Raw genomic sequence first — 55,582 nt, 5'->3', positions numbered from 1 at the left:
CGGAAAAATTTTCAATTCCCCATCCCTTTTCGGAAAAATACTATTTTAAACTATTAAGGAATTTTTTAAATTCATCACTGTTGTAATCTGCCATTCCCTTATGTGTCAATGCCAGATTTCCATCGGCATCAATAACGTAGGTAGTAGGAATTGCTGAAGATTCATACATACTTGGCAAATTGCTCGCTGGAGCATAAATAGGTAGATTATAGCCCTTTCGTTTATCAAATGCTTTGGCCAATTCAAAATCTTGATCTAGCGATAACATTACAAAAGCCACTTCATCACCCATTTCATCATGTAATTTATCGATGCTGGGCATTTCCGCAATACAAGGAGGGCACCAGGTGGCCCAAAAATTCATAAATATCACTTTGCCTTTCAAACTTTCCAAAGAGGTAATATTACCATCGCTATCTATCAATTTCAAATTGAAGTCTGCTTTGGTAGGTTTTTGAATAGTTGCGGTTTCATTTTCATCTTTACGAACTTGTGCAATCTCTTCCACATCTGGATTCATTAATCCTGTGGCCAAAAGCCCACGTTGTGCAAAGCCAATAACTTCTGTGTGAAGTCCAGTTACGTAAAGTGTAATTGCGATTATGGCAAAAACACCGTATTGTATCCAAGTTTTCTTTTTCTTTTTGTCCATTTTATTTTTATTAAATATTATAAACTTAAACTTTTGTATCCCTTTTTCTGAAGTTGGAAATTGTATAAAATTCCATTATCCACAATTTTGATGTCCTTCGGAAGTTCACTATTAGCTACATTAAATTTCTTCAATGAGAAACCGCAGGCAACAATAGTTGCACCTATTTTTTTGGCTTCGGTGAGATGCGGTTGTAATTTTTCAATATCTGTTAAATCACCTATTTCTTTGCCACATACTATAATTTCAAAACTGCCAAAGTTTGCGCCATCTTCTTCTGCTAGTGTTTTTGCAGCAAGCAAAATGGGTTTTAATTGTGCTACTTTTTTTGTAAGCACCACATAGTTTTGTGTTTTACTTTCTTGTGAATAGGATTGTTGTGTGTTTCCTAAAATTAAAAAGATTGATAATATTATAGTTGAAATAATTGCTTTCATAATTTTTCGTTTTTAAAGGTTTTTATATCGTTTAGAATAAAAAATAATAGGCCGCCAGCGATGGCGATATTTTTAAATAGGGGGCCAAGACTGGTAATTTGCCCTATTTGAATTGTAATGGTTATGGGTATTAATACGAACAATAAAATAATAGCAGCCCAGCGGGTTTTAAAGCCTATTAAAAAGCTTATTCCTGCGATCAGCATGACAATTCCGGAAAGTATTACTAGCAGTTCTAGATTTCCGAAAAAATTTGCAAAACCCTTAAATTGAGCCATTTCAATACGCCGAACGGTTTTTTCGATATTTACTAAATGGCCGAAACCCGCCGATAAAAATATCCCGCTCACCATAATACGAAGCAGTTGTATAGAACGCCTGCTTACCGTTATAATTGGAGTCATAATTATAAAGTTAAATAAGTAATTTGTGATTTTATTGGTCGAGGAAATAGACTTCCTGATACGTGGAATCTATTGGTGTGACCAATGAGTAATTTTTAACTAAAGAAGAAGTTAAACTCGGGGAGGTATGTAAAATCGTTCTGCAAATAGATTTATGTGAAGGGCGTCTTCAAAGATGTATTCCTTAAAATTATCTTTAACAGTAAAGAACGTAAAAGAAGTAGTTTTAAAGTTGAAAACTGTAGTGCAAATTGCTGAAATCTCAAAGGAACTCGAAGCTGAATTATCTACTTTATAAGAATCTGTTTTATTTGAGCTGGTTTTCGCTTTTTTACAAAATGGATGAACGACAGTAACCTCTTTACCCGTTAAAACCTCCAGCAAGCTGGCAGATTGGGAAAGCATGAGGTTCATTAAAAAAAGACCTGCTAAAACAAAGGCTATAAGGTTCTTCGAATTCATTAAATGCAAATTTATGATTTTTGTTTTTTTTGAATGTAACAAAGGTTACAAAACCTCAGAATTAAAGAAAAAATTAACAGATAGGAGTTACTTTTAAAATTATATGATATTTGTCACATATTCTCCCATTTTTCAATCATACATTTGTTTATGAATGTTTAAGTAAATTAAATAAGCTAGAATCATGAGTTACTACATAAGCACAACATTAAAAAACACAACTTTTAAAGACGCTATTGAAAAGACAACGGCGGCTTTAAAAGAGGAAGGTTTCGGGGTATTGACCGAAATAGACCTAAAAGCTACCTTAAAAAAGAAGTTGGACGCAGACTTTTATAATTATACCATTCTCGGTGCTTGTAATCCACAAATGGCGTATCAAGCTCTGCAAGCAGAAAATAAAATTGGGACGATGCTTCCCTGTAACGTAATTGTTCAGGAGCGCGAACCCGGAATTATAGAAATTTCGGCAGTAGATCCTGCAGCTTCAATGATGGCTGTGGAAAATGATTCTTTGGGAGATATTGCCAAAGATGTTCAAAAGAGGTTAACCAAAGTTATTCAAAGTATCTAGAAATATTCATTAATTTAAAACGAGACTTATGGAAACTGTAAACTATTCTAAAACCTATAGAATAATCCATTGGGCTATCGCAATTACCTTTCTACTTCTATTATTAACAATTTTTCTGAGATTGACTTGGATGAATAAAAATAATATGGCAGATATTATACAGGCTTATCTCAGTGGTACCGATCAATCGCTATCTAGTGAGCAGCTCATCGATCTAGCAAAACAGATAAGAAAACCTATGTGGGACTGGCATATTTATTTAGGGTATGTTTTAACAGGATTGTTCAGTTTACGCTTCATTTTACCCTTTTTTGGAAGTATGAAATTTCAAAGTCCATTACTTAAAAACTTAACCACAAAGCAGAAATTTCAGAAGTGGTCTTATATCGTTTTTTATGTATGCGTAGTTGTTTCTTTGGTTACAGGACTTGTAATAGTATGGGGTCCAAAAAGTTTAAAAGGAGTAATGGAAGAAATTCATATACTGGGTATTTATTACCTAATCGCATTTATCGCTATCCATATTGGAGGAATATTAATAGCAGAATTTACAAATCAAAAAGGAATTATTTCAAGAATAGTGCGTGGCTCTGATGATTGATTCACAAAGTATTTAGGAGCGTTTCTTAGTTGGTTCGTTCCTTAAATGTGAAAATTTTTTAGTTATAGAAAGCACCTCCAACAGGTGCTTTTTTGTTTGGTAACATTAGTTACTGACCAAGCTTGTTTTCTGGCGTATGTTTGCATCAAATTTAATATAGCAATGAAGATTAAAAATATAATTACACTAATAGGTTTGTTGCCCGCGATATTCTTCGCACAGCAAACTGTTCCCATTTCCAAAGCAGAAGTGCTGGAAAAGGTGGTTCAACAAAACAATAAACTAAAAATCGGCGAGCAGCAAGTTCTTTCCGCAAAAGGCGATTATAACCAGACCAATGCTGTCTTTCTGCCCAATATTACTGCTTCTCATAGTGGAACTGCGACTACCAATCCGTTGATGGCTTTTGGTTTTAAACTGAATCAGGAAATAGTTACTCAATCAGATTTTGATCCGAATAAATTGAACAATCCTTCACAGATTAATCTGTTCGCTACAAAATTTGAGGTTCAGCAACCCATTATAAATGTTGATGGAATTTTTCAGCGAAAAGCTGCGAAAGCAAAATGGCAAGCAACCCAAATGCAGTTGGCTCGCACGGGAGATTACCTTTCCCTGGAAACTGAAAAGGCATATATGCAGTTGCAATTGGCTTATAAAAGTGTGGACGTTTTGGAAAACGCTTTAAAAGCTGCTAATGAAAATTTCCGTTTGGCTAATAATAGTTTCAAACAAGGTTACTTACAGCAAAGTGATGTTTTGGCGGTACAAGTGCGCGTTACCGAAGTGGAGAACCAACTACAATATGCAAAAAGCAATGTGATTAACGCTTCAGAATATCTGGCGGTTTTAATGAATGAGGAAGTATCTGGTGTTTTAAAACCCACGGATTCCCTTATGGTTTCTTCGGAATTAAACCCAGTTGAAAGCCTTTCCGATTCCAGAGCCGATATTCAAGCTATGGAATTTGTAGCAGATGCATACAAACAAAATTACAAAGCAGATAAAATGACTTTTCTGCCAAGGTTGAATGCTTACGGAAGCTATGAACTTTATGACGATCAGATTTTTCAAGCAGATGCCAGTGGATATTTATTCGGCGCGGCCTTAACGTGGAATCTTTTTGAAGGCTCCAAACGTTTCGGAAAAACCCAAAAAAGCAAAGCCGAATTCAACAAAGCAAACCTCGAATTAGAACAATATAAAGCCGATAGCCAATTGGAGCTTAACAAGGCGCGACGTATGTTTCAAGACGCTAAGAGCAATTTAAAATTAACTGAATTGGCGCTCGAACAATCAAAAGAAGCACTTCGAATTCGAACCAATAGATTTGGGGAAGGACTAGAAAGAACAACCGATTTATTGAGTGCTGAAACTCAGTTTTCACAGAAACAGTTGGAGTATTTCAACACCGTTTTTCAGCATAATTACGCCTTGGCATACCTTCAATTTTTAACAAAAAACTAATCAGTAATGAAAAAAATATATACCATACTTTTATTTTCGGCGGTTCTCAGTTTTACTGCCTGTAATAATTCTTCCGAAGAAAAGAAAATTGATAGTACTCCTGCTGTTCCCGTAACGGTGAGTTCTGTAGCTGCAGAAAACAACACGCCGTTTTTAACCGCCAGCGGAAAAATAGAAGCTGCGAATAGCGCAACTCTAAGCACCCGTATGATGGGGTTTGTGGATAAAGTTCTTGTAAACGTTGGTCAAAAAGTTACAAAGGGGCAATTGTTGGTGAGCATCAATAACTCAGATCTTTCAGCAAAACAAGCGCAGACAAGCGCAGGAATAACTGAAGCACAAGCTGCTTTCAATAATGCAGAAAAAGATTATCAACGGTTTCAAAACCTGTTTGCAGATAACAGTGCAAGTCAAAAGGAACTTGATGATCAACGCGCCCGGTACGAAATGGCAAAAGCCAGATTGGAAGGTGCAAAACAAATGAAAAATGAAGTGCAGTCGCAGTTTGCTTATGTAAATCTTCGCGCTCCTTTTAACGGGGTTGTTACAAGCAAATCCATTGAAGCTGGCGATATGGCTAATCCCGGCGCACCTTTAATTTCAATTGAAGGTCCAGGGAATTTTGAAGTTACTGCTTCAGTTCCTGAAAGTGAAATTTCAAAAATAAAATCTGGGACCGAAGTAAAAGTGATTGTAAAATCTTCAGATAAAATACTTCCGGGGACGGTCACCGAAGTGAGTACTTCCGCAAAAAACACAGGCGGGCAGTACTTGGTTAAAGTAGTTTTAAACAAAACCGACGAGAGTATTCTTTCGGGAATGTATGCTACGGTTCAATTTCCCATTGAAAAGAAAACCGATGTTACTACAGTATTAGTGCCAACGGAAGCATTAGTAAAACGCGGTCAATTAACTGGAATTTACACGGTGAGTCAAAATAATACCGCTCTCCTTCGCTGGTTGCGACTTGGGCGCACTTATGGCGATAATGTGGAAGTACTTTCTGGCTTAAATGCAGATGAAAATTATATTATTTCTGCCGATGGAAAACTTTTCAACGGTGCTAAAATAACCATTAAACAATAATCATGAAGGACGGATTTGCTGGCAAAATTGCCAAGTTATTTATAGGCTCGAAGCTTACAGTGCTTTTGATGATTGTGTTTATGGTCATCGGAGTTTACAGTTCGTTTTTGATACCGCGTGAAGAGGAACCGCAGATTGATGTGGCAATGGCCGACATTTTTGTGGGCTACCCCGGCGCATCTCCAACGGAGGTTGAATCTAGGGTTGTGAAACCTTTGGAAAAATTGGTTTCCAATATTCCTGGGGTGGAGTATGTATATTCCACTTCTTCCGAAGAAGGGGCAATGGTAATCGTACAGTTTTATGTGGGGGAAGATATTGAACGTTCCTTCGTAAAACTTTACAACGAAATGAACAAGCATATGGACCAAATGCCTCCGGGTGTAACTATGCCGCTTGTAAAACCGCGCGCCATTGACGATGTGCCAATGTTGGGAGTCACGCTTTGGAGTGAAAGTTATGACGATTTTCAGCTGAAACAAATTGCTGACGAACTTACACAGGAAATTGAAAAAGTGGATATGGTTTCCACAACCCACAAAATTGGGGGTCGTGATCGCCAATTGCGGGTTATATTGGACAAAGACAAATTGGCCGCTAGTGGTTTGGACTTTTTAACGGTTGCCGAAATGATAAAGGCAAATAACCAGCAAATGAGTTCGGGCAGTTTTGATAAAAACGATACTGAGTTTTTGGTTTCAACTGGCAGTTTCCTAAAATCTGCAGCCGATGTTGAAAACTTAGTTGTTGGCGTGCAGCAGAACCAGCCTATTTATTTGAAGCAGGTGGCCATTGTATTTGACGGCCCCGAAATTCCAAGTAAATATGTTTCCTTCGGATTTGGAGGAGCTAGTGAAAATCTATCGAAATACGCTTCGGAATATCCAGCTGTAACCATTTCGGTAGCGAAAAGAAAAGGAGCCGATGCAATGAAAATCGCAGACGTGATTATCGATAAGGTAGATCATTTGCGAAGCAACCTAATTCCAGATGATGTTCACGTAGAAATCACACGAAATTACGGCGAAACAGCGTCCAACAAAGTTTCGGAACTCCTAATGCACCTTATAGGCGCCATTATTGCTGTAACTTTAGTGGTAATGCTGGCCATGGGCTGGCGTGGTGGTTTGGTAGTTTTCCTTTCGGTGCCCATTACCTTTGCGCTAACGCTTTTGAGCTATTATTTACTCGACTATACACTAAACAGAATTACACTTTTCGCCTTGGTTTTCGTAACGGGAATTGTAGTGGATGACTCCATTATTATTGCGGAAAATATGCACCGGCATTTCAAGATGAAACGCTTGCCGTTTAAGCAAGCCGCTATTTACGCGATAAATGAAGTAGGAAACCCAACCATTTTGGCAACATTCACGGTTATAGCTTCTGTATTGCCAATGGCTTTTGTTTCCGGATTGATGGGCCCTTATATGTCGCCAATGCCTATTGGAGCTTCCATTGCAATGATACTTTCGCTATTTGTTGCTTTAACCATAACACCTTATTTGGGTTATATTTTCCTTCGCGAAAAAGAAAAAAAAGGAAAAGCACCCAAGCCAGAAAAACCATTAGAAAGCACCTTCATATATAGAATTTATTCAAAATTTGAAATGCCTCTAATCGAAAATAAAAAAACGCGTTGGCTGTTTCTGGGAACAACTATAGTACTTCTTTTGGGGTCCATGATGTTGTTTTTTACAAAATCGGTTGCAGTGAAAATGCTCCCTTTCGACAATAAAAACGAAATGCAAGTAGTGATCGATATGCCCGAGGGAACTACTTTGGAACGCACTGCAGTTGTTACTCGCGAGATTGGACAATACCTTTCAACACAGCCTCTCGTGGTTAATTATCAAAACTACATAGGTACCTCGGCGCCGATAACTTTCAACGGTTTGGTGCGTCATTACGACCTTCGTGGGGGTAGCAATAATGCGGATATACAAGTAAATTTGATCGATAAGGAAGAACGGGATGAACAAAGCCACGATATAGCAAAATTAGTTCGCCCGCATATTCAGGAAATCGGGAAGAAATACGGCGCCAACGTTAAAATAGTGGAAGTGCCACCAGGACCGCCTGTACTTTCAACCATTGTAGCTGAAGTTTACGGTCCTAATTATGACCAACAAATTGCAGTTGCAAAACAACTTGAGAATATATTAAACGAAACGCCAGATGTTGTAGATGTAGATTGGATGGTGGAGGCGGATCAAACGGAATACGAATTCATCATAGACAAAGAGAAAGCAATGCGCTATGGCGTTTCGCCCCAACAGATTGTTTACACAATGAATATGGCGCTTTCAGATAAGCCTGTAACCAATCTTTACGATGAAAATGTAACCGATCAAGTAGGAATATTATTGGCGTTGGACGAAAAGGAAAAATCAACTATCCAAGATATTTCGCAGTTGAAAATTACTTCCAAGCAAGGCAATATGGTTTCGGTGGGCGATTTGGTAAATATTGAGGAAACTACCCGAGCAAAAAGTATTTATAGGAAAAACCAAAAGCGAGTCGTTTATGTCTTGGCTGATATGGCTGGAGAACTTGAAAGCCCTGTGTACGCTATTCTGGGAATGACCGATAAACTGAATAAAATAAAATTGCCAGCGGGTTATAAAATGAATGAATTGTACTTGGAGCAACCTGAATTTGAAGACGATTTCACAGTGAAATGGGATGGTGAATGGCAGATAACCTTAGAAGTATTCCGAGATTTAGGAATTGCTTTTCTAGGTGTAATTATCATCATTTACATTTTGATTGTAGGTTGGTTTCAAAACTTTAAAGCACCAGTGGTTATGATGGTTGCTATTCCTTTGTCATTAATTGGAATTATTGTGGGCCATTGGGTTTTGGGTGCTTTTTTCACTGCTACCTCCTTTATTGGGATGATTGCTTTAGCAGGAATTATGGTACGGAATTCTGTGCTATTGATAGATTTTATAAATTTGAGAACTGCAGATGGAATCCCCCTTAAACAAGCCGTTATTGAAGCCGGAGCAGTAAGAACTACCCCAATTTTATTAACCGCTGGAACGGTTGTGATAGGTGCATTTGTAATACTTTTTGACCCCATTTTTCAAGGACTTGCCATTTCATTAATGGGTGGAACTATTGTTTCCACTGTGTTAACATTGCTTGTTGTGCCTTTAGTTTATTATATGATTGAACGTAAAAATTATAAAGAGTAAAGACAAAAGACCGCTACGCTATAATACGTACGACGAAATAATTAATGTGTTTGATTGTTCGCTACTTAATTTTGAATTCTTAGGAATAAATATTAGCAAAATAATAATAATAGACCATAAATAATAAACCTATGAAACTACTAATTGTAACCGTTGTAGACCAATTTCAGAAAGAGGTGCTACAACTTTTCAAGAAAGCAAATATTGAGAGCTATAGTGGCTCCGATATTGAGGGCTATAAAAACGCGTCCTCTTTTATGATGAATTCCAGTTGGTTTCCATCGGAAAAGGGTGGAGCACAGAGCAGTATGTTTTTCTCTTTCACTGAAGAAGAAAAGATTGATTCGTTTTTCAGCTTAGTAACTCAGTTCAATAAAACTTTGGAAACTAATAACCCTATTCATGCGGTTGTAGTGCCCATAGAAAGAAGTATATAAAACATCTTCCCGACTCCCCAAAGGTGCGTAATTACGTTCCTCCTCCTTTGGAGGGGTTCTGGGAGGAAGGCCTATAAATATTAAACTTTAAATTTTAATACTATGATTAACAGATATATTAGAGCAATTGCTGGAACTTTTATTTTGATCAGTCTTATTTTGGCTATTTACGTAAATGTAAACTGGTTGTGGTTCACCGCTTTTGTAGGTGTAAATTTGCTGCAATCATCATTTACAAAATGGTGTTTGATGGAAAAAATCCTTAAAAAGCTTGGCATAAAAGATGAAAAGGAGAATTGCTGTACCTAGTTTATTCTCTTAAATAACTTTATTATGAAAATCCTGTTGGCGCAAAAAATTGAGCAACAGGATTTTTTAGTTTATGGCAACAAACAAATCAAAATATGACTTTGGTCATTTTAAAAATGCCTAATAGGGAATATATTTGAAGAATATAAACCAATTAAGAGTATCATGACTATAAATATCCAATACGTGAAAATGCCTACCAGCGAGGCAATGAACGAATATGTAGTAAAGAAACTTCAAAAACTTGCCGAAAAATATGAATGGCTTATAAGAGCTGAAGTAAGTTTTAAACTAGAAAATAACGTTTATGGCAAAGGCAATATTTGTGAAATGGAACTGAGCCTTCCGGGACCCAAAATTTTTGCTACTTCCAAAGAAGCAACTTTTGAAGCGGCCGCAAAAGAAACAATTTCAGATCTCGAAAAGCAACTTAAGAAACGCAAAGCAAAATTCACAACACATTAAACCAATCAACATGAAAAAAATAATAGTACCGGTAGATTTTTCCCAACATTCCGAATATGCAATGGAAGTGGCAGCAAGCATTGCCAAAAAACAAAATGCCGAAATAGTTGCAGTACATATGATGGGTTTAAGCGAAGCAGTTGTAACGCGCGATGAAAGCAAAGAGGTTTTTGAGGCAATGTTTTATATGAAACTGGCCGAAAAGCGTTTTGCGGAATTTCTAGACAAAGATTATTTAGAAGGAATTAAAATTACTGAAGCCGTTCACAACTATAAAAATTTTAGCGAGTTGAATGACTTGGCAAGTGAATTTAAGGCAGATTTAATTGTAATGGGTTCTCATGGAAGCTCAGGTCTGAAAGAAGTTTTTGTAGGCAGCAATACCGAAAAAGTTGTTCGTACTTCTGAAATTCCAGTGCTTGTTATTAAACACCACTCAGATAATTTTAACCCCCAAACAGGACTTTTTGCGTGCGATTTCTTGGAAAAATCTATCGGTTCTTACAATCGAGCCAAGAAAATGTTCGAAGTCTTAGGAATAAAAATGGAGTTGCTATATGTGAATTTGCCCGGCGAATTCAGAAGCACCCGTGAAATTGAAAAACGAATTCTTAGCTTTTTGAAGCAGGTAGGAGAACCAAATTCATTAGAAATTTTAAACAAGGTGATTCAATATAATGAATATTCTGTTGAAGCAGGAATATTTGGTTATAGTCAAGTAAGCAATGCCGATATAATAGCCTTACCCACACAGGGACGACAAGGTTTAGCTCATTTTTTCTCCGGAAGTATTGGTGAAGATGTGGTAAACCATTCAGATTTACCGGTGATGACTTTCAAGATTTAGTTAATTGCTATCGACAACAATTAACAACAAAAGCAGGAGTTTCAATTTTGAACTCCTGCTTTTTTATTTTTTATATAAGTGTATTAAGAGCGATCTCGATCATTTTTGCAAAGCTACCTTCGCGCTCATCTGCGGAAATGCTTTCACCTGTTAGCAGAGAATCAGAAATGGTCAAAATGGCCAAGGCTTTCACATTAAATTTTGCCGCAATAGTGTAAAGCCCCGCGGCTTCCATTTCAACACAAAGCACGCCAAAATCTGCCCATTTTTTATAATTGTTGAAGTCATCCTCATAAAACTGATCGCTCGAGAGTACGTTACCTGCTTTTATAGAAATACTGTTTTTCTTTGCATAAAGAGCGGCTTTCATAAGCAAATCAAAATCTGCAGTAGGAGAGTAGTCGCAATTTATAAAGCGGGTATTATTAATTCCCGAGGTTGATGAAGCAGCCATTGCTATCACAATATCGCGAAGCTTGATGTCTTTTTGATAGCTTCCAGCTGAACCAACCCGAATTAGGTTTTTAACGCCGTAATCATTAATAAGTTCGTGACAATAAATTAAAGCTGAAGGGATGCCCATTCCAGTGCCCTGTACTGAAATTTTCTTTCCTTGAAAAGTTCCTGTATAGCCAAACATGCCGCGAATATCATTATAACATTTTGCATCTTCAAGAAAAGTTTCAGCAATCCATTTGGCACGCATTGGATCTCCGGGAAGAAGAACCGATTCTGCGATTTCTCCAGGTTTGGCTTCAATATGTGTACTCATCTGTGTTTTTTAGTTGGGTGAAACAATTGCTATTCCTGAAGATGTGCCTATTCTACTAATGCCCATTGCAATATATTTTTTAGCAGTTTCAGCATCTTTTATTCCACCTGATGCTTTTATTTTTAATGTGTTACCAACTTCTTCAACCATAATTTTTATAGCGTGTTCAGTTGCTCCGCCCGTTCCGAATCCTGTAGAAGTTTTTACGTAATCGGCACCAGCCTTTTTGGCTATTTGGCATGCCATTCTTATTTCATCATCATTTAAATAGCACGTTTCCAAGATTACTTTTAAGATTCGGGTGCCAATTGCTTCTTTAACGGCTGAAATTTCTTCACGAACTGATGTGTGTAATTTTGCTTTCAACAGTCCTATATTCAACACCATGTCTATTTCATCAGCCCCATCTTTTATGCATTGTTCCGCTTCGCATACTTTAGTGTGACAACTATTTGCTCCCAATGGGAAACCAACTACGGCGGCAACTTTTATATTGCTTTCTTTTAATTCATTTGAAGCTAAAAAAACATAACAACTATTTACACAAACTGCATAAAATTGATATCTCTTTGCTTCGTTGCAAAGATTAAGAATGTCTTGAGGTGTAGCGGTAGCTTTTAATAATGTATGGTCAATATAATGGTTGAGATCCATTAATTTTTATGTTGATTGATGATATTTACCAAATCATTTTTCTGCAAAACCCCGCTTTGACGCCAAAGTTGCTTTCCATTTTTGAAGAGAATCATCGTGGGCACACCGCGCACTTGAAATTCTGCAGCTAGTGGTTGGTTTTTGTCGACGTCTATTTTTACAATTTTCACACCGTCTCCCAGTTCATCCTTTACTTGTTTTAGTATTGGCGCAAGCATTTTGCACGGGCCACACCAATCTGCAAAGAAGTCGACTAATACGGGAGTTTCAGAATTTATTATGTCTTTGAAGTTACTTTTCATGATATCAGGTTTAACCAAGTAAGGGATTCTTTTTGTAATTTCTTAAAACGGGCATCAACATTTTCAGTGGAATTTGGATTGAATAGGTTCCTGTGTAGGACGGACAGATAACGCAATCATCAAAATAGAATTCAACCACATCGTCATTGATTACAAAATTGTTTTTTGCATTAAAAAAGTCATCTGCTGAAATTGCCCAACAGTCATAATACATTTCTCCGGAATTGATTTTTTCTTTTAAAAGATCATTCAAAATTCCACGAAGCTCTTCTTCGGAGCCATTATTAAAAATATCTTCATACTCCATAAAAGTTGCACTTACTAAATCAAAATTTAGGCAATCAAACGTATAGGAGGCATGCGCTGCGCCAGTATAGTAGTTTTCTTTGTAAAAAAGCACACTTATAAGTCTATCGTTGAGGTTGTAAATTTTATAATCAACGAGGCGTTTTTCATCTTGTTTAGGACATCCCAGCGAATCACAAAGACGTTTTTCTTCTAAAATTTCTTTTTCAACGCCTTTGGCATTCAGATAAGACTTGGTAATGTATTCGTTGAAATTTTCAAATTGAGGTTTGATTTTTTCGTTGAGGTATGGATATTTAAAATCGATTGTGTACCAATCTCCTTCCTTAACGAATGATTTTGAGATAAGCAGCTTTTCAAGTTCTTCTTTAGAATCTTTTTTCTCTATGAGTTCCTGACGTTTTATGGTTAGGGTTTTTTGCTGTTGTTCTAAATTTTTGTCTGAAACCCGCAAGGAATCTACAATTTCTTCTAAATAGGTATCGGTGTCAATTTTAAATTCCTCTTTTTTTTGGTCGTTTTTACAACCCAACAAAACGAATAAAATAAGTATTGGTAGAAGAATTCTCATAGTTATGGGCATTTTAATTTATAAAATTAGGCAAACAATTTTAAGTAGAGAAGCTTTAATGTTTTTAAACCAATTTAATCTTTAAAAAGAATTTTCAATTTTGCGAGCATTATAATTTCATTTTTGTTTTTATCTGAAAATGAGCTCGCTATCGCGTTTGCGGTTTTCCAAATAAGTTGCTTTCGTTCTTTGGTGAAAAGTTGGGGGTATTCTTTGTTATAATCGGCAAAACTCTCGAAACAATCGTTGGCGTCCAACTGCTCATAATCAAACCAATCAAAAACCACTTCAATCTGTTGAGCGGCATCGGTATGGAATGGATCCTCATAATCTTCCAGATTTTTCCACTGGTCTAAAACAATATTTTTCAATGCTTCATACTCTTCCTTCCGCACTACTTTATCGGCCGCAGCAATGGAATAAAAAAGCTCTCCCATTTTTTGGTAAAATAGTAGTTGCGGTTTATCTGCGGCTCCCATAATTGTTTGTTTATTTTAGTTTTTAATGGTGTAAAGCTAAATTGTTTTTATCCCAAATTTTATGACATTAATCAGTTAACAAAAACTGTTTAAAATCCTTACTTTTGAAGTATGAAGGTTTTTAAGGAAGAAAAGCACAATATTTTCAAAATTCTTTCCGAAGCAATTTCGGAAGGTATTGTAATTGTAAATCAAAATCAGGAAGTTGTTACTTCCAATGATGCGGCAGATAAAATGTTTGGCTATAATCGGGAGGAACTATTAGGCCAAAACCTGAGTATACTGATACCTAAAAATTACAGAGAAAACCATCACCATCAAGTTGACGAATTTTTGGAAAAAAGCGACCCTCGTCAAATGGGTCACGGACGCGATCTGTATGGACAACGCAAAGATGGTAGTGTATTTCCCGTAGAGGCAGGATTAAATCCTTTTGATATTTATGGCAGCAAATATGTAATGGCTTTGGTAACGGACATTTCGGTGCGAAAAAATCAGGAACTGGAAATAATTGAGCTTAACTTATCGTTGGAGCAAAAAATTGATGAACGCACTAAAGAGCTTAAAAAATCTATTGAAATATTAAGGGAAGAGGTAGCAAAACGCAAGGAAGCGGAACATAAAATGAAGGAGTCGCTTCGGAAGGAGCGTGAGCTTAATGAGTTGAAGACTAAATTTTTATCACTTGTTTCCCATGAATTTAAAACCCCATTAAGTGGTATTTTAACCTCTGCCATACTGGTGGGTAAATATACTGAAACAGACCAGCAGGATAAAAGAGAAAAGCATTTAAAAACTATTCAAAGCAAGGTAAAGTACTTGAATAATATTCTAAATGATTTTCTTTCCATTGAACGTTTAGAATCTGGTAAAGCCAACTATAAGTTTGACACGGTGCCATTAAGTAAAGTTGTTAATGAGGTAATTTACAATTCCAATATGCTTTTAAAAGATGGGCAAAAAATTAACTATCCCATTAATATTGACGACATTACCATAAATTTTGATGAAAAAATCTTAGAGCTTTCACTCACAAACTTGATAAATAATGCCATAAAATATTCGCCAGAATATACAATTATTGATGTCGTGGTAACTGCAAAGAAGGATACGGTTGAGATAAAAATTATAGACGAAGGAATGGGTATTCCACAGAAAGAACAGAAATTTATTTTTAATAGATATTTTCGGGCCGAGAACGCACTTTTGGATCAAGGAACTGGTATCGGTCTTAATATTGTTAAGAGCCATTTGGAAAATCTAGGTGGTACAATAAAATTTGAAAGTGAAGAAGGTAAGGGTAGCACGTTTACAATTTCTTTTCCAACAAAAAATAATTTAGAATAGAATGAAGACAATACTTCTCATAGAAGATGATAGTGCATTAAGAGAAAACACAGCCGAGCTTTTAGAACTTTCTGGTTTCAAGGTTTTTACAGCGCCAAACGGCAAAATTGGCATCGAAAAAGCTAAAAAAGAAGAGCCAAATATTATTATTTGCGATATAATGATGCCAGAAGTTGATGGTTATGGTGTTTTGGAAGCAGTAGCATCTGAAGAAAAAACCAAGCATATCCCTTTTATTTTCCTTTCAGCAAAAACAGAACACAAGGAAATACGGAAAGGGATGGATATGGGTGCAGATGATTATCTAACCAAACCGTTTGAAGAGCAGGAATTGCTTAGTGCCGTGGAAAGCCGTTTGGCAAAAGCAAGCATTATGGCGATGCGCAAAAGCAGCGATGAAGCCTACGAAGAAGATGATAACCTCCAAAATCTGAATCAATTAAAAAACTATTTTTGTGATGAAGGTCAGGTAGCTAATTATAAAAAGGGAGAAACAATCTTTCGAAGAGGTGACCACTCCAATAGTATGTTTCTTATTTTGAAAGGTGTGGTTAAAACGCACACGATGGATGCCAATGCCAAAGAGCTTATTACAGGGCTTTACAAAGCAGATGATTTTTTAGGCTTCACTTCTTTTGAAGATAATATTCCTTATAATGAAACAGCAACAACGGTTGAAGACACTGAAATTGTTGGTGTTTCAAAAAAATATGTGAAAGATATTTTGAAAAAGAGCCAAGATGTTTCATTGGAATTGGTAAACCTTCTCACAGATAATCTTTCGGAAATAAAATTACAATTACTTAAAATGGCTTACAGTTCAGTTCGAAAAAAAACGGCAGCAACCATTCTTCAGTTTGTAGATATAATGAGTAAAAAACCGGGTGCACCTTTAAGAATTTCCCGAAACGATTTAGCCACCACCGCTGGTATAGCTACTGAAAGCTTAATCAGAACTCTTTCCGATTTTAAGAAAGACGGTATTATAGAAATAGAAGGACGAGATATTCATATTATAAATTTGGAAAGTTTACGGGAAATTGAATAATTAAAAAACTTAGCAAAGTTTTTTAAAATATTTTTCTTATAACTGACCTTTATCATTTTCTGGACCGATACTTAGAGATAATTTTGTCGGTAAGATTATGATATAATGATGAATATTTTAATTCCGACAGATTTTTCCGAAAATGCACACAACGCTATTCGGTATGCACTGGACTATTTTGCTGCTATTCCAGTAAATTTCTATATTCTGCATATATCACAGAAAAGTTCAGATTTCAACACTCATGAGGAGGAAGCAGATGGATTTTTTGATCAGCTAGAAAGTAAGCAGGTAATCCAAAACACGTTAGGAATGCTGCAGGAAGAAATTAAAACCTGTAAACTCTTAGCGAAAAATGCTGAACATTCTTTCTTTCCTCTTTTTGAAAACGGACTTTTGGTTGAAGCAATTAGAAAACATGTTGAAGAAAAAGAAATTAATTATATCCTAATGGGTACCAAAGGTGCTTCGAAAATTAACCGCAATAAAATAGGTAGCAATTCAAGTGATGTAATCACTAAAGTTAAATGTTCCATATTAATAATTCCCGAAAATGCAAGATTTAATAAGATAAAAAATATTGCTTTTTTGACTGATTATAACTACATATACCGAAACAAAGTTATCAACGCACTTTCACAATCATTGCAATTGCAGGAAGCCGCCCTTAGAGTATTGCACATACGTTCCCAAAAGAGTGAACTTACCGTATCACAAACCGATAACAAAGGATTTTTGCATTATTTTTTTAGAGAAACCAAACACAGTTTTCATTTTTTGGAAAATAAAAATATTGAAACAGGAATTCAGGATTTTGTTGATACTTGGGAAATAGATATGATTGCCATTGTGGCCAAAAATTTAAACTTGATTCAGAGACTACTTTTTAAACCAATTATCAATTCTATAAACTACCAAAGCGAAGTCCCTTTTTTAATTCTTCACGAGTAGTTTTAATACCCACAACAGATTGAATATTTTATTTTAAAAAAATATTTTTAACGAAACTGTCCCTCCCGGTCATACGGGCAATCCTCATAAAAATCCTCAAAAGTCTTGTTAGTGGTGTAAGAGTCTTTAAGAACTTTTAGTACTGAAAAAATCAATAAAACCTGCCCCAAAATTGTTAGGTAAAATACCCAGCTAAATGGAAAGTCCATCACTGCAAAAATGGTTATGGTTACAAGCAATAAAGTGGTTATTATAAGCGATGTAATTGCGGAAATTTTCATAAAATTTTTTACTTGAATTTACAAAATTTAAAATGTATTTATTCTTAACGATTACTTAAAAATCAGATGCTTAATTGATAATTATCATATTTATTTAATTTGTCGATTAGTATCTTTACGTATATATTTTAAATTATTAGCTATGCGAAAAATACTCATTCCCACAGATTTCTCTGAAAACTCATGGAATGCTATAAAGTATGCCACGGAACTTTTTAAATATGATCACGCTGAAATTTATATTCTGCACGCATTTGCCGATGAGGTGTACGAGGCTGAAACTAGAGTTACTGAAGAAATTTTCGATAAACTCAAGGAGAAAACACTGGAAAAAGCAAAAATTGAGCTAGAAAATTTTCGAAATCAAATTATTGAATTTTCGCCAAATCCCAAGCATGAAGTACACACTATGGCAGAATTCGGAATGTTGGTAGATTCTGTAAATGATTGGGTTGAAAAAGAAAATATAGATGTTGTGGTTATGGGGACCAAGGGGCAGACAGCAGATAAAAAACTGACGTTTGGCAGTAACACGCTTCAGGTTATTAAATACGTGAAATGTCCTGTGCTCGCCATTCCATCAGTTTATAAGGATGTACACCCTAAAAATATTTTGTTCTCAACAGATTTTCAGTTGCCATACAAACGGCGGGAATTAAAATTTGTGAGCTGTATAGCTAAATGTTTTGTTTCAAAAATGCACTTTCTTTATGTTTCCAAGTTTCCAGGATTGTCTTTGCGGCAGCAGGATAACAAAAACTTTCTAGAAGCATCTTTTTGTGAAAATCAAATTGACTTTAAACAAAAAAACGGCAGTAATGTTACAAAAGAAATTAACACTTTCCTTATTGAAAATCCCATAGATATGCTGGTTATGATAAATACACGTCATTCCTATTTGGAAAATATACTTTACCAATCAACTATCGAAAAAATAGGATTGAATATAGATATTCCGTTTTTAGTACTTCAAAATTTACCTAGATAAACTTTTTTAAAATCGTACAAATGAAAAAAATTCTTGTTCCTACTGATTTCTCAAAAAACGCTTATGCGGCTTTATTTTATGTTTCAAAACTATTTAGTGATGAAGCTTTGCAGATAACCATTCTCCATTCATTTGGAAATGAAGTTAGCACACTTACAAGTCGTGTAGATATTGGCCGTTCCGAGAATATTGTTGAAAAACTCTACAGTCATTCTGAAGAAGATGGAAAACAGTTGATTCATAAAATTAAATTAGATATGGGCAAGTTGCCCCATACATTCAACATAGTTTCTACACCCGCACAACTATCCCAAACTATCAATAAAATGATTGCTAATGATGGTTATGATCTTGTGGTGATGGGCACCAAAGGACGCACTGGTGCCGAAGAAGTGCTTATGGGAAGCACAACAATAAGTGTCACCAAAACAATAGAAGGCTGTCCATTGCTTATCGTGCCTCGCGAAGTTGATTTTGTAATTCCTGCAAAAATCGCTTTTGCTACAGATTATAATGAATTTTACCAACTCTCAAAACTGAAGCCTATTATTCGTTTAGTACGTCAGTATAATAGCCAGTTGCACTTGTTGCACATTGGAGATAAAAATACGTTAGAGCCAGCGCAGCAAAATAATCTTGAACAATTTAAAAATGACCTTTCGGAATATGATACCGAATTCCATTTCGTTTCAAAAGAAGGAAATATCTCAAAATCCATACATAATTTTATTAATGAAAATAATATAGATCTTCTTTCCTTGGTTTACCATAAACACGCTTTTATTAAACAACTCTTTCGAGAACCTGTCGTTAGTAGAGTAGGCAAGCACGCAAATAAGCCCACATTGGTTATACCAGTTAGATATTAAAAGATTTTATAACAATTGAATTATAATTTAAGAAAATCGAAATGATGAATAAAAGAATATTGATACCAACAGATTTTTCAAAAAATGCCTGGAACGCCCTCAAATATGCAATGGATCTTTACAAAAGAGAGAATATAGAATTCTTCATTATGCATACTTATTACCTTTCAGGATATTCAAAGGATAATCTTTTAAGTCCTGAACCCACTAAGAAAGAGCTGAACAATGTGCAGGAAGCTTCATTTAAAAATATGGAAAAGCTCAAAGTACAAATGGGTTTTTATGAAGAAAATGATAAGCATACCTTTAATTACATGAGTGAATTTGGTCCCTTTTTTGACGTAATGAAGAAAACAGTGGAAAAGCAGGACATAGAATTGATAATTTTAGGTACCCAAGGTGAAACCGCCAATCAATCTGCGATTCTGGGTAGTAATGCCGTAAATGCCATGGAGAAAATCAGGAATTGTCCTGTACTTGCCATTCCATCTAATGTTACGTTTAAGGATCCAAACGAGATTGTATTTCCCACCAGTTTCAGAACCCATTATAAAGAAAAAGAATTAGCGACTCTAGTTGAAATTTCACGCTGTACCAATGCCCCCATTCGTATACTACATATGCGAAAAGGCAAAGATTTGACAAAAGCACAGCTAGAAAATAAAGCACTATTGGAAGATATTTTGGATCCTGCCACATTTACCCATCACACACTATACAATGTGGATACGCAAAATGGCGTACGCTGTTTTGTGCAGAGCCGAGAAAGTGAGATGATCGCTATAGTTAATAAAAAACATAATTTCTTCGAAAGTATTTTTTCAAACCCGATGGTAAAAGAGTTAGGGATGCATACTAAAATACCATTACTGGCTATGCATGACTTAAGAAATTGATCGTATGGTGAAAAATTTTTCAAATATTGAAGTAATAAAACACTCTGGCCAAAAAACAAAATTTTCGATTGAAAAATTAAAAAATTCTTTACGTAAAAGTGGTGCGGAAGAATCGCTGGTTGAGGAAATTTCCAACAACGTGCGCGATGAACTTTACCAGGGCATTACTACCAAGGAGATTTATAATCGCGCCTTTGCGTTGCTCAAAAAAAAGAAAAACGCATTTGCGTCAAAATACAAACTGAAGAAGGCTATTTATGAACTTGGCCCCACTGGTTTTCCTTTTGAAAAATTTGTGGGCGCCTTGCTTTTTTATAGTGGTTTTAAAGTAGAAACAGGCCAGTTCCTGCATGGAAAATGCGTAACCCACGAAGTAGATGTTGTGGCGCACAAAAACGGACGGTATATAGTTGCAGAGTGCAAATTTCACAGTGATGAAGGCCGAAATTGCGATGTAAAAGTGCCATTGTATATTCACTCTAGATATCGAGATATATTAAATTTTTATAGCGAAAGTGATAATTCTGAAAAGCCAAACGAAGGCTGGGTAGTTACAAATACCAGGTTTTCAGAAGATGCTTTGAAATATGGTAAATGCAGTGCACTTTACCTTTTAAGTTGGGATTTCCCAAAGGGAGATGGTATAAAGGATCGCATAGATCGTTTAGGGCTTTATCCAATAACTGTTTCCACACTTTTGAGCCAAAGGGAAAAACAATTTCTGCTCAGTCGCGATGTTGTGCTCTGTAAACAATTGGTAAATGACGCTTTCTTTTTAGATCATTTAGGGATTTCAGAAAAACGTAAAGAGCGGATTTTAGTAGAAATTAAACTTTTATGTAAAAACGAATAAAATGCAAAAACTAAAAATCCATTTCCTCGGCGCAGCCGGAACCGTAACGGGTTCCAAATTTTTAATCGAAACCAGCGAAAAAAATATTTTAATAGACTGCGGCATGTTCCAAGGTCTAAAGGAACTACGCGAAAAAAATTGGGAATACTTACCAATAGAGGTTTCAGAGATAGATGTGGTTTTGCTCACTCACGGTCATTTGGATCATACAGGTTATTTACCGCGACTGGTAAAACAAGGGTTCCGCGGAAAAATTATAGGTACTGCACCAACGCTTGCAATTACAAAAATCATTTTATTGGACAGTGCCAAAATTCACGAGGAAGAAGCAGAAAAAGCCAATGAAGAAGGATATTCCAAACACAAACCTGCCGAACCATTTTATAGTGTGGAAGAAGCTGAGGTTACTTTGGGGTTTTTCCAAGCTGAAGAAAAAGACCAATGGATTCAACTTTCAGAAAATATAAAATATCGGTTTCGCTATAATGGGCACATTATTGGAGCCACTTTTATTGAGTTGGAGATTTTCGGAAAAACCTTTGTGTTTTCGGGAGATATTGGTCGGGAAGAAGATCTATTGCTTTTCCCGCCAGAAAAACCTGAGAAGGCCGACTATCTTTTTATGGAAAGTACGTATGGAAACAAACTTCATCCGCAGGAAAGTGTTTCAGATAAACTGGTGGAACTTATCAATAAAACCATTCACAACCGCGGCAATTTGATAATTCCTTCTTTTGCGGTAGAACGTTTACAGACATTGATGTTTCTTCTTTGGAAACTCTATAACGAAAAACGAATCCCCAACATCCCAATATTTATTGATAGCCCAATGGGCAACAATGTGCTTTCGGTATTTCAGAATTTTCCAGATTGGCACAAGTTGCCGATGAAGGATTTCAACGCGATGAACAACCGGATGAATATTATTACTTCCTATAAAGAAACCTGGGAAACCATAGACAATCCACAGCCAAAAGTAGTTATTGCGGGCAGCGGAATGGTCACCGGCGGAAGGGTTTTGACTTATCTGAAACAGCTAATTGACAAAACAAATACCACCGTTTTATTGGTGGGCTACCAAGCCGAAGGAACGCGTGGAAGACAACTTTTGGAAGGGGCTTATGAATTGAAATTCTTTGGAAAATATTATCCTGTGAAAGCTGAAATCCATCATATTGAAAGTCTTTCTGCACACGCTGACCAGCAAGGGTTATTAGATTGGACAAGTGATATAAAAAATGCTCCTGAAGAAGTATTCTTGATTCACGGAGAGCCTACGGCACAGGATGCATTTCGTGTAAAATTAAAAGATACTTATGGTTGGAATGTAACCATTCCGAAGTTGTATGACATTAAAGAAATTACGGTTTAAAACTTCCTTCGGTTTTCCCCGTACCACCATTTGGGTTGATATTGTTTTTTAACTAAACCAAACTTTTCAATGGCATTCACTTTTATGTGCTCCACAACTTCTTCGGCAGAATCTGTTACAAAAAGCAATTTCATATCCTCGGAACTAATACTTTCGTTGGCGGCCATTATTTTGATATGTTCACACAGTTCTTTGTGATATTCAGAATCGAAAATTACAATAGGAAAATTTTCTATTAGTTTTGTCTGTATTAAGGTAATTGCTTCAAATAGTTCGTCCAAAGTGCCCATTCCGCCAGGCATAACTACATAGGCATAAGAATATTTCATCATTAAAAATTTTCGAACAAAGAAATAGGGGATGTTTATCCATTTGTGCAGGTATGGGTTTGGCTTTTGTTCAAAGGGTAAAATAATATTTACGCCCACCGAATAACCACCGGCTTCAAAAGCACCTTTGTTTGCTGCTTCCATAATTCCTGGGCCACCTCCGGTCATTATAGTAAATCCTAATTTTGAAAGTTCTGCCCCAATTTTTTCAGCATTTTGGTAATGTTTGGAGTCGGGAGTAAATCTTGCCGAACCGAAAACGGTAACGCACGGCCCGATAAAGTGCATTTTCCGAAAGCCTTTTATAAAATTATACTGAACTTTCAGCGTAAAAATAAATTCCTTAAATCGGGAACGAGGGCCTTGCAGAAAGGGAGATTCACTTTTTTGTAGATGATATTTTTTATCGTTTTCCATCAATTTACTTTTTTATAGCTCCAAACGGCCAATCCATTCATTATAACGGCATATAACAACGTCTTCCAAAGTTGGGGTAAAATATCCATAAAACCGGAACCCTTCAATAATACCATACGCACTATCTCAACAAAATATTTTATGGGATTGAATTCGGTAACTAGTTGCGCCCATTTGGGCATACTTTCTATTGGCGTAAATAATCCGCTCATTAAGATAAAAATCACTGTAAAAAACCAAGCTATAAACATAGCCTGTTGCTGTGTATTGGTGAAATTTGAAATGAGCAATCCCATTCCTAGAATTACCAATAAATAAATGGAGGTAAATAAATACAACAACGCTAAACTCCCCAACATTGGAATATTGAAAATAACTTTTGCAAGTATTAATCCTACGGTTAATAGTCCCATTCCTATTATCCAAAACGGAAATAATTTTCCTATTATAAATTGGCTCTTGCGTATGGGCGTTACATTTATTTGTTCCAAAGTGCCTATTTCTTTTTCGCGAACAATGTTCATCCCAGAAAGAAAAAGGGTTATCATAGATACCAATAAAACTAGAATACCAGGTACCATAAAGGTTTTATAATTTAATGTGGTATTAAACCAAAAAGAAGGGATGCTTTCAATTGTTATGGGTTGTATAGCTTTTTTGGATGTGTTCATAATAGACATTTCCACATCTTTATTAAAGCTTTGTACAATTTGATTTACATAACCGCTTTCCACACCCGCTGCCGCACCGTCAATGGCATTAATTGTTATAGAAAGATCGGTAGTTTTATACTTCAGTAGATTTCGTTCAAAATGATTCGGTATTTCCAGCACTACATCAACTTCTCCGGCCAGCATTGCAGAACTAGCTTTATTTTGGGAAGGAAAATCGGTCATAACATTAAAATAGGTAGAGGCGTTAAACCGCTCTATCAATGCGCGGGAGGTTGAGGTGTGATCATAATCTATGTATGCAAATTTTATGTTTTTTACTTCATAAGTAGCGGCATTGGAAAGTATGACCAGTTGCAAAATGGGCAGGATAAAAATGATAGGCAACATCCCTTTATTTCTAAAGATTTGTTTGAACTCCTTTTGTATGATGTACCCAATGGTCTTCATTATTCCAGACGTATTTTATATTTTTTCACACTTAATCCAATAAAGAAAAGTGTCATCCCGATCAAGATTACGGTTTCCTTCCACACATAAGTCACTCCAACTCCTTTCAGCATAATGCCTTTTATAATGATGATAAACCATTTTGCGGGGATTATGTTACTGATTATTTGGAGTGGTATTGGCATACTCGATACTGGAAAGATAAATCCAGAAAGCAATATTACCGGTAGCATTAATCCCATCAAGGAAATCATCATTGCGGCCTGTTGAGTTTCTGCTATGGTTGAGATTAAAATACCCAACGCCAATGAAGTGATTATAAACAAAACACTTTCAGCGCCCAATAAAAATAGACTTCCCACTACAGGCATCTTAAATATAAAAATACTCAGAAGCACTATTACTGAGGCGTTGACGACCGATAGAAAAATGTACGGAACTACTTTCCCAATAATAACCTGAAAAGGTTTTAAAGGAGAAACCAATAAGATTTCCATTGTGCCCAATTCCTTTTCACGCGTGATAGAAATTGAAGTCATCATTGCCGATACCAACATTAGAATAATTGTCATCACTCCAGGCACGAACATAAAAACACCTTTTAGTTCCGGATTATAAACCATCCGTGTTTGAGGAACAATTTGATAATCTATTTGAATTCCTTTATTTTTTGATTGCTGATAGTTTTGAAGTATCGCATTGATATAATTGGTTATAGAATTTGCAGTATTCGGATCGGTTGCGTCCGTTATTATTTGAATAGTAGCTTTCTTTTCTTTGATTAGATTTTTGCTGAAATCTTTTTCAAAATTCAATACCGCCTTTATTTTTCCCTTTTTAAAAGCAGCTTCTATATCGGCTTCTCGAACAATGATTTGTTTTATTGTGAAGTATTTTGAAGCTGAAATTTTATTGATAATTTCTTCCGTAGTGGCATCTTTTGAGTGGTCTAAAATGGCGATATCTACATTATTGATTTCATTGGTAATAGCAAACCCGAAAAGCAATATTTGAGCGATAGGCATACCAAAAAGTATAAACAGTGATCGCTTATCTCTGAAGATATGGTAGAATTCTTTTTTTATAAAACCTATAAATCGTTTCATTACGTTAATTTCGGTTTATTCAATATTCCTAGCAAGTTTCAAAAACACATCATTCATTGATTCAACTTTAAACTGTTCCTTCAGTTTTTTCGGTGTATCCAAAGCTTCTATTTTTCCTTCCACCATTATGGAAACGCGGTCACAATATTCAGCTTCATCCATATAGTGTGTGGTCACGAAGATGGTCGTGCCCTGGTGTGCAGCTTTATAAATCATTTCCCAAAAATGTCTTCGGGTAATGGGGTCAACGCCTCCCGTGGGTTCATCTAAAAAAACAATCTTTGGTTCGTGTAAAAGTGATACTGAAAACGATAGTTTTTGTTTCCAGCCCAAAGGCAAAGAGCCAACCAATTTATTGCTGATGTTTTCCAATCCCAATTCGGAAATTAACTGTGTTCTTTTCTCTTTGATTTTCTTTCTAGATAGCCCATAAATCCCTCCAAAAAAAGTGATATTTTCTTTAACCGTTAGATCGTCATACAATGCAAATTTCTGGCTCATGTAACCAATGTTTTTCTTTATAGATTCCGTTTGGGAATACACATCAAAACCTGCAACTTTAGCTGTGCCCGATGAAGGCTTAGAAATTCCTATTAACATTTTCATAGCAGTAGTTTTTCCGGCTCCATTTGCACCTAAAAACCCAAAAATCTCTCCTTTTTTTACTTCAAAACTAATTGCATTTACGGCTGTGAAGTCACCAAAAGTCTTGGTTAATTGATTGGCTTCTATAACATTCTCTTTTTTCATTACTTCGCTAATTCCATAAAAGCATCTTCTATATTTGCTTGGGTGGATTCTATATGAATATCTGTTAGGCCTTCTTTTTCCAAATAGGATTTTAAATCGACCACTTCAAAAGAATCTCTTTTGTCTGTATAATGCACAAATTCCCCAAACGGAAATACGCTATACAAATGTTCATAGTGCTGAAGTGCTTTAATCAATTTGTACATATTATTTGCACCAACATTGTAAATGGTTTTGGGAAATTTGCTCACAATAGCATTCGGAGTATCAATATCCAATATTTCACCATCCTGAATCAAAGCAATCCTATCACATAAGGCTGCTTCGTCCATATATGGCGTTGAAACCAATATGGTTATCCCTTTTTTCTGTAAGCGCTTTAGCATTTCCCAAAACTCTTTGCGCGAAACTGGATCTACACCCGTGGTGGGTTCATCCAAAAAAAGCACTTTCGGTTTGTGGATCAAGGCACAGCAGAGAGCAAGCTTTTGTTTCATTCCTCCAGAAAGTTTTCCTGCACGTCTATCTTTGAAAGGTGCAATTTGCACGTAAATATCTTCAATCAAATCATAGTTTTCTTCAATCGTCGTTCCGAAAATAGTGGCGAAAAACGTCAAGTTTTCCTCCACTGTCAAATCTTGATAAAGTGAAAACCGTCCTGGCATATAGCCCACTGACTTTCGTATGGCTTTATAATCCTTTACAACATCAAAACCAGCAACAGTGGCAGTACCACTATCAGGAATTAACAAAGTTGTCAAGATTCTAAAAATGGTAGTTTTCCCTCCGCCATCGGGACCAATGAGACCGAAAAGCTCACCCGGTTTCACATAAAACGAAATGTTCTGCACCGCTTTTACCTTTTTATAGGATTTGCTAATGTTGCTAAGGGAAATGCTCATTACTTCCTTAATTATTTTTATTGAAAATAGTTGTAATACCCTTCAAGATTTTCTTTGATGGTAGCGGTAACTTCAGCACCTTCGTCTATAGTTGAAACCTTTCCCAAAGCCTCAATTTTCTCAATAAGCGGATGAAGAAAAATGTGTAGATTATCGTGTGATGGACCTTCCATAGTACATTTTTTGATCACTACGTTTTTATCCTCGTTTAATTTTGAAGCCAAAGCGTGATAATCTTCCACGGTTTTTAGGTCGCTAGCTTTAATTAAGCTGAGCATTTTGTTAACCCCTTCGGTTGTTTCCAAATTAGCTTGCCATTTACTGCCGTTGTCCAATTTTATCTCGTTTATCCAAGCGTTGTTCATTGAATGCATTTCAGGGGACATTTCTTTCATTTCGTGTTCGTGAATTCCTGTTGTGGTCTCTACGGTTTCGGTATTTTCTTCTTTTTGTTTGGTTTCATTACAGCCTATTAATAATGCTGAAATGACTGCTGTTGTTAAGATTACTTTTTTCATAATTTGAAAAGTTTAAGTGTTTATTTGTTTAAAATTTTAAATGATTATTTTATTACGAACTACTCTGAAATCCACATTTCTGCGGGCATTCCAATTTTCAGGCTGCCATCGTTTTTTACAGTAATTTTTACCGCATAAACCAAGTTTACACGTTCCTCTTTAGTTTGAATTATTTTAGGTGTGAATTCTGCTGAAGCTGAAATCCAACTGATAGTTCCATTATAGTTTTTCATTTCCTCGCCGGAATCAATTTTTACAGTTACTTCTTGCCCGATTTTAATATTGGGAAGCTGCGTTTCACTTACGTAAATACGAAGTGTCATTTCTTCCAAATCAGCTATTTTGTATAGTGGTTTTCCAAAGGAAGTTATCTCATCCACTTCGGCATATTGGGTTAGTACCGTACCTTTTATGGGATTAATTATACTACTTTTTGATATTTGCTCCTCTATTTGCGCCACTTTTGCATCAATTGATTTTACCTCGTTTACGATGGGTGCATTCTGTGTTTCTACATTCTGCATTTGCTTTTTTAAAACATCAACTTGGCTGTTGGCTTGGTCCAATTGGCGTTGGGTTGCGGCATTTTCGTTGAACATATTTTGGATGCGCTGCTGTTCCGTTTTTGCTGTTTGTAATTGTTGGTTTAAAACACTTACCTGCGACCAAACTCCGCCAGATTTTGATGCTACAGTAGCTTTTGATGCCTGGAGTTGTTGTTTGTTGAGATAAAGTTGAAGTGTATCAACCAGACCTATTATTTCTCCTTTTTCCAAAACTTGACCTTCCTCTAAATTTAGAAATTCAAGTTTTCCGTTGGCTTCGGAAGAGATCGTGATCTCAGTAGCTTCAAAATTTCCGTAGCCATCTGCTTTTTCATTGTTTGAGCAAGAAAAAAGACTTCCGAGCAAACTTCCCAAAAACACTATTTTTATATGTTTCATCCTATATTTATTTAAAATCCCCTTTTATTATTCTGTGATTTGCCTTTGCAAGCGCCAGTTGGACCTTATGCAATTGTTGGTCAATTCTAGACTCGTAAAGATTGTTCAGTTCAGTTATATATTCCGAAGAAGTAATAGCACCATTCTGCAATTGGGATGTTGTGGCTTGTAAAACTTTATCGCGTAATTGAATTATTTCAACGTCATTTTGTAGCATTTCTTCATATTTTTCAATATCGTTTTCGGCTTCTTTAAGTTGTATTGAATTGTTTAACAAAAAAGTTTCTTTTTCGCTGGAAACGATTTCTTTTGAAATATCCACGGCTTGTTTTTGCTCCTTCGTTTTTCCCCAATCGAAAATATTCCAATTCAATTTCAGCCCAACCATATAAAAATCCTGAAATGAATTGTCAAGCATATTCAACCCGGGATTGCCATAACCGGCCTGCGCAAAACCAAATAATTTAGGAAAATTACTTTTAGAAATAACCTCCTTTGAAGTTTCCAATTGTGCTTCTTGCAGGTTGAAAAATTGTAGTTCGGGACGCTCAGAAACGGTTTGAGAGGAAACCAAAATTTCCGGATTGACTAAAGTAGTTTTACTGTCCAGTCTTTGTGAAAGCAGTAATGATAAATTATCCAGCGCTTTTTTTCGATCAAATTTGCTTTGTGTAAGCTGTTGCTCCAGTTTCAGCATCTCTGCTTTTAGTATCTGTTCGGAAGCGGGGAGGAGGGCGCCATATTTTACTCCGGATTTTACTTCTTTTAAGCGCGCATCCAGCTGTTCCATTTTTGAAAGGATTAATTTTTCCTGTTCTTGAAAAAGTAAAACACTGAAATAATTTTGATTAATGCGAGACTTTAAACCGTATAGATTTACGGTTATTTGTTGTTGCTGCGTTGCAAGTTCTGAGGTTTTCAGTTTTTTATTTGCGGCAATATTTCCCCCATTATAAATTAACTGGTTCGCATCCAGAGTGGCGCGATATTGGTCTTTATTTGGCGGCTCAATATTTGAATTCGGGATTTGTAAAGGAAACTCAATAATATCTGATTGATAGGTAGCTTGTGCATTAAAATCTAATTTGGGAAGTCTTTCCTTTTCGAGAATCTTAATTTCAGTGTTTGTTTTTTCACTCAATAAAACAGTTTGCTTTGCGAGAGGATAGTTTTTTTCCGCTAGAGCGTAACATTTATCTAAAGTCAATACTTGTTGGGCGGAGAGTAGTAGAGGAAAGAGAAATAAAATTATGAGTGCAATTCTTTTCATAATTATTTTTTTATGGAATTGATAATAAACTCAGAAACCTCCGTTTTGCGCTGCTCCATTAATTTTTTAAACCCCTTATCGTCAAGTTTTAAAAACCCTTTTATTAAAGGAGTGGCGACGAAGGGAAAAATATTCAACGAAATAATATTGATAAAAAGTTGTTCGCCGGCAATCGGTTTTAAAATGCCTTTTTCAACTTCAGCGGCCACTTGGGTTTTAAATTTTTCAAGACTTGGAAAACCGGCATTTTTTTGGATTTGTTCAAAAAACTTGGGATTGCGGTTCAATTCCTGAATAATAAAATTTGGCAGGTACGGATGTTTTGCAATAAACGAGATATGATTATTTGTAAAATTTTTTATTTTCTCTTCCACCGAGGAATCGTCGTTTATAATTTTGTTGAGTTGCGGTGCTAAAAGTGAAAAAGCATTGGCAAAGACAGCTTCAAAAAGTAATTGTTTGCTACGGTAATAATAATGTAGCATCGCTTTATTAATGTCGGCTTCATCTGCAATTTCCTGCATACGTGCGCCATCCATTCCTTTCTTTTGAAACACCTTTTCAGCTGCGTTCAAAATTTGTCCTTCAGTATCTTGATTTATTTTAGTTTTTGCCATTATTCAACTTTATGGTTTAACCATTTGGTTAACAAAGATACTTAAATTTTGATAATATAATTTTTTTTAAGGACCAGACTTTAAATAAGTTATAAATGATTGATAATTATCATTTTTGAAGATAATAACTTACTTTAAGTTTATGCTATCTTTTAAGTGTACTTAAAAATTTTAAAAGGTAGAAACGTATCTTTACGGCTGAAACCGATAAGGAAATTTATAATGTTCAATAATTAGTTTTAAAATGAATACTACAACAAAATTACTTTCCATAGCGGTTTTTATATTATTGCTTTCCAGTTGCTCCACGAGCCGATTGGTAGATGAATATGTAAACAGCGAAACTCCAAATTACCAAGCAAGCAAAGTTTTGGTGGTGGGACTCACTCCTGATAGCGAACTTCAACGGCAATTTGAATATAGTTTGGTAATTGCCTTGAAAGAAGAAAATGTTACTGCGGTAAAAAGTGTTGATTATTTCGGAAGCGCTTTCAGCGAGAACAATCAGTCGGAAGACAATTTAGAAAATATTGAAAAAGAACTTCTAAATGCGGGCTTTGATGCGGTTTTGTTTTCAAAAGTTACTGGACAGGAAAACAAAGTTAACATCGTGCAATCCTACCGGAATTTCACAAAATCGTTTGAGTCCTTTACCGATTATTATTATGAAAACAAACCTGTTTATGTTAGTGACCAGACTGAGAATTATGAAGTATACAATACAGAAACTTCACTTTATTGTCTCTGCCCAGGCGAGGAACGCGATTTGATATGGCGTGGAAAAATTGACATTGTAAATCCGCCGGCAGCAGCAAACACAATTCGTGATTATGTTAAAACACTGGTGCGAACGCTCAAAAAGAATAAACTTTTGATCGTAAAATAACTTTATTAAATTCCCTAATGAAGTACTAGAATAGGAATTTTGGAACCGTAACTTATTTTTGAAGTTTCTGAACCGAAAATGAAACGATCCAAAAAAGTTTTATGCTCCACAACCATTGCGTGAAGTTGAACTGGTATTAACTGCTCAAAGGCATTAATAGCCATGGACGTAGGAATATTTTTTATAGAAAAATGTTCACAACCAATTTCTTTAAAAACTTCTTCAGTATAGTTTGTTTTAGAAACCAGTTCTATATTCTCTTCCTCAATTTCTAAAATTTTCAAAGATGCTCCATATTTTTTGACTATTTCAACAACAATATCCAATGATCTTTTTGGTACATCATATTGGTAATTGAGTGATAGTAAAACTGATTTTACTTTTTCAAAAATGTAATTCTGGGGAACAGCAACAACGGGACAATCTACATTTCGGATAATTTTTAACGTATTGCTTCCAAAAATAGTTTCAGCAGCGCCCGTAGCCCCATTTGTACCCATAATTATTAGTTCAATATTATTCTTTGTAATTGCTTGGTTTACGGCATCTACAATATTGTCAAAGTCGATTTTTGGAACAAAGGTGAAATTTTCTTTAGTTGAATTCGATTCACAAAATAGAACCATTTTCTCTAGTTCCTTTTTATTGTCATTTAAAATACCATCATAAATTGTTGAACCCGGAGCCCCATAAAGCACATCTGCAGTTATATAGCCCGAGGGCTTTTGCGAATTGAGAATATGAAACGTACAGGTTTCCCCTTCAAAAAACCTCATTGCATAACGAATGGCATTTTTTGAGCTTTTTGAAAAATCTGTCGGTAAAAGTATATTTTTCATAATAAGATTTCTTCAAAAGTAATTTTTAAAAATATTTTCTAAAATGATTTTCGTCATAATCGCACTTTAGCAAAACTAAATTTTTATTGTTTGTAAAAGGTTTGTTTCAAGCTATTTAAAAATAAAGATTAAAAGATAAAAATATCCTATATATGATATAAATCATATTCTAACTTCAAGTGTAGCGCTAATTTTGTCAAGTAAAATAATTCTAACAACTATGAAAAATATAATGAAATCAATAACCGCGATAGCAATTTTAGCTTTAATAAGCTGCGGTGGTAAGGAAGAGAAAAAGAGTGAAGGTATTCAAATAGGTCAAAAACCAACCACAACAGAAACTCCGAAAGAGGAAGTAGCAGCAGCTACTTTGAAAGCTTCAGAAACAATTGACTTAACTAATAAAGGTATTGGGCCAATTAAAAATTTAGAGTTGCCAGCTACTGTTGACCAGGCAATGGCGGCCAAAGGAATGGAAGTTTACAAAAACAAATGTATGGCCTGCCATAAACCGGACAAAAAGTTTATTGGTCCCGCTCCAACTGGAGTTTTGGAAAGACGTACCCCTGAATGGATTATGAATATGATTCTAAATCCTGAGGAAATGGTGCAAAAAGATCCTATTGCAAAAGCATTATTGATGGAGTTTAACGGTTCGCCCATGGCAAATCAAAACTTGACCGAAGAAGAGGCCAGACAAGTACTTGAATATTTTAGAACACTTTAATACACACTTAAACAACCAACTTTCCTTGCAAGGTGAATAGCCTTGCAAGGTTTTAAAACCAACAAACAAGATGAAAACTATTATCAAATCCCTATTTGTACTAGGTGTTTTACTCGTGTTTTCAGCGTGTAAAAACGAACCAAAAAATGAAGCTACTGGAACAGTTTTAGAAAGCACTGAAAACAGTAATGCCGAAACTGCCAAACAAGGGCAAGCATTTATTGAAAATGATGAGTCAAAACCCAATGTACTTCAAATTGCTATAGGCTCGTCAGATCATACAACGCTTGTGGCCGCTGTTAAAGCTGCAGGCTTGGAAAATTCACTTGTAAATGCTGGACCATTGATGGTCTTTGCTCCAACAAATGCTGCTTTTGATGCGCTACCCGCTGGTACGGTTGAAAACCTATTGAAACCTGAAAACAAGGATCAACTGGCTAGCATCTTGAAAAATCATGTTACTCCGGGTAATTATTCAAAAGAATTTCTAAAGAAATTTAAAAAACTTGGTCAAGCAGGAGGAGAAAGCATTTCCGTAGAGGTAAAAGGCGAAGATGTTTATGTGGGAGGAGCTAAAATTCTTGCAAGCATTCCAGCCGGTAACGGGATTGTACACGTAGTGGATAAAGTGATATTGCCAGTAAACTAATCAATTAATTATAAAATAATAGAACAATGAAAAAAGCAATTAATATTTTGGTTTCCCTAATTATGGTCGCCGGTTTGGTGAGCTGTAACAATGACGGAAACAAAAGAGGAAACAAAGGCCAGGGTGGTTTGGCTGGCAACGCCGCTGAAAAAGTGTATGTAGCTCCAGGCGAACACGATGAGTTTTATGCTTTCGTTTCAGGGGGTTTTAGTGGACAGCTTGCTGTTTACGGATTGCCATCAGGGCGATTGTTTAAAGTGATTCCCGTATTTTCACAAGATCCTGAAAAGGCTTATGGATACAATGAAGAAAGTAAACCTATGTTAGAAACTTCTTATGGATTTGTGCCTTGGGGAGATGCGCATCACCCAGATATATCACAAACGAATGGAGAACTTGATGGACGTTGGGTTTTTATTAATGAAAACAACACCCCCCGTATTGCGCGTATTGATTTAACCACTTTTGAAACTGCAGAAATTCTTGAAGTGCCAAACAGCGCCGGGAACCACAGTTCTTCTTTCGTTACTGAAAATACGGAATATGTAGTGGCGGGAACTCGTTTCTCAGTGCCAATTCCACAGCGCGATATGCCTATTAAGGATTATAAAGGAAACTTTAAAGGAGCACTTTCATTTATAAGTGTTGCACCCGAAACAGGGCGTATGGCTATTAAATTTCAATTATTAATGCCTGGTTTTGATTATGACCTTTCGCATCCCGGTCGCGACAAATCTCACGGTTGGTTCTTCTTTACTACTTATAATACCGAAGAAGCAAACTCATTGTTGGAAGTAAACGCTTCCCAAAACGATAAAGATTTTATTGCAGCCGTAAACTGGAAGAAAATTGAAGAATATGTAAATAACGGTGGAGGAACAAAAGTTCCAGCGAAATACGCACACAATGTTTATAGTGATGAAACACATTCGGCCACTTCAACAATAATGGATGAAGTTCTTACGGTTAATCCATTGGATGTACCGGGCGCTATATTTTTCCTTCCAACGCCAAAATCACCTCACGGTTGTGATGTTGATCCAACGGGAGAGTATATTGTTGGTAACGGAAAACTTTCTGCCGATTTAACAGTGCATTCTTTCACAAAAATGCTTGCCGCTATTGAAAACAAGAAATTTGATGGAGAAGCTTACGGTATTCCAATCTTAAAATTCGAAGATGTACTTGCAGGAACTGTAAAACAAGCAGGTCTTGGTCCATTGCACACAGAGTTTGATGATAAAGGAAATGCTTATACCTCGTTCTTTATTTCTTCTGAAGTTGTAAAATGGAAATTGGGATCTTGGGAAGTTGAAGATAGACAACCCGTATTTTATTCTGTGGGACACGTAATGATTCCGGGCGGAAATTCTCGTAAGCCTTTTGGAAAATATTTGCTCTCAATGAATAAAATTACAAAAGACAGATATTTGCCAACAGGACCAGAGGTTACACAGTCTGCACAGTTGTTTGACATAAGCGGTGATAAAATGGAACTGTTATTGGATTTCCCAACCATTGGGGAGCCTCACTATGCTGCTGGTATTCCTGCAGATATAGTTGCAAAAAATTCAAAACAGATATTCAAGCTTTCTGAAAATAAACACCCTTACGCCACAATTACTGATGGTGATGCAAAAGTGGAGCGCAAAGGAAATGAAGTACATATTTATATGACCATGATTCGAAGCCACTTTAACCCAGATAATATTGAAGGTGTAAAAGTGGGCGACAAAGTGTTCTTCCACGTTACAAACCACGAACAGGATTACGATGTACCACATGGAATTAGTATGATTGGCGCTAATACTTCAGAATTGTTGATTATGCCAGGACAGACAGAAACCTTTATTTGGGAACCAAAACTTCCCGGGGTATGGCCATTTTACTGTACCGATTTCTGTTCTGCATTACACCAAGAAATGCAAGGTTATGTTCGCGTAAGCCCTGCAGGTTCTGGAACAGAGCTTAAATGGTCTTTAGGCGAAGATTAAAAGAAGTTTTTAGTGATGAAATACCTGATTAGTGATTCAGTGTATTTTCAACAAAAAGACGGGGGTTGTTGATTTCCCCCGTCTTTTAAAAGATTTTAAATTTTAGAATATAGCCGTGGGAATTATGTTCTAAAACTTTTACTCCTCCATTTCGAATATCTCACTTCCCACATCTCAAATACATTCAAAATGAAAAAAGCAGGAATAATAATGATTATTGGCTCTTTGCTGTTGTTGGGACTTTTTAAATTCCCATTGTGGAATATTATGCTCGGTGCTCCGCAATATCCGGATCCCCTTGGCATGGATATTTATATTGAAGGAATACAGGGAGTACAGGAATTTGATATCCAAAATATTGACGGTTTGAACCATTATATTGGTATGAAAACAATTCCCGAACCAAAAGATATGTGGGAATTTCAAACGTTTCCGATGGTAATTGGGGGAATGGTCGCCCTAGGTGTTCTTATTGGATTACTAGGTTTCTTCGGAAAAGTGAGTTACAAATGGTTTATTGGTTGGTTCTTGTTAATGTCCGTGCTTGGTATAATGGGAATGTACGATTTCAATTCTTGGCTTATGGAATATGGAACCGATCTAAATCCAAAAGCTATTATGAAATTGCTAAACCCAGACGGTACCCCAATGACCTACAAGCCACCACTGATGGGCTATCAAAAAATGCTTAACTTCGATGTAGATTCTTGGCCCGCAACCGGTGCATATATGATGTTTGTGGGAATGATGTTGACCATTGTCGCTTTCTTCGTCGGAAAGAAAGAATACAAGAAAGTAGTTAAAAAATCATCTTTAAAAACCGCGACTGTATAATGAAAACTTTCATCATTTTAAGTATAATAAGTACTTTGTTGGTTTCTTGCAATGTAAGCCCCCAACAAATAGCATACGGAACCGATGCCTGCCATTACTGCAATATGACTATTGTGGACAGGCAGCACGCATCACAACTTGTAACTACAAAAGGAAAAGCTTATAAATATGACGCCATAGAATGTATGGTTCATTCCTTACAGGACGAATTGAAGGACACTGAAATTGCCTTGTATTTAACTGCAGATTTCAACCAACCGGGACAATTGATGGATGCCACGATGGCTACTTATTTGGTGAGCACTCAAATTTCCAGCCCGATGGGCGCAAATCTTTCCGCTTTTGAAAATGAAACGGCCGCCCAAAATGGAAAAGAAAAATTTACAGGAGAATTGTTTTCTTGGGAAGAAATCCAAGATCATTTAAAAAAATAACACAATGTATCAAATAAACGACACCATTAAAAATCAGGCTTTCAACAAACTTCAAGTTTCAAAACTGAACGACGGCCCTGCAGAAACCCTTCTTATCAGTCTTGAAAAGGACGCCACTTTCCCCGAACATACCGCCCCGCGGGATGCACAGATAATTGTTTTGGAAGGCGAAATTAATTTTCATATTAATTCAGAAGTATATCCTATCAAAACCCATCAGGATTTTAAGTTTCCAAAAGATATTCCCCATTGGGTGAAAGCCATGGAAAATTCCAAATTTCTGATTATTCGTTAAATTCAAACGCGCACTTTTTCGTTGACTAATTTCATTATAAACTTGAAAAAAGCACTTCATATTTTCGTTTTTCTTTTGCTGCTATTTTGCACTGCAGCGGGTTGGGCTAAAACCATAACGGTTTGCAGTTCTTGTTCCGTGAAAACCATTCAGGAGGGAATTGCTCAAGCTTCGGAAGGAGATACGGTTTTGGTGAAGCAAGGAATTTATAAAGAAATAAATATTACTATAAACAAAAGCATCGTTCTTTTAGGTGAAAATCTTCCAACCATCGATGGCGAAGACAGAGGCGAAATAATAAAGATTGTGGCAGACAATGTTACTGTGGACGGTTTCAAAATTATAAACGTCGGTACCAGTTATACTGAAGATTATGCTGCGGTTCGTGTAATTAAAAGAGATGGTTTTTTAATTCAGAATTTAGAACTTGAAAAACTTTTTTTCGGCATTTATCTCGAAAAATCCAACAACGGAAAAGTACTGAACAACAAAATAAAAGGCGATGCTGTAAACGAATATAATTCCGGAAATGGTATCCAACTTTGGTACTGCAAAGGTGTTGAGGTTCGTGGAAACACAGTAGAAAACGTTCGTGACGGAATTTACTTAGAATTTTCAGACAATATATTGATAAGCCATAACCACAGTAAAAATAATCTGCGATACGGCTTGCATTTTATGTTCAGTAACCACGACATTTATGAGTATAATACTTTTGAAAATAATGGAGCAGGAGTGGCTGTTATGTTTTCAAAATTTGTAGATATGAACCATAATATTTTTAAGGAAAACTGGGGCACAACAGCATTTGGACTATTGTTAAAGGAAATAAACGACGCCAAGATTACTAATAATGTTTTTCAAGAAAACACTGTAGGCATCAATGTTGAAGGCAGTAACCGTATTGATTATTCACACAATGATTTTATTAGTAACGGTTGGGCTATAAAGGTGCGTGGCGCCTGTTATGCCAACTCGTATGTACAGAACAATTTTATGTACAACTCTTTTGATATTTCATATAACAGCGGTATAAACGACAATGTTTTCAACAGTAATTATTGGAGCAATTACGCGGGTTACGACCTTGATAAAAATGGGGTTGGCGATGTGCCGTATCGGCCTGTAAAATTATTTTCTTACATCGTAAACCGTACGCCGGAGGCCATCATTATGTTGCGCAGCCTGTTTATAGATATAATTGATTTTTCAGAAAAAGTTTCCCCTGTTTTTACTCCCGATAATTTAGTGGACGAACATCCAAAAATGAGAAAGATAAACCATGATAGAAGTTAAGGAACTGTACAAAAAATTTGGAAAAAACGAAGTGCTCAAGGGCATCGACCTTTCCATAAACCGTGGCGGTATTTTTTCAGTACTGGGACCAAACGGTTCTGGAAAGACCACGCTTATAAAGTGTATTTTGGGAATGGTTTTACAAGATTCTGGACAGATTTCCATCAATGGGAAACCGCTGAAAAACAATTTTAAATACCGACAAGAAATCGATTATTTGCCTCAAATAGCAAACTTCCCTGGAAACTTAAAAGTGAGCGAACTTATTGCGATGATAAAGGATTTACGCGATTCAAAAGCCACTAAGGATGAAGAATTAATAGCACTTTTTAAACTCCAGCCTTTTCTCAATAAAAAACTGGCGAACCTTTCCGGGGGAACCAAACAGAAAGTAAACTTGGTGCTAACTTTTATGTTTGACAGTCCACTGTTGATTTTGGACGAACCTACAAATGGGTTGGATCCAATCTCACATTTGCGGTTGAAAAATTTGATCAATTCTGAAAGGGAAAAAGGAAAGACTATTCTTATCACTTCCCATATTTTGAGTTTTGTAGAAGAAATTTCTGATGAAATCGTTTTCCTTTTGGAAGGAAAGATCTATTTCAAGGGAAGCATTTCAGAATTGAAAAAGAAAACGGAACAACCCGATTTTGAACACGCCATAGCCTCCATTTTATCCTCAAGTTATGTTTAAAATATTAAAGTATAGTTTTTACGATTTAGTACGCAGCCGCTGGAGTTACGTCTATTTTTTATTCTATTTGCTATTGGGCGCCGTACTGTTGTTTTTGAACAACGACCTTTCTAAAGCAGTCATCACTTTAATGAACGTAATTATTATTTTGGTACCGCTTATTGGGACTATATTTGGAGTGATGTATTACTACAATTCCCGTGAATTTACCGAACTACTCTTGGCGCAACCCGTAAAACGAAGTTCTATCTTTTTAGGGCAGTATTTTGGGGTGGCTACATCGCTTTCAATGAGTTTGGTTATTGGCCTGGGAATCCCTTTTATTTTTTATGGAATTTTCAATAGTAATGCCATTTGGGATTTTTCCCTTTTACTGGTTACGGGTGCATTTTTGACCTTTATTTTTACGGCACTAGCTTTTGTAATTGCACTTTCCAATGAAAATAGGATTAAAGGTTTTGGCTATGCCATTTTACTTTGGCTGTTTATGGCGGTAATTTATGACGGTATCTTTTTGATGTCGTTGCTCTATTTTGAAGAGTATCCCTTGGACAAATTTTCACTTTTGGCAACGATGCTTAACCCCATTGATTTGTCGCGGGTAATGATTCTATTAAAACTTGATATTTCAGCACTTTTGGGCTATACGGGAGCAGTTTTTCAAAAATTCTTCGGAACTAATTTTGGATTAATTCTATCGTCTGGCATATTAATTCTTTGGGTTTTGGTACCAACCTTCTTTATTTGGCGAATTGCGAAGCGGAAAGATTTTTAAGATTGTCGCATTATCCTTCACTGACTATTACCATTCAAGCTTTGTAATGAAATATATAATTTTACAACTAAATGTACAAAAGAAAATAGTATGAAGAAGTTGATTGAAATGAACCTTTTAAAAGCAATGGATTACAGTCAGTATAACTTGCTTTTTAAACAATTAGTGGAAGAGGGCAGAACGACTGGAGAACAAACTCCCGAAAAAATAAATTACACAAAGCTCAATTTCAGTCGTACCAAAAGGCTGGATAAAACTGCTGAAATTTCTGTTAATAACATTGAGGCTTTTAAAAGTGTTTCCGAAAAACAAACTTGGCTCGTAATCAGTGAACCTTGGTGTGGTGATGCTTCGCAAACGCTTCCTTTTTTGAATAAAATCGCACAATTTTCAAAGAATATTGATCTAAAAATTGTTCTTCGCGATGAAAATCTTCCATTGATGGATTCTTTTTTAACAAACGGTTCACGTTCCATTCCTGTAATTATCATGTTGGATGAGGATTTAAATGTGCTTCAAACTTTTGGTCCCCGTTCCAAAGCTGCAACAAAATTAATAAACGATTATATAAACCAGCATGGAAAGATTGATGATGTCTTGAAAGAGATGCTTCAAACGTGGTATAATAAAGATAAAGGAGTTTCTATAGTTAATGAACTTTCAAAAATGGTTGGTTCATTAAAAGACACTTTGTGATAATTATCATTTTCATTCTTTTTTAAATTACCGAATTTCGTGTAAAATTAAAATTATGCAAATTGTTTCTGCCGAAGAGGCTGTATCTATAGTAAAATCTAATAATCGGGTGTTTTTTCAGGGTGCTGCAATGACACCTAGTTTATTAATAGACAAGTTATGTGAAAGATATCGCGAACTTGAAAATATTGATATCATTCAAATCCATACCCACGGTGAGGCCAAATATACTCATGCGCCATACAATGATACTTTCAAACTATCTAGTTGCTTTGTAGGTGATAACGTTCGCAAGGGTGTGAATACGATTCACGGTGATTATATTCCAGTTTTTCTAAGTGAAATCCATTGGCTTTTTAGAAGAAATATTCTTCCGTTAGACGTTGCTTTCATTCAGGTTTCACCACCAGATAAACATGGTTACTGCTCGCTGGGTGTTTCACTGGATGTTACTTTGCCCGCTATTGAAACCGCAAAAAAAGTAGTGGCGCAAATAAATCCACAAGTTCCTAGAACTCATGGCGATGGCATTATTCATATAAAAAATATTGACTTTGCAGTAGAAGTAAATGAGCCTATTCACGCTTCCCTATTGGGAACACCTACAGAGGTTGAAGCCACGATTGGTAAGCACGTAGCGGGTTTGGTAGAAGATGGCGCTACTTTACAAATGGGTATTGGCAATATTCCCAATGCTGTACTTCACAATTTGTACAATCATAAAAGATTGGGAATCCATACTGAAATGTTTAGCGACGGCATTCTTCCTTTGGTAGAAAAAGGAATTATTACTGGTGAAGACAAAGTTATAAAAACGGGAAAAATAGTAACCTGTTTTGCGATGGGCACTCAAAAATTATACGATTTTATCGATGATAACCCAATCGTGCATTTCAAGGAGGCGGCTTATACAAATGATACTGCAATCATTCGCAGAAACCCCAAAGTAACGGCGATAAACAGTGCTATTGAAATTGACTTAACGGGTCAGGTGTGTGCCGATAGTATTGGAATGTTTCAATATTCAGGCGTAGGTGGGCAAATGGATTTTATTCGCGGCGCCTCACTCTCAGAAGGTGGAAAACCAATAATAGCAATGCCCTCTGTGACTAATAAAGGTATTTCTAAAATCACTCCATTTTTAAAAGAAGGTGCAAGTGTTACAACAACCCGCGCGCATGTTCATTTTATTGTTACAGAATACGGAGTGGTGAATCTTTTTGGAAAAGGATTAGAACAACGAGCCAAAGCATTAATATCCATTGCACATCCCGACCATCGTGAAGCTTTGGAAATTGAAGCCCGAAAAAGATTTAATAATTAATCCTATTTAAAGAAGATTTTATAGGATAATCTAGTCTTTAAATAGTCGTGTGAATGTTTACTTTTAAATAAAACAAAAAATATGTTTTCAAAAGCATGTGAATACGGCATAAGGGCCGTTCTTTTTATAGCACAACAATCGCAACAGAATTTGCGTCCAAATATTACAGAAATAGCAAAAGCAGTAGATTCTCCCGAACCATTTACAGCAAAAGTTTGCCAGCAGTTGGCAAGGGAAAATATGATACGTTCCAGAAAAGGACCAAATGGCGGATTTTATTTGGAGAAGGATTCTACCTTAAAATTGGCTGAAATTGTTGCAGTGATTGATGGTGATGCTATTTTTAATGGCTGTGGACTGGGGCTTCGCGAATGTTCTTCGGAAAAACCATGTCCTGTACACGATCAATTTCAGGAAGTTCGTATTGGGTTAAAAAAAATGTGCGAAAATACTACAATACTTCAGCTTGCCGATAAACTTCAGAAAGGGGAAACATTTTTAAAACTATAATTCTTCAATAAATAGGTCTGAAAAATTAAATGAATTTTTTATTTCTGATAATTTTATCAGAAATAGGATTTTTGTATATCTTTGCAGCGTTAAAAACAAATTATGTTTTCAAAAGCATGCCAATATGGGATAAAAGCTTCGGTGTATATTGCATCGCAGTCGTCTATGGGCAATCGTGTCAGTTTAAAGGAAATAGCTTCAAGCATAAAATCTCCTGAGGCATTTACTGCCAAAATTCTGCACCAGTTGGCCAAGCAGAACATACTGACATCGCTTAAAGGGCCAACTGGCGGTTTTGAAATCCCAAAGGGCAGGGCAGAAAAAATTAATTTAAGCAATATAGTTGCAGCAATTGATGGGGATTCAATTTACAATGGTTGCGCTCTTGGATTTGACCGTTGCGATTCGCAAAAACCTTGTCCTATGCACAATAAATTTGTTGATATTAGAGATAATCTTAAAATAATGTTAGAAAACACAAGTCTTTATGAATTAGCAAATGGACTAGATGTGGGAATGTCCTTTTTGAGGAGATAATTTTTTTTATCTATTTCTGACAATTTTGTCAGAAATTTTAAAATATAAATTTAAAGCAAATATTATATACAAATGAGAAAAAAGAATTGGTCAATGCTATTGATTCTAGGTTGGATTCCCCAATTTATGATGTCGCAGAACACAAATATTTCAACAGAAAATTGGTTGTCAAGTCCTGGTATTATTGGCACTTTCGTATTAATTGCTATTGTGATGGTAGTTGCGGTTATAATCCTATTGGTGAAACTAAATGGCTATATAGACACGCTGAAGCGTAAACAGCATAATAAAAACAAAATGGCTTTCGATGACGAGATTATTGCAATGGATAAAGGAGAAATTGATTTTATTCTCGAAAAAAGAAAAGCCGCTCTTACCTATAAATTGTCCGGAGACGAATTGGGAGGTGAGAACGAGGCGGAAGATGAAAAGGGATTAATACATCGTATTGACAATAAGCCTAACAATGCTTTTTTTGATGAAAAAAAGAAAACAACGCTTAGCATTGAAACTCCAGAAGCGTTAAAGAAAATTGTAATTTATTATATAGGGGCCGCCGCCTTTTGGTTGGTTTTGGGAACTTTTATTGGGCAATATCTGGGAATGAAATTTCTATGGCCAGAAATGGATCATCAATCTTGGCTTTCCTTTGGTAGGTTGCGACCCGTTCATACAAATATGGTCTTTTGGGGATGGTCCTCGCTCGCCATGATTGGATTGGGTTATTTCGTTATTGCGAGAACGTCCAATACAGTAATTCACAGTCCAAAATTAGCTTGGACGGGATGGTTTCTTATTAATGCGACTATAACATTGGGAAGCTTGAGCCTAATGGCGGGTATCAATAATGGAGGCGGGGAGTATCGCGAATATATCTGGCCCATTATGCTGCTTTTTGCAATTGCTTTGATCATCACATTTTTCAATTTCTACAAAACAGTTGCAAAGCGTAAAATTTCAGAAATATATATATCAAATTGGTTTATTCTCGCTGCATTAATCTGGACTATAGTTTTGGCAATCATTGGTTATTTGCCATTTTATCAAGACGGTCTGGGAGAAACTGTGATTCAAGGATATTATATGCACCAAGGGGTGGGAATGTGGTTTATGACCTTTACATTAGGTCTAGTTTATTACTATTTACCTTCATCTCTAAACAAACCGATTTATTCCTATTCCTTGGGCGTACTTGCATTCTGGACACAAATGCTGTTTTACACTATGATAGGCACGCACCACTTCGTTTTTAGTCCGTTGCCTTGGTGGCTACAAACAGTTGCAATTGTTTTCAGTGCAGGAATGGCAATTCCAGTTATTGCGGGAACCACAAATTTCTTTATGACAATGCGAGGTAGTTGGAGTCATATTTCCAAGAGTTATGTGCTGCCATTCTTTTTGGTTGGAACCATCTTTTACTTCGTTGGCTCTATGCAAGGGAGTCTGCAGGCCTTTCGTTTTACCAATTATGTTTGGCACTTTACAGATTTCAATGTGGCGCACAGCCATATGACGATGTATGGAATTATAGCCTTCTTTTTATGGGCTTCCATTTATGCCATTTTACCAAAAATAACAGGAAAGGAACCGCCACAAGTTTTGGTTGGGGCACATTTCTGGTTGGCGTTTATAGGGCTTTTTGCTTATATGGTTTCACTTATGGCAGGCGGAACTTATAAAGGGCTTAGCTGGATAGAAGGAAATGCATTTATTGAATCGGTGATTCTTATGCGGCCTTATTGGGTATGGCGCGCCATTGGTGGTTCTTTAATGTTCATATCGCATCTTGTTTTTGTCTATAATTTCTATTATATGGTAAAAAATTATAGAAAAGTAGAAACCGAAGTTAAGTTAAAAGAAGTAGAGAAAATAACTGTTTAATAAGATTAAAAATGCTCAATTTTCATAAAGAACATAAAAATTTAGTACTCACAGCGGGAGTTGTGTTTATAGCCTTGAGTATAATGGTAGCGATACTTCCTGCATATCAGATGCAGGAAACTCAACCTATTCCAAACCAAAAACCATTAACGGCAAATGAACAGGAAGGGTTACGAATCTATGTTTCAGAAAACTGTATGGCATGCCATACGCAACAGGTCCGGAATATTGAGATGGATAATATGTGGGGAAATCGCCCCTCAATTCCATCAGATTATTTTTTCAGCAAGCAACGCTTGGATGTTTGGCGACAATCGCCTTCACTTTTGGGAAGCGAACGTACAGGTCCAGACCTTACTAATATTGGAAAACGCCAACCAAGTGATGATTGGCATTTCTTACATTTGTACAATCCAAGAGCAGTGGTTTCAGAATCTGTTATGCCATCATACCCTTGGTTATTTCGGGAAGTGGATAGTACCTTGGTAGGGGAAAATGACAAAATCGTTGCCGTTCCGAAAGAATATTTTAATAACCCAGGAACAAAAATTGTTGCAACAAAAGATGCCCTGCTATTGGTAGAATATTTAAAATCCCTAAAACAAATGGAGCTACCTGGGGGTAATGTCAGTGATTTTATTCCCGCATTACGGAAAATTCAGGAAGAGGGAATGCGAAGCGATAAAGCGAGTGGTGGTCTTGATGGTGCTAATCTGTTTAAACAAACCTGCGCTGCTTGTCACCAAGATAATGGAAAAGGTATTGCTGGCGCATTTCCTCCCTTGGCAGGCAGTAAAATTGTAAATGATGAAAGCCCAGAAATGCTCATAAAAATTATCCTACAAGGCTATGATGCCCGAGCTGATTATGGCGTAATGCCACCCTTTGGAGACCAATTGAGCGATGCAGAAATTGCAGCCATAACTACCCATGAGCGTAGCAGTTGGGGTAATAATGCACCAGCCGTGAAAGAAGAAGATGTGAAGAAAATTAGAGAAATGGTAAAGAACGAATTAAATCAATAAAAGATGAAAAAGATATTATCAGTTTTTACAATCTTATTTTTTTTAGGGAATCAGCTAAGTTGGGCTTGTGATCTATGTAAAAAAAATCAGCCAGCGGGCTTTGAGAATATAACACACGGCTCCGGTCCTTCGGGACCTATGGATTATATAATTATATGGTCTGGTGTGGTAATAGTGGTTGCTACTTTATTTTTAAGTATCAAATATTTAATAAAACCCAAAGAAGGCAATCCAGATCATATAAAAAATATCGTTAAAAATGAAGGATTTTAAATTATGGAAGATAATAGAATCATAAAAGTTTTTTTGGATGAAGATCCAAAGCCATTTGCCTCTTTTGCTCCACCTGTAAAAGTTGTTTTGGATACAACCAAAATTTCCGACGGTAAACACACTTTAAAAATTGTAGCAAAGTCCTCTAACGGAATTGAAGGTATTCGCGAAGTTCCTTTCGTAGTGCGCAACGGTCCTTCTATTTCCATAGTGGGCTTAAAGGATAATGAAACGGTAGACACCCAAGTACCTTTAATAATCAATGCTTACGGAAGTGAAACAAAAGATTTTTTTGTTATAAAAGGTTCTGAAACTCCAAAAGCAATTCCAGCCTGGGTTTGGGCATTGTTGATTGCCTTTTTCGCTTTCGGATTGTTCTACCTAATTATGTATTGGAGTCCAGAATTGTATAAATCTTTTTTTTAAACAATGATTATAGCGTAAGAGAAGTATATAATAAAATTTGAAACTTAATTAGTATGGAAAATTCAAATAATCCAGAAATGACAACCTTAAGTGTTGGCGAGATTTTTAAAACACTTAACATAATAGCAAAATCTGGGATGGAAATGCCACTGCACCATAGCACAAAAGAAGCTGTGATAGTAGTATTAAAAGGTGAAGCTGTTTTAAAAATGCAAGACAAAAATCACACACTTTCATCGGGCACAACTTTTATAATTCCTGCAATGGTTAAACATAGTTTAAAAATCAATAAAGACTTTCACGCAATTGCAATAATGGAAAATACTTCAACTATAGAATTTAAAAGTTAAGAGACTTTTAACGTGAATCTCCTTTAAAGATTGATAATTTTAAAGAACACAATTATGGAAAATACAAATATGTTTCCCGATACAACACGTGAATTGGCAGAGAAAAAAGCAGCGCTAGCACCCCAAAATATTGAGGCTTGGCGAAACTTCAGTAAAACAGTTTTTCAAGCAGGAGCTTTGGATGAAAAAACGAAACAGCTCATTGCAGTTGCAGTGGCACATGTTACACAATGCCCTTACTGCATTCGCGCACACACGCCACAAGCCATGCGCAAAGGCGCAAGCAAAGAAGAAATAATGGAAGCTATCTGGGTAGCCTCAGAAATGCGAGCGGGAGCCGCTTATGCCCACGCCACACTTGCAATGGAGGAAATGGAAAAGCATAATAAATAGATATTTTTGTGTAAAATTCCAAAGGAAGAAATTGAAAATATTTGAAATTCTGAAACCGATTGGCAATTGGTTTTAGAAAAGAATTAGGAAGTTATAATCCAAAAAATGAATATTTTAAATAGAACAGTAATCGTTACCGGTGCTAGCAGTGGTTTGGGAGCAGCCATTTCCAAAGCTTTGGTTGCAGAAGGCGCAAAGGTTTATGGGCTTGCACGAAATAATGATAAACTTCAAGAACTTCAAAAAAGTATTGGAAGCAATTTCATTCCTGTTCAGCTAGATATTTCTGACGAAAAAGATGTACAAAATTGGCTTGCCGAAACTTTTTCCGAAGAAATAGCACCAGATATTTTAATAAACAACGCAGGTGCAGGTTTCTTTGGTAAAATAGATGAAATGCCTTCAGAAGAATGGTATAGAATGATAAATACCAATTTGAATGGAATGTATTGCATCACATCGGAAGCCGTAAAATTTATGAAAGCAAAAAGTGAGAGCTCCCATATAATAAATATTGGTTCTATACTTGGAATAACAACAAGAGCAGAAAGTGCTGCCTATTCTGCCACAAAATATGGTATAAGTGGCTTTAGTGAAGCACTTTTTAAAGAATTGCGGGAATATAATATCAAGGTAACCTGTTTAAATCCTGGTTCCATTGATACTTCTTTTTTTAAAAGCTCCGGAATTAAATCTCATAGCAATATGTTGCAGACAAAAGATATTGCTTCAACATTATTACATATTCTGAAGACACCAGACAATATGTTGATAAGCGAAATAACCGTAAGACCATTAAATCCGATAGCACTGGAATGATTGTGTTTTAGAAAAATAAACTGATTTTTAATTCAAATGAAATGGACTATATTCATCGTTTATTGAAATTTTTCAGAAAAGAACCGAAAGAGTTGCTTTTAGAAGAAGTTGGCGAAAACTGCCCTTTTTGTTGGGGTTATCAAGAATATGATCAGAAAACTCGCGTAATGTCCAAGGACAAACAAATAGACGTAAAGAACCATCGCGATAAACATGTTAAAGTGGGAAAATTTATGGTGGAACACGTAGACGGATTTAAAAACAAAAAGAGAATAATTGAGCGTTGTCCCGAGTGTGGAGGCAAGCGAATAAAATATATTGAAACATCCTAAATCTATGGAAAAGAAAAAACCTTTAAAACGTCACAAAGCATTACAAGCCTTAAGCCGGCAACATCATTTTGGGTTACTTTTCAGTTGGAAACTGCGAAAAGGTTTCAATAAAAATATTGAAATAGAAAGACTAAGCGAATATGCAAAATGGTTTTTTCAGCATGAAATAAAGCCACATTTCAGTGATGAAGAAAAATATGTTTTTCCAATTCTCGGAAAAGATAATGTATTAATAGAGCGTGCATTAAAGGAGCACCGCCGTATAAAACGTCTTTTTAATGACTCGAGAAATCCTGATAAATCGCTTAGCCGTTTAGAGGAAGAACTGGATGCGCACATTCGGTTTGAGGAACGCATTCTTTTCAACGAAATACAAAAAGTTGCCACGGAAGAACAACTTGAAAAAATTGAGGAAATACACCTTCACCTTGGGAAAACACCAGATTATCACGATCCATTTTGGGAATAATTTATTAAAATAAGATAAATAAATCCTTTTATGATTTAGGTCATATTTTAAAGGCATCGTTTTTTTTTAAATTTGCTTCATATTATTTTTAAAACTTCAGAAAAATGACAACACTTCAAGAACGTACCGTGGCAGACGTGGTTACCGAAAACATAAAAGCCGCCCATATATTTAAAAAATACGGAATAGATTTCTGCTGTGGCGGTGGAATAAGTATTAAAAGAGCCTGCGAAAAGGCGAAAATTAATCCAGATATCTTGGAAACTGAACTTTTAAGTTTGGATAGTGTGCCAGATCGCGCTTCAGATTACAACAGTTGGAAGCTTGATTTTCTTACAGATCATATTATTAATCTACACCACGGTTACGTTGAAGAAAGCAGTCCATTACTTCTTCAGTATTCCAAAAGGGTGAATCACGTTCATGGCCACCATTATACTGAGTTGGGTGAAATAGAAATTTTAGTGAAAAAAGTAGTGCAGACATTGGCGGCACATATGAAAAAGGAAGAATTAATTCTTTTTCCCTTCATTAAAAAATTAGTAAAAGCAGAGCGCGAAGGCAGTGAAATTCCCTCAATACATTTTGGAACTGTTGAAAACCCCATTAAAATGATGGAAGAAGAGCACGAAGAAGCCGGCGAGATATTACGTAGAATAGCTGTGCTCAGCAACAATTTTACTCCACCTCAAGGCGCTTGTAATACGTATCGTGCATTTTATTCAAAACTGGATGAATTTGAACAGGATTTGCACCAACACGTGCATTTAGAAAACAATATCCTTTTCCCAAAGGCTTTGAATTTAGAAAAGATATTGAAAAATTAATTGAACTGATACAAATAACAAAGGCCCCAAATCTTGTATTTTTTTTGATTGGTTTATACAACAGTTCGGAAGAATGGCAATTATGAATGTTTATAGCCAAATTCCGGACTGTTTTTTTAATTTTAAAGCTTGATAGATTTAAAGAAACATATAGTCATTGCGTTGGTCTATTTCTTAATTGTAGCCTTGATGGGAGTGTTGCTTCGGCTATTCTACGTTACGCCCATTCCGCTGAATTATAAATTTATCCTGCACGCACATTCGCACACAGCCCTATTGGGTTGGGTCTATTTGGGATTGACGACCCTGATTTATAAAATTTTCCTTTCTGAAGCGCATAAACCCAAGCTTTACAAACGTATTTTTATCTTTACAAACATTTGTATTATTGGAATGTTAGTGACGTTTCCAATACAAGGCTACGCGCTGTTTTCCATTATATTTTCAAGTCTTTTTCTATTCGCCTCCTATTGGTTTTCATGGTTTGCTATAAAACATATTCCGAAGCATTTTAAAAACCGATTTTCGTGGAAATTGATAAAGACGTCACTTTTATATTTAGTGCTTTCCAGCATCGGTCCGTGGGCAATTGGGTGGGTGATGGCAACGCTGGGGCCTGATTCCATTTGGTACAAAACCTCCATTTATTTCTACCTTCACTTTCAGTATAACGGTTGGTTTATTTTGGCACTTTTGGGTGTTCTATTTTATATTTTTGAAGAAAAAGGAATCCTATTTAATCCCGAAAAATTGAAATCATTTTTCCTTCTTTTGAATTTCGGAATACTCTTTACCGTGTTTCTATCAGTACTCTGGTTCGCTCCACCCTTAATTTTTTATATACTCGGATTGGTAGGAGCGGTGGCGCAAGGTTTGGCTTTTTACGAACTCTATTTGATGCTGAAAAATCATTTCCCGATTTTAAAAAAATCCTTTTCCTCCAGAGTTTTCTTTCTTATGAAAATTTCGGGGAGTTTAATGGTTGTAAAAACTTTAATGCAAGTGTTTTCGGCATTTCCATATGTCGCAAACCTCGCTTTTCAACTCAAGGATTTTGTAATCGGCTACTTGCATTTGGTTTTCCTGGGGATTGTAATCACAACTTTACTCGCCTTTTTGAAATATTTTAAACTTATTGAGCTTCCGAAAAGTTTTTTATTGACTTTCATTTTTGCTTTCACAACTACGGAACTTCTAATTTTTTATAAAGCTACCGCGCTATGGTTGGGCTTACCTTTTTTTTCAAATTATTATTTATTATTGGCAATGTTAAGTTTGGCTTTTCCCATCTCAATTGCAATCCTTTTTTTTAAGAATACTTTTATAGAGTATTTCAAAGCTGCGTAAAAATGCGTACATTTAATTCCCTTATTTACCACTTTTACTAATGTTTATAAACAAATCTAATTTCGTGATATGAAAAAAAATATGGGCGGCGCAGACCGTACAATTAGATTTTTGGTAGCTGCAATTATTGTGGCTTTATATTATTTTGAAGTTATTGATGGTACATTGGCTATTGTATTACTTGTAGTTGCTGGAATTTTTGTTTTAACCAGTTTCGTTAGTTTTTGTCCGATTTATACACTTTTGGGGATAAATTCTTGTAGCATTAAAAGGAGTTAATTTTCGTAAATGCGATTAGTTTAAGTGATATTTATCATTTTTTAAATAGCTTACATTACTAAACTTTGCAGCAGGTATAACGAGCAAATTTTTAGATTGATGGTAAACTGTTTTCATTGTGGCGATCCCTGTTCGGATATTGAAATTAAGCATGAGGAGAAATCCTTTTGTTGCCACGGTTGCAAAACTGTTTATGATATTTTACACGATAACGACCTAAGCTATTATTACGATCTTCAAAAAACCCCAGGAATTTCACCAAGGGAAATTGCTGGGAAATACGACTTTCTCGATAATGAAGTTATTGTTGAAAAGCTCCTTGAATTCAATGATGGCAACACACAAATTGTTTCTTTTTTAATTCCATCAATCCATTGTAGTAGTTGCATTTGGATTCTTGAAAATCTCAATAAACTCAATCCAGCTGTAAAAACTTCACAGGTAAATTTTCCTGAAAAAACAGTTCGTATAACTTTTACTTCGGAAGAAAATTCACTTAAAAATCTGGTTATTCTTTTAAGTCGAATTGGTTACGAACCCTATATTTCACTGGACGATTCCGATAAAAAAGAAAAAAACATCAACAGAAGTCTAATATATAAATTGGGTGTTGCGGGTTTTGCCTTTGGAAATGTGATGTTTCTATCGTTCCCCGAATATTTTGAACATTCCGAATTTTGGTTAGACCAATTCAAACCCTTTTTCCGTTGGTTGATGTTTGCGTTTTCGCTTCCAGTTGTTTTTTATAGTGGTAGCGGTTATTTCACTTCGGCCTACAAAGGACTTCGCTCAAAAATTTTGAATATTGATATTCCCATTGCTCTGGGTATCGCGGTTCTTTTTATACGAAGCACTCTGGATATTGTGATGAATTGGGGTTCCGGTTTTTTTGACAGTTTGACCGGTCTTGTGTTCTTTTTATTGATTGGGAAATTTTTCCAACAGAAAACATACAGTTATCTATCTTTTGAACGCGATTACAAATCCTATTTCCCAATCGCCGTTACCAAACTTTTTAAAAATTCAGAAGGAAAAATTGTGGAGGAACAAGCTGAGGTTTACACCATAAAAAAAGGCGATAGATTATTAATTCGCAATAATGAAATTCTTCCGGTTGATGCCATTTTAATAAAAGGAAATGCGCTGATAGATTACAGTTTTGTTACCGGTGAAGCTGAGCCAGTTTCAAAACAAAGTGGTGATAAACTTTTTGCCGGTGGAAAACAACAGGCCGGAATTTTGGAAGTAGAAGTTTTAAAAGCCGTAGCGCAAAGCTACTTGACCCAACTTTGGAGCAATGATGTTTTCAGCAAGGATAAAACAGGAATTTTTGAATCTATCACTGACAGTATCAGCAAGCGTTTTACGGTTGCAATTCTTTCCGTGGCTTTTATTTCTACTATTTTTTGGCTAGTTTTTGATCCTTCAAAGGCATTCAATGTTTTTACTTCGGTGTTGATTGTTGCCTGTCCGTGCGCCATTGCTTTGGCGGCACCATTCACTTTGGGGAACGTGTTGCGAATCTTCGGAAGGGAAAAACTGTATTTAAAGGAAACTTCGGTAATTGAACAAATGGCAAAGGTAGATACAGTTGTTTTCGACAAAACGGGTACGCTTACTACCAATCAAAAAAACTTGATTACCTACGAAGGCGTTGCGCTTTCCAATGAAGAAAAACAATTGCTTACCAGTACCCTACGCGCTTCCAGCCATCCGCTTAGCCGTTCGCTTTATACTATTTTGGATAAGAACAATATTCAAACCCTGGATGATTTTGAAGAAGAAGTAGGGAAGGGGATTTCAGCAACTTTCAATGACAATTCCATTAAAGTTGGTTCTTATGAATTTGTAGGTTTTTATGATGAAATAACCTCAGAATTAAAGAACAGAACAACTGTACATATTAGCACCAATCAGGTTTACAAAGGGTGTTATATTTTCAATAGCGAATACCGAAAAGGCGTTTCTGAAATTTTTGAACAATTAGGAAATGATAAAGAAGTAGTGGTGCTTTCCGGAGATAATGAAGGCGAGCGAGAACGATTGGAAACCCTACTTCCCAAAGGCACAAAACTCTACTTCAACCAAAAACCGGACGATAAACTCAATTTTATAAAAACCCTTCAGCAAAACGGAAAACAAGTATTGATGATAGGCGACGGTCTTAACGATGCCGGAGCTTTAAAGCAGAGCAATGTAGGTTTTGTAATTTCAGAAAATACCAACGTTTTCTCACCCGCTTGTGATGGAATTCTTGATGCTTCCCAATTCAAAAAAATCGGAGATTATTTAAACTTTTCAAAAAGTAGTGTCAAAATTATAAAATGGGCATTTCTACTTTCGTTGATTTACAATTTAATAGGACTTTCTTTTGCTGTTACGGGACATTTACGTCCGGTAGTTGCTGCTATTTTAATGCCTTTGAGTTCCATAAGTATTGTGGTTTTTACAACAATAGCAACCCAATATATTGGGAAGAAATTAAGAATGGATATAAATAAGCAAAGTTGACGGATGTCATATTTTAAAGGGACGCACAATAATATTTTTGAATTATAAATTTCAGGTATGAACATTATTTATATGCTATTGGCAATCAGTGTTTTCGTAGCGCTCATTTTTTTTGCTCTGTTTATTTATTCGGTTAAAAGAGGGCAATATGACGATACTTACACACCTTCCGTAAGAATGCTTTTTGAAGATGAACTTGTAAAGGAAGGTACTTCGTCCAAAAGTGAAACTTCAAAAGAAAAAATAACCAATCCAAAAAAATAATTCCATTAATACTATGCAAACAGAACAGTTTTACTACGACAACCAGATTGTCAAAAAATTCATCAATGCGACCATATTTTGGGGACTCATTGGTATGAGTGTCGGCTTATTGCTGGCTTTTATGTTTTTGTTCCCTAATATGACGGAAGGTATTTCGTGGCTTAGTTTTGGTCGTTTGCGACCTTTGCACACCAACGCCGTTATTTTTGCCTTTGTAGGGAACGCAATTTTTGCTGGAGTTTACTATTCTTCCCAGCGCCTACTTAAAGCGCGTATGTGGAGTGACTTTCTTAGTAACTTGAATTTTTGGGGCTGGCAAGCTATTATTGTTGGTGCTGCAATCACACTTCCTTTAGGTTATACTACTTCAAAGGAATATGCTGAGCTTGAGTGGCCTTTTGATATTGCTATCGCAGTAATTTGGGTTGCGTTTGGAGTAAACTTAATAATGACAATGGTGAAAAGACGCCAGCGCCACTTGTATGTGGCTCTGTGGTTCTATTTGGCAACTTGGGTCACCGTTGCCGTGCTTCACATTGTTAACAGCATGGAAATACCTGTTTCGGCTTTGAAGAGTTATTCTATGTATGCAGGAGTACAGGATGCGCTAGTGCAATGGTGGTACGGGCATAATGCGGTGGCATTTTTCCTTACCACACCTTTCCTTGGATTGATGTATTATTTTGTACCCAAAGCGGCGAACAGACCGGTATATTCCTACCGTCTTTCCATAGTTCACTTTTGGTCTTTGATCTTTATCTATATTTGGGCAGGGCCACACCACCTTTTATATTCCGCACTTCCAGAATGGGCGCAGAACTTGGGAGTTGCCTTTTCGGTAATGCTTTTAGCTCCATCTTGGGGTGGTATGATTAACGGTCTTTTGACGCTTCGCGGTGCTTGGGATAAAGTACGTGTTGATCCAGTTTTAAAGTTTATGGTTGTTGCAATTACCGGTTATGGTATGGCAACTTTTGAAGGCCCAATGCTTTCTCTTAAAAACGTAAACGCGATAGCTCACTTTAGCGACTGGATTATAGCGCACGTTCACGTTGGCGCACTTGCCTGGAATGGTTTCTTAACCTTTGGTATGATTTATTGGTTGGTGCCGCGTCTTTTTAAAACAAAATTGTATTCCATTAAATTGGCAAACGCCCATTTCTGGATAGGTACTTTGGGTATTATTATGTACACCCTTCCAATGTACGTTGCAGGATTTATGCAGGCTTCCATGTGGAATCAGTTCAACCCAGATGGAACACTAACCTATGGAAATTTCCTAGAGACAG

At 36.1% G+C, this 55,582-nt stretch carries 66 protein-coding genes (1 of these 66 running past the window's edge); 46 read left to right on the top strand and 20 right to left on the bottom strand.

The genetic code is table 11. The features are described from left to right. Positions 1-40 precede the first annotated feature (40 nt). From AEQU1_RS10890 to AEQU1_RS10875, 4 genes are all read right to left on the bottom strand, one after another. Positions 41-652, bottom strand: coding sequence for a TlpA disulfide reductase family protein (locus AEQU1_RS10890; RefSeq protein ID WP_111881078.1), 612 nt, complete (start codon positions 650-652; stop codon positions 41-43). Positions 653-669: 17 nt separating this feature from the next. Then, positions 670-1,089 (bottom strand): sulfur reduction protein DsrE, encoded by a 420-nt coding sequence (locus AEQU1_RS10885; protein WP_111881076.1) that lies wholly within the window; start codon positions 1,087-1,089, stop codon positions 670-672. Then, positions 1,086-1,493 carry a DoxX family protein gene (locus AEQU1_RS10880; protein WP_111881075.1) on the bottom strand — a complete coding sequence of 136 codons (408 nt, stop codon included), beginning with the start codon at positions 1,491-1,493 and terminating at the stop codon, positions 1,086-1,088. Before AEQU1_RS10880 ends, AEQU1_RS10885 begins: the two co-directional genes overlap by 4 nt. A 111-nt stretch (positions 1,494-1,604) precedes the next feature. Beyond that, the gene (locus tag AEQU1_RS10875; protein WP_111881073.1) at positions 1,605-1,955 is read right to left on the bottom strand and encodes a hypothetical protein; all 351 of its coding nucleotides are present in this window, start codon (positions 1,953-1,955) and stop codon (positions 1,605-1,607) included. Between the two features lie 184 nt (positions 1,956-2,139). Between AEQU1_RS10875 and AEQU1_RS10870 the strand changes: the two genes are divergently transcribed. From AEQU1_RS10870 to AEQU1_RS10830, 9 genes are all read left to right on the top strand, one after another. Further along, entirely contained in the window at positions 2,140-2,529 is a 390-nt protein-coding gene (locus AEQU1_RS10870; RefSeq protein ID WP_111881071.1) for a DUF302 domain-containing protein, read from the top strand. Between the two features lie 28 nt (positions 2,530-2,557). Continuing rightward, positions 2,558-3,130, top strand: a complete 573-nt coding sequence (locus AEQU1_RS10865) for a cytochrome b/b6 domain-containing protein (RefSeq protein ID WP_111881070.1) — start codon at positions 2,558-2,560, stop codon at positions 3,128-3,130. A 162-nt stretch (positions 3,131-3,292) separates the two neighbouring features. Further along, on the top strand, positions 3,293-4,597 hold the full coding sequence (locus tag AEQU1_RS10860) for a TolC family protein (protein WP_111881068.1): 1,305 nt from the start codon (positions 3,293-3,295) through the stop codon (positions 4,595-4,597). 6 nt (positions 4,598-4,603) lie between these two features. After that, a complete protein-coding gene (locus tag AEQU1_RS10855) occupies positions 4,604-5,683 on the top strand; it encodes an efflux RND transporter periplasmic adaptor subunit (RefSeq protein WP_111881067.1) in 1,080 nt (359 codons plus the stop codon). Between the two features lie 2 nt (positions 5,684-5,685). Then, entirely contained in the window at positions 5,686-8,883 is a 3,198-nt protein-coding gene (locus tag AEQU1_RS10850; protein ID WP_111881065.1) for an efflux RND transporter permease subunit, read from the top strand. A gap of 131 nt (positions 8,884-9,014) precedes the next feature. Continuing rightward, positions 9,015-9,320, top strand: coding sequence for a hypothetical protein (locus AEQU1_RS10845; RefSeq protein WP_111881064.1), 306 nt, complete (start codon positions 9,015-9,017; stop codon positions 9,318-9,320). A 102-nt stretch (positions 9,321-9,422) separates the two neighbouring features. After that, the gene (locus tag AEQU1_RS10840; RefSeq protein ID WP_111881062.1) at positions 9,423-9,629 is read left to right on the top strand and encodes a DUF2892 domain-containing protein; all 207 of its coding nucleotides are present in this window, start codon (positions 9,423-9,425) and stop codon (positions 9,627-9,629) included. Positions 9,630-9,794: 165 nt separating this feature from the next. Next, positions 9,795-10,094, top strand: a complete 300-nt coding sequence (hpf, locus tag AEQU1_RS10835; protein ID WP_111881061.1) for a ribosome hibernation-promoting factor, HPF/YfiA family — start codon at positions 9,795-9,797, stop codon at positions 10,092-10,094. A gap of 10 nt (positions 10,095-10,104) precedes the next feature. After that, positions 10,105-10,941, top strand: a complete 837-nt coding sequence (locus AEQU1_RS10830) for a universal stress protein (protein WP_111881059.1) — start codon at positions 10,105-10,107, stop codon at positions 10,939-10,941. 70 nt (positions 10,942-11,011) lie between these two features. Here the strand turns inward: AEQU1_RS10830 and deoD are convergent, their stop codons facing one another. From deoD to AEQU1_RS10805, 5 genes are all read right to left on the bottom strand, one after another. Beyond that, entirely contained in the window at positions 11,012-11,713 is a 702-nt protein-coding gene (gene deoD, locus AEQU1_RS10825) for a purine-nucleoside phosphorylase (RefSeq protein ID WP_111881058.1), read from the bottom strand. 9 nt (positions 11,714-11,722) lie between these two features. Further along, on the bottom strand, positions 11,723-12,367 hold the full coding sequence (gene deoC, locus AEQU1_RS10820; RefSeq protein ID WP_111881056.1) for a deoxyribose-phosphate aldolase: 645 nt from the start codon (positions 12,365-12,367) through the stop codon (positions 11,723-11,725). Then, a complete protein-coding gene (gene trxA, locus AEQU1_RS10815; RefSeq protein ID WP_111881408.1) occupies positions 12,367-12,669 on the bottom strand; it encodes a thioredoxin in 303 nt (100 codons plus the stop codon). The genes deoC and trxA overlap by 1 nt, the downstream gene beginning before the upstream one ends. Before the next feature lie 10 nt (positions 12,670-12,679). Continuing rightward, on the bottom strand, positions 12,680-13,546 hold the full coding sequence (locus tag AEQU1_RS10810) for an RsiV family protein (RefSeq protein WP_181566755.1): 867 nt from the start codon (positions 13,544-13,546) through the stop codon (positions 12,680-12,682). 74 nt (positions 13,547-13,620) lie between these two features. Then, entirely contained in the window at positions 13,621-14,025 is a 405-nt protein-coding gene (locus tag AEQU1_RS10805) for a hypothetical protein (RefSeq protein ID WP_111881053.1), read from the bottom strand. 111 nt (positions 14,026-14,136) lie between these two features. Here AEQU1_RS10805 and AEQU1_RS10800 point away from each other — a divergent pair, with 111 nt between their 5' ends. The 3 genes from AEQU1_RS10800 (at position 14,137) to AEQU1_RS10790 (ending at position 17,371) form a co-directional block, all read left to right on the top strand. After that, a complete protein-coding gene (locus AEQU1_RS10800; protein WP_111881051.1) occupies positions 14,137-15,372 on the top strand; it encodes a sensor histidine kinase KdpD in 1,236 nt (411 codons plus the stop codon). Between the two features lies 1 nt (position 15,373). Then, entirely contained in the window at positions 15,374-16,420 is a 1,047-nt protein-coding gene (locus tag AEQU1_RS10795) for a response regulator (RefSeq protein ID WP_111881049.1), read from the top strand. A gap of 105 nt (positions 16,421-16,525) precedes the next feature. Continuing rightward, positions 16,526-17,371, top strand: a complete 846-nt coding sequence (locus AEQU1_RS10790) for a universal stress protein (protein WP_111881048.1) — start codon at positions 16,526-16,528, stop codon at positions 17,369-17,371. A gap of 47 nt (positions 17,372-17,418) precedes the next feature. Here AEQU1_RS10790 and AEQU1_RS10785 read toward each other — a convergent pair whose 3' ends face one another. After that, positions 17,419-17,652: a hypothetical protein gene (locus AEQU1_RS10785; protein ID WP_111881046.1), complete on the bottom strand. Its 234-nt coding sequence runs from the start codon at positions 17,650-17,652 to the stop codon at positions 17,419-17,421. A 142-nt stretch (positions 17,653-17,794) separates the two neighbouring features. On the opposite strand from AEQU1_RS10785, the gene AEQU1_RS10780 reads away from it, so the two are divergent. From AEQU1_RS10780 to AEQU1_RS10760, 5 genes are read left to right on the top strand one after another with little or no spacing between them, the layout of a single operon-like run. Beyond that, positions 17,795-18,640, top strand: a complete 846-nt coding sequence (locus AEQU1_RS10780; RefSeq protein ID WP_111881045.1) for a universal stress protein — start codon at positions 17,795-17,797, stop codon at positions 18,638-18,640. 20 nt (positions 18,641-18,660) lie between these two features. Beyond that, positions 18,661-19,509: a universal stress protein gene (locus tag AEQU1_RS10775; RefSeq protein WP_111881043.1), complete on the top strand. Its 849-nt coding sequence runs from the start codon at positions 18,661-18,663 to the stop codon at positions 19,507-19,509. A 41-nt stretch (positions 19,510-19,550) separates the two neighbouring features. After that, positions 19,551-20,405, top strand: coding sequence for a universal stress protein (locus tag AEQU1_RS10770; RefSeq protein WP_258455280.1), 855 nt, complete (start codon positions 19,551-19,553; stop codon positions 20,403-20,405). Between the two features lie 4 nt (positions 20,406-20,409). After that, the gene (locus tag AEQU1_RS10765) at positions 20,410-21,258 is read left to right on the top strand and encodes an ATP cone domain-containing protein (RefSeq protein ID WP_111881042.1); all 849 of its coding nucleotides are present in this window, start codon (positions 20,410-20,412) and stop codon (positions 21,256-21,258) included. 1 nt (position 21,259) lies between these two features. Further along, a complete protein-coding gene (locus tag AEQU1_RS10760) occupies positions 21,260-22,630 on the top strand; it encodes an MBL fold metallo-hydrolase RNA specificity domain-containing protein (protein ID WP_111881040.1) in 1,371 nt (456 codons plus the stop codon). Here AEQU1_RS10760 and AEQU1_RS10755 read toward each other — a convergent pair. Genes AEQU1_RS10755 through AEQU1_RS10715 form a run of 9 tightly spaced genes read right to left on the bottom strand, consistent with a single transcriptional unit; the run spans position 22,627 to position 30,604 of the window. After that, complete coding sequence (locus AEQU1_RS10755; protein WP_111881039.1) at positions 22,627-23,376, bottom strand: TIGR00730 family Rossman fold protein; 750 nt, start codon at positions 23,374-23,376, stop codon at positions 22,627-22,629. The genes AEQU1_RS10760 and AEQU1_RS10755 overlap by 4 nt on opposite strands. Next, complete coding sequence (locus AEQU1_RS10750) at positions 23,376-24,497, bottom strand: ABC transporter permease (protein WP_111881037.1); 1,122 nt, start codon at positions 24,495-24,497, stop codon at positions 23,376-23,378. Before AEQU1_RS10750 ends, AEQU1_RS10755 begins: the two co-directional genes overlap by 1 nt. After that, entirely contained in the window at positions 24,497-25,603 is a 1,107-nt protein-coding gene (locus AEQU1_RS10745) for an ABC transporter permease (protein ID WP_111881035.1), read from the bottom strand. Before AEQU1_RS10745 ends, AEQU1_RS10750 begins: the two co-directional genes overlap by 1 nt. Before the next feature lie 15 nt (positions 25,604-25,618). Continuing rightward, on the bottom strand, positions 25,619-26,353 hold the full coding sequence (locus tag AEQU1_RS10740) for an ABC transporter ATP-binding protein (protein WP_111881033.1): 735 nt from the start codon (positions 26,351-26,353) through the stop codon (positions 25,619-25,621). Continuing rightward, positions 26,353-27,255 carry an ABC transporter ATP-binding protein gene (locus tag AEQU1_RS10735; protein WP_111881032.1) on the bottom strand — a complete coding sequence of 301 codons (903 nt, stop codon included), beginning with the start codon at positions 27,253-27,255 and terminating at the stop codon, positions 26,353-26,355. Before AEQU1_RS10735 ends, AEQU1_RS10740 begins: the two co-directional genes overlap by 1 nt. Before the next feature lie 17 nt (positions 27,256-27,272). Further along, entirely contained in the window at positions 27,273-27,773 is a 501-nt protein-coding gene (locus AEQU1_RS10730) for a hypothetical protein (protein WP_111881030.1), read from the bottom strand. Between the two features lie 59 nt (positions 27,774-27,832). After that, positions 27,833-28,717, bottom strand: coding sequence for an HlyD family secretion protein (locus AEQU1_RS10725; protein ID WP_111881029.1), 885 nt, complete (start codon positions 28,715-28,717; stop codon positions 27,833-27,835). Between the two features lie 7 nt (positions 28,718-28,724). Further along, positions 28,725-29,987 (bottom strand): TolC family protein, encoded by a 1,263-nt coding sequence (locus tag AEQU1_RS10720; RefSeq protein WP_111881027.1) that lies wholly within the window; start codon positions 29,985-29,987, stop codon positions 28,725-28,727. A 2-nt stretch (positions 29,988-29,989) separates the two neighbouring features. Then, positions 29,990-30,604 carry a TetR/AcrR family transcriptional regulator gene (locus AEQU1_RS10715; protein ID WP_111881026.1) on the bottom strand — a complete coding sequence of 205 codons (615 nt, stop codon included), beginning with the start codon at positions 30,602-30,604 and terminating at the stop codon, positions 29,990-29,992. Between the two features lie 244 nt (positions 30,605-30,848). On the opposite strand from AEQU1_RS10715, the gene AEQU1_RS10710 reads away from it, so the two are divergent. Continuing rightward, on the top strand, positions 30,849-31,490 hold the full coding sequence (locus tag AEQU1_RS10710; protein ID WP_111881024.1) for a hypothetical protein: 642 nt from the start codon (positions 30,849-30,851) through the stop codon (positions 31,488-31,490). 14 nt (positions 31,491-31,504) lie between these two features. On the opposite strand, the gene AEQU1_RS10705 is transcribed toward AEQU1_RS10710, so the two are convergent. Then, positions 31,505-32,329, bottom strand: a complete 825-nt coding sequence (locus AEQU1_RS10705; RefSeq protein WP_111881023.1) for a universal stress protein — start codon at positions 32,327-32,329, stop codon at positions 31,505-31,507. 220 nt (positions 32,330-32,549) lie between these two features. On the opposite strand from AEQU1_RS10705, the gene AEQU1_RS10700 reads away from it, so the two are divergent. From AEQU1_RS10700 to ccoN, 28 genes are all read left to right on the top strand, one after another. After that, positions 32,550-33,056, top strand: a complete 507-nt coding sequence (locus AEQU1_RS10700) for a cytochrome c (protein WP_111881021.1) — start codon at positions 32,550-32,552, stop codon at positions 33,054-33,056. A 70-nt stretch (positions 33,057-33,126) separates the two neighbouring features. Beyond that, on the top strand, positions 33,127-33,705 hold the full coding sequence (locus AEQU1_RS10695; RefSeq protein ID WP_111881020.1) for a fasciclin domain-containing protein: 579 nt from the start codon (positions 33,127-33,129) through the stop codon (positions 33,703-33,705). Positions 33,706-33,731: 26 nt separating this feature from the next. Beyond that, positions 33,732-35,699: a Sec-dependent nitrous-oxide reductase gene (nosZ, locus tag AEQU1_RS10690; RefSeq protein ID WP_111881018.1), complete on the top strand. Its 1,968-nt coding sequence runs from the start codon at positions 33,732-33,734 to the stop codon at positions 35,697-35,699. 189 nt (positions 35,700-35,888) lie between these two features. Beyond that, a complete protein-coding gene (locus AEQU1_RS10685) occupies positions 35,889-36,533 on the top strand; it encodes a hypothetical protein (protein ID WP_111881017.1) in 645 nt (214 codons plus the stop codon). Further along, positions 36,533-36,967: a nitrous oxide reductase accessory protein NosL gene (locus AEQU1_RS10680; protein ID WP_111881015.1), complete on the top strand. Its 435-nt coding sequence runs from the start codon at positions 36,533-36,535 to the stop codon at positions 36,965-36,967. Before AEQU1_RS10685 ends, AEQU1_RS10680 begins: the two co-directional genes overlap by 1 nt. A 4-nt stretch (positions 36,968-36,971) precedes the next feature. Then, positions 36,972-37,262, top strand: coding sequence for a cupin domain-containing protein (locus AEQU1_RS10675; RefSeq protein ID WP_111881014.1), 291 nt, complete (start codon positions 36,972-36,974; stop codon positions 37,260-37,262). Between the two features lie 42 nt (positions 37,263-37,304). Beyond that, complete coding sequence (locus AEQU1_RS10670) at positions 37,305-38,558, top strand: nitrous oxide reductase family maturation protein NosD (RefSeq protein WP_111881012.1); 1,254 nt, start codon at positions 37,305-37,307, stop codon at positions 38,556-38,558. Next, the gene (locus AEQU1_RS10665; RefSeq protein ID WP_111881010.1) at positions 38,545-39,255 is read left to right on the top strand and encodes an ABC transporter ATP-binding protein; all 711 of its coding nucleotides are present in this window, start codon (positions 38,545-38,547) and stop codon (positions 39,253-39,255) included. Before AEQU1_RS10670 ends, AEQU1_RS10665 begins: the two co-directional genes overlap by 14 nt. Then, on the top strand, positions 39,248-40,030 hold the full coding sequence (locus AEQU1_RS10660; protein WP_111881009.1) for an ABC transporter permease: 783 nt from the start codon (positions 39,248-39,250) through the stop codon (positions 40,028-40,030). Before AEQU1_RS10665 ends, AEQU1_RS10660 begins: the two co-directional genes overlap by 8 nt. Before the next feature lie 90 nt (positions 40,031-40,120). After that, positions 40,121-40,726: a thioredoxin family protein gene (locus AEQU1_RS10655; RefSeq protein ID WP_111881007.1), complete on the top strand. Its 606-nt coding sequence runs from the start codon at positions 40,121-40,123 to the stop codon at positions 40,724-40,726. 55 nt (positions 40,727-40,781) lie between these two features. Next, on the top strand, positions 40,782-42,050 hold the full coding sequence (locus tag AEQU1_RS10650) for an acetyl-CoA hydrolase/transferase family protein (protein ID WP_111881006.1): 1,269 nt from the start codon (positions 40,782-40,784) through the stop codon (positions 42,048-42,050). Between the two features lie 81 nt (positions 42,051-42,131). Then, a complete protein-coding gene (locus tag AEQU1_RS10645) occupies positions 42,132-42,560 on the top strand; it encodes an Rrf2 family transcriptional regulator (protein ID WP_111881004.1) in 429 nt (142 codons plus the stop codon). Between the two features lie 102 nt (positions 42,561-42,662). Then, the gene (locus AEQU1_RS10640; protein ID WP_111881003.1) at positions 42,663-43,097 is read left to right on the top strand and encodes an Rrf2 family transcriptional regulator; all 435 of its coding nucleotides are present in this window, start codon (positions 42,663-42,665) and stop codon (positions 43,095-43,097) included. A gap of 72 nt (positions 43,098-43,169) precedes the next feature. Then, on the top strand, positions 43,170-44,978 hold the full coding sequence (locus tag AEQU1_RS10635) for a cbb3-type cytochrome c oxidase subunit I (protein WP_258455279.1): 1,809 nt from the start codon (positions 43,170-43,172) through the stop codon (positions 44,976-44,978). Between the two features lie 11 nt (positions 44,979-44,989). Then, positions 44,990-46,003 (top strand): cbb3-type cytochrome c oxidase subunit II, encoded by a 1,014-nt coding sequence (locus tag AEQU1_RS10630; RefSeq protein ID WP_111881001.1) that lies wholly within the window; start codon positions 44,990-44,992, stop codon positions 46,001-46,003. Positions 46,004-46,006: 3 nt separating this feature from the next. After that, positions 46,007-46,276 (top strand): hypothetical protein, encoded by a 270-nt coding sequence (locus AEQU1_RS10625; RefSeq protein WP_111880999.1) that lies wholly within the window; start codon positions 46,007-46,009, stop codon positions 46,274-46,276. A 3-nt stretch (positions 46,277-46,279) separates the two neighbouring features. Further along, positions 46,280-46,702 carry a cytochrome C gene (locus AEQU1_RS10620; RefSeq protein ID WP_111880998.1) on the top strand — a complete coding sequence of 141 codons (423 nt, stop codon included), beginning with the start codon at positions 46,280-46,282 and terminating at the stop codon, positions 46,700-46,702. Between the two features lie 53 nt (positions 46,703-46,755). Then, on the top strand, positions 46,756-47,052 hold the full coding sequence (locus AEQU1_RS10615; RefSeq protein ID WP_111880996.1) for a cupin domain-containing protein: 297 nt from the start codon (positions 46,756-46,758) through the stop codon (positions 47,050-47,052). A 54-nt stretch (positions 47,053-47,106) separates the two neighbouring features. Further along, positions 47,107-47,445 carry a carboxymuconolactone decarboxylase family protein gene (locus AEQU1_RS10610; protein ID WP_111880994.1) on the top strand — a complete coding sequence of 113 codons (339 nt, stop codon included), beginning with the start codon at positions 47,107-47,109 and terminating at the stop codon, positions 47,443-47,445. A gap of 105 nt (positions 47,446-47,550) precedes the next feature. Then, complete coding sequence (locus AEQU1_RS10605; protein ID WP_111880993.1) at positions 47,551-48,264, top strand: SDR family oxidoreductase; 714 nt, start codon at positions 47,551-47,553, stop codon at positions 48,262-48,264. Between the two features lie 41 nt (positions 48,265-48,305). After that, positions 48,306-48,596 carry a hypothetical protein gene (locus AEQU1_RS10600; protein ID WP_181566754.1) on the top strand — a complete coding sequence of 97 codons (291 nt, stop codon included), beginning with the start codon at positions 48,306-48,308 and terminating at the stop codon, positions 48,594-48,596. A 4-nt stretch (positions 48,597-48,600) separates the two neighbouring features. After that, positions 48,601-49,065 (top strand): hemerythrin domain-containing protein, encoded by a 465-nt coding sequence (locus AEQU1_RS10595; RefSeq protein WP_111880991.1) that lies wholly within the window; start codon positions 48,601-48,603, stop codon positions 49,063-49,065. Between the two features lie 104 nt (positions 49,066-49,169). Beyond that, the gene (ric, locus tag AEQU1_RS10590; protein WP_111880990.1) at positions 49,170-49,892 is read left to right on the top strand and encodes an iron-sulfur cluster repair di-iron protein; all 723 of its coding nucleotides are present in this window, start codon (positions 49,170-49,172) and stop codon (positions 49,890-49,892) included. Positions 49,893-50,021: 129 nt separating this feature from the next. Beyond that, positions 50,022-51,239 carry a hypothetical protein gene (locus AEQU1_RS10585; protein ID WP_258455278.1) on the top strand — a complete coding sequence of 406 codons (1,218 nt, stop codon included), beginning with the start codon at positions 50,022-50,024 and terminating at the stop codon, positions 51,237-51,239. Positions 51,240-51,308: 69 nt separating this feature from the next. Beyond that, complete coding sequence (locus AEQU1_RS10580) at positions 51,309-51,518, top strand: DUF2892 domain-containing protein (protein WP_111880986.1); 210 nt, start codon at positions 51,309-51,311, stop codon at positions 51,516-51,518. 99 nt (positions 51,519-51,617) lie between these two features. Beyond that, on the top strand, positions 51,618-54,029 hold the full coding sequence (locus AEQU1_RS10575) for a heavy metal translocating P-type ATPase metal-binding domain-containing protein (protein ID WP_111880984.1): 2,412 nt from the start codon (positions 51,618-51,620) through the stop codon (positions 54,027-54,029). A 57-nt stretch (positions 54,030-54,086) separates the two neighbouring features. Further along, positions 54,087-54,293: a cbb3-type cytochrome oxidase assembly protein CcoS gene (ccoS, locus tag AEQU1_RS10570; RefSeq protein ID WP_111880982.1), complete on the top strand. Its 207-nt coding sequence runs from the start codon at positions 54,087-54,089 to the stop codon at positions 54,291-54,293. Positions 54,294-54,306: 13 nt separating this feature from the next. Next, a protein-coding gene (ccoN, locus tag AEQU1_RS10565) for a cytochrome-c oxidase, cbb3-type subunit I (RefSeq protein WP_111880981.1) crosses the window boundary here: on the top strand, positions 54,307-55,582 show its 5' portion. 926 nt of this gene lie beyond the right edge of the window; only the first 1,276 of its 2,202 coding nucleotides appear in the window; it begins with the start codon at positions 54,307-54,309; its stop codon lies beyond the right edge, outside the window.

The sequence above is a fragment of the Aequorivita sp. CIP111184 genome, assembly GCF_900489465.1.
Lineage (GTDB): Bacteria > Bacteroidota > Bacteroidia > Flavobacteriales > Flavobacteriaceae > Aequorivita.
Note: the sequence above shows the minus strand (reverse complement) of the source record. Positions and strands in the feature narration are given on the sequence as shown.

What these genes read in the sequence shown, in the direction of transcription:
- AEQU1_RS10890 (WP_111881078.1), bottom strand. Translation starts at nt 652, where the DNA reads ATGGACAAAAAGAAAAAGAAAACTTGGATACAATACGGTGTTTTTGCC.
- AEQU1_RS10885 (WP_111881076.1), bottom strand. Translation starts at nt 1,089, where the DNA reads ATGAAAGCAATTATTTCAACTATAATATTATCAATCTTTTTAATTTTA.
- AEQU1_RS10880 (WP_111881075.1), bottom strand. Translation starts at nt 1,493, where the DNA reads ATGACTCCAATTATAACGGTAAGCAGGCGTTCTATACAACTGCTTCGT.
- AEQU1_RS10875 (WP_111881073.1), bottom strand. Translation starts at nt 1,955, where the DNA reads ATGAATTCGAAGAACCTTATAGCCTTTGTTTTAGCAGGTCTTTTTTTA.
- AEQU1_RS10870 (WP_111881071.1), top strand. Translation starts at nt 2,140, where the DNA reads ATGAGTTACTACATAAGCACAACATTAAAAAACACAACTTTTAAAGAC.
- AEQU1_RS10865 (WP_111881070.1), top strand. Translation starts at nt 2,558, where the DNA reads ATGGAAACTGTAAACTATTCTAAAACCTATAGAATAATCCATTGGGCT.
- AEQU1_RS10860 (WP_111881068.1), top strand. Translation starts at nt 3,293, where the DNA reads ATGAAGATTAAAAATATAATTACACTAATAGGTTTGTTGCCCGCGATA.
- AEQU1_RS10855 (WP_111881067.1), top strand. Translation starts at nt 4,604, where the DNA reads ATGAAAAAAATATATACCATACTTTTATTTTCGGCGGTTCTCAGTTTT.
- AEQU1_RS10850 (WP_111881065.1), top strand. Translation starts at nt 5,686, where the DNA reads ATGAAGGACGGATTTGCTGGCAAAATTGCCAAGTTATTTATAGGCTCG.
- AEQU1_RS10845 (WP_111881064.1), top strand. Translation starts at nt 9,015, where the DNA reads ATGAAACTACTAATTGTAACCGTTGTAGACCAATTTCAGAAAGAGGTG.
- AEQU1_RS10840 (WP_111881062.1), top strand. Translation starts at nt 9,423, where the DNA reads ATGATTAACAGATATATTAGAGCAATTGCTGGAACTTTTATTTTGATC.
- hpf (WP_111881061.1), top strand. Translation starts at nt 9,795, where the DNA reads ATGACTATAAATATCCAATACGTGAAAATGCCTACCAGCGAGGCAATG.
- AEQU1_RS10830 (WP_111881059.1), top strand. Translation starts at nt 10,105, where the DNA reads ATGAAAAAAATAATAGTACCGGTAGATTTTTCCCAACATTCCGAATAT.
- deoD (WP_111881058.1), bottom strand. Translation starts at nt 11,713, where the DNA reads ATGAGTACACATATTGAAGCCAAACCTGGAGAAATCGCAGAATCGGTT.
- deoC (WP_111881056.1), bottom strand. Translation starts at nt 12,367, where the DNA reads ATGGATCTCAACCATTATATTGACCATACATTATTAAAAGCTACCGCT.
- trxA (WP_111881408.1), bottom strand. Translation starts at nt 12,669, where the DNA reads ATGAAAAGTAACTTCAAAGACATAATAAATTCTGAAACTCCCGTATTA.
- AEQU1_RS10810 (WP_181566755.1), bottom strand. Translation starts at nt 13,546, where the DNA reads ATGAGAATTCTTCTACCAATACTTATTTTATTCGTTTTGTTGGGTTGT.
- AEQU1_RS10805 (WP_111881053.1), bottom strand. Translation starts at nt 14,025, where the DNA reads ATGGGAGCCGCAGATAAACCGCAACTACTATTTTACCAAAAAATGGGA.
- AEQU1_RS10800 (WP_111881051.1), top strand. Translation starts at nt 14,137, where the DNA reads ATGAAGGTTTTTAAGGAAGAAAAGCACAATATTTTCAAAATTCTTTCC.
- AEQU1_RS10795 (WP_111881049.1), top strand. Translation starts at nt 15,374, where the DNA reads ATGAAGACAATACTTCTCATAGAAGATGATAGTGCATTAAGAGAAAAC.
- AEQU1_RS10790 (WP_111881048.1), top strand. Translation starts at nt 16,526, where the DNA reads ATGATGAATATTTTAATTCCGACAGATTTTTCCGAAAATGCACACAAC.
- AEQU1_RS10785 (WP_111881046.1), bottom strand. Translation starts at nt 17,652, where the DNA reads ATGAAAATTTCCGCAATTACATCGCTTATAATAACCACTTTATTGCTT.
- AEQU1_RS10780 (WP_111881045.1), top strand. Translation starts at nt 17,795, where the DNA reads ATGCGAAAAATACTCATTCCCACAGATTTCTCTGAAAACTCATGGAAT.
- AEQU1_RS10775 (WP_111881043.1), top strand. Translation starts at nt 18,661, where the DNA reads ATGAAAAAAATTCTTGTTCCTACTGATTTCTCAAAAAACGCTTATGCG.
- AEQU1_RS10770 (WP_258455280.1), top strand. Translation starts at nt 19,551, where the DNA reads ATGATGAATAAAAGAATATTGATACCAACAGATTTTTCAAAAAATGCC.
- AEQU1_RS10765 (WP_111881042.1), top strand. Translation starts at nt 20,410, where the DNA reads ATGGTGAAAAATTTTTCAAATATTGAAGTAATAAAACACTCTGGCCAA.
- AEQU1_RS10760 (WP_111881040.1), top strand. Translation starts at nt 21,260, where the DNA reads ATGCAAAAACTAAAAATCCATTTCCTCGGCGCAGCCGGAACCGTAACG.
- AEQU1_RS10755 (WP_111881039.1), bottom strand. Translation starts at nt 23,376, where the DNA reads ATGGAAAACGATAAAAAATATCATCTACAAAAAAGTGAATCTCCCTTT.
- AEQU1_RS10750 (WP_111881037.1), bottom strand. Translation starts at nt 24,497, where the DNA reads ATGAAGACCATTGGGTACATCATACAAAAGGAGTTCAAACAAATCTTT.
- AEQU1_RS10745 (WP_111881035.1), bottom strand. Translation starts at nt 25,603, where the DNA reads ATGAAACGATTTATAGGTTTTATAAAAAAAGAATTCTACCATATCTTC.
- AEQU1_RS10740 (WP_111881033.1), bottom strand. Translation starts at nt 26,353, where the DNA reads ATGAAAAAAGAGAATGTTATAGAAGCCAATCAATTAACCAAGACTTTT.
- AEQU1_RS10735 (WP_111881032.1), bottom strand. Translation starts at nt 27,255, where the DNA reads ATGAGCATTTCCCTTAGCAACATTAGCAAATCCTATAAAAAGGTAAAA.
- AEQU1_RS10730 (WP_111881030.1), bottom strand. Translation starts at nt 27,773, where the DNA reads ATGAAAAAAGTAATCTTAACAACAGCAGTCATTTCAGCATTATTAATA.
- AEQU1_RS10725 (WP_111881029.1), bottom strand. Translation starts at nt 28,717, where the DNA reads ATGAAACATATAAAAATAGTGTTTTTGGGAAGTTTGCTCGGAAGTCTT.
- AEQU1_RS10720 (WP_111881027.1), bottom strand. Translation starts at nt 29,987, where the DNA reads ATGAAAAGAATTGCACTCATAATTTTATTTCTCTTTCCTCTACTACTC.
- AEQU1_RS10715 (WP_111881026.1), bottom strand. Translation starts at nt 30,604, where the DNA reads ATGGCAAAAACTAAAATAAATCAAGATACTGAAGGACAAATTTTGAAC.
- AEQU1_RS10710 (WP_111881024.1), top strand. Translation starts at nt 30,849, where the DNA reads ATGAATACTACAACAAAATTACTTTCCATAGCGGTTTTTATATTATTG.
- AEQU1_RS10705 (WP_111881023.1), bottom strand. Translation starts at nt 32,329, where the DNA reads ATGAAAAATATACTTTTACCGACAGATTTTTCAAAAAGCTCAAAAAAT.
- AEQU1_RS10700 (WP_111881021.1), top strand. Translation starts at nt 32,550, where the DNA reads ATGAAAAATATAATGAAATCAATAACCGCGATAGCAATTTTAGCTTTA.
- AEQU1_RS10695 (WP_111881020.1), top strand. Translation starts at nt 33,127, where the DNA reads ATGAAAACTATTATCAAATCCCTATTTGTACTAGGTGTTTTACTCGTG.
- nosZ (WP_111881018.1), top strand. Translation starts at nt 33,732, where the DNA reads ATGAAAAAAGCAATTAATATTTTGGTTTCCCTAATTATGGTCGCCGGT.
- AEQU1_RS10685 (WP_111881017.1), top strand. Translation starts at nt 35,889, where the DNA reads ATGAAAAAAGCAGGAATAATAATGATTATTGGCTCTTTGCTGTTGTTG.
- AEQU1_RS10680 (WP_111881015.1), top strand. Translation starts at nt 36,533, where the DNA reads ATGAAAACTTTCATCATTTTAAGTATAATAAGTACTTTGTTGGTTTCT.
- AEQU1_RS10675 (WP_111881014.1), top strand. Translation starts at nt 36,972, where the DNA reads ATGTATCAAATAAACGACACCATTAAAAATCAGGCTTTCAACAAACTT.
- AEQU1_RS10665 (WP_111881010.1), top strand. Translation starts at nt 38,545, where the DNA reads ATGATAGAAGTTAAGGAACTGTACAAAAAATTTGGAAAAAACGAAGTG.
- AEQU1_RS10660 (WP_111881009.1), top strand. Translation starts at nt 39,248, where the DNA reads ATGTTTAAAATATTAAAGTATAGTTTTTACGATTTAGTACGCAGCCGC.
- AEQU1_RS10655 (WP_111881007.1), top strand. Translation starts at nt 40,121, where the DNA reads ATGAAGAAGTTGATTGAAATGAACCTTTTAAAAGCAATGGATTACAGT.
- AEQU1_RS10650 (WP_111881006.1), top strand. Translation starts at nt 40,782, where the DNA reads ATGCAAATTGTTTCTGCCGAAGAGGCTGTATCTATAGTAAAATCTAAT.
- AEQU1_RS10645 (WP_111881004.1), top strand. Translation starts at nt 42,132, where the DNA reads ATGTTTTCAAAAGCATGTGAATACGGCATAAGGGCCGTTCTTTTTATA.
- AEQU1_RS10640 (WP_111881003.1), top strand. Translation starts at nt 42,663, where the DNA reads ATGTTTTCAAAAGCATGCCAATATGGGATAAAAGCTTCGGTGTATATT.
- AEQU1_RS10635 (WP_258455279.1), top strand. Translation starts at nt 43,170, where the DNA reads ATGAGAAAAAAGAATTGGTCAATGCTATTGATTCTAGGTTGGATTCCC.
- AEQU1_RS10630 (WP_111881001.1), top strand. Translation starts at nt 44,990, where the DNA reads ATGCTCAATTTTCATAAAGAACATAAAAATTTAGTACTCACAGCGGGA.
- AEQU1_RS10625 (WP_111880999.1), top strand. Translation starts at nt 46,007, where the DNA reads ATGAAAAAGATATTATCAGTTTTTACAATCTTATTTTTTTTAGGGAAT.
- AEQU1_RS10620 (WP_111880998.1), top strand. Translation starts at nt 46,280, where the DNA reads ATGGAAGATAATAGAATCATAAAAGTTTTTTTGGATGAAGATCCAAAG.
- AEQU1_RS10615 (WP_111880996.1), top strand. Translation starts at nt 46,756, where the DNA reads ATGGAAAATTCAAATAATCCAGAAATGACAACCTTAAGTGTTGGCGAG.
- AEQU1_RS10610 (WP_111880994.1), top strand. Translation starts at nt 47,107, where the DNA reads ATGGAAAATACAAATATGTTTCCCGATACAACACGTGAATTGGCAGAG.
- AEQU1_RS10605 (WP_111880993.1), top strand. Translation starts at nt 47,551, where the DNA reads ATGAATATTTTAAATAGAACAGTAATCGTTACCGGTGCTAGCAGTGGT.
- AEQU1_RS10600 (WP_181566754.1), top strand. Translation starts at nt 48,306, where the DNA reads ATGGACTATATTCATCGTTTATTGAAATTTTTCAGAAAAGAACCGAAA.
- AEQU1_RS10595 (WP_111880991.1), top strand. Translation starts at nt 48,601, where the DNA reads ATGGAAAAGAAAAAACCTTTAAAACGTCACAAAGCATTACAAGCCTTA.
- ric (WP_111880990.1), top strand. Translation starts at nt 49,170, where the DNA reads ATGACAACACTTCAAGAACGTACCGTGGCAGACGTGGTTACCGAAAAC.
- AEQU1_RS10580 (WP_111880986.1), top strand. Translation starts at nt 51,309, where the DNA reads ATGAAAAAAAATATGGGCGGCGCAGACCGTACAATTAGATTTTTGGTA.
- AEQU1_RS10575 (WP_111880984.1), top strand. Translation starts at nt 51,618, where the DNA reads ATGGTAAACTGTTTTCATTGTGGCGATCCCTGTTCGGATATTGAAATT.
- ccoS (WP_111880982.1), top strand. Translation starts at nt 54,087, where the DNA reads ATGAACATTATTTATATGCTATTGGCAATCAGTGTTTTCGTAGCGCTC.